The organism is Parabacteroides sp. AF17-3, from assembly GCF_003635445.1.
Classification (GTDB): domain Bacteria; phylum Bacteroidota; class Bacteroidia; order Bacteroidales; family Tannerellaceae; genus Parabacteroides; species Parabacteroides goldsteinii.
This window is the reverse complement of the sequence record NZ_QTMM01000019.1, coordinates 1-57671: the sequence shown is the minus strand read 5'-3', so window position 1 is coordinate 57671 and position 57671 is coordinate 1. Positions and strand designations below refer to the sequence as shown.

The window sequence follows — 57671 nt, the reverse complement described above, 5'->3', positions numbered from 1 at the left end:
ACTCTAGCATTCCTATTGATAATGAACCGTTTTATGGAGAATTTCTGTTGAATAACATCAGTTTTTCCTTTTGTAGCATCCCCTTGTGAAACCCTCTCCGGTACCTCGTTGGTACCAAAACAGAACGGTGTTAGGGGACGCAAACGACGCAGAAGGCGCAGACGCTCGCAGACTTTTTAATAATCAATCTTTCTCTGCATGCATCTGCGTTCTTTGCGTCGTTTGCGTCCCCTAATAGATATTTATTCTTATCTCCCCCTAAAAAACAAGCCATCGTATGTTGCGCACCCCGAAATAATCCTTATATTTGCCCACATTATAAACGTAGTTCTTCATGAACTATGTCGCTCTGATTCCACCGGTTACAAAGGGACCTGTGATAAATAAGCTGTTTATTTCTCAGAAATTGCTTTCCTTTTTCAACCTTTTGCGCGGCAGTCTTGTTAGAATAATGTACTAACAAATAAAATCAAAGGTTATGACAAAGATAATGCGAACATTGTGGGACGAGAGTGCCGAACTGACCGACGAGGCGATGGCTTCGGATGCCTCTGTCCTGTCTGATAGCTATACATCGGGCGACGTGAAAGACGTCACGGAAACCATTGAAGGCGGAAACCAGGAGGCAGACGACTTCAATGAAAAGAATGATGTCCCCTAAAAAAAATTCCGGGAAAAGTCGCGCACAGGAGCCTGTCAGTCTTCAGACCAGACACATGTACCCCCTTTTACAACGCATGTATGACCCTTTACACGAAGATGTGCGGCTCTGACTTTTCCCGGATTTTGTTCTTTACGCCCTTTCTCTCTTTTCCGTTTAAAAGCTGATTCGTACATTTCACTTCCCATTCTGTCAGCTTCATTCTTTTCTTATAGGTTACTTCTTTTGCAGCCGCTAGCTTTGTAATGTTATTTTAAATTACAAAGTGATGTTTAAAGCCATAGTACATTTTTCGATTCACAAAAAGCTGTTCGTCGGATTGACGACCCTGTTCCTGCTAATCGGAGGGATTTATGCCATGCTGACGTTGCCTATCGACGCCGTCCCCGATATTACGAACAACCAGGTGCAGATTGTGACCGTCTCGCCGACGCTTGCCCCGCAGGAGGTGGAGCAGTTGATTACTTTCCCGATAGAGATTGCCATGAGTAATATTATGAATGTGGAAGAGATACGCTCCGTGTCGCGTTTCGGGTTGTCGCTCGTGACGGTGGTGTTCAAGGAGAGTGTCCCGACACTGGATGCGCGGCAGCTGATCAATGAACAGATACAAACCGTTGCCGGAGAGATTCCCGCCGAACTGGGCATGCCGGAACTGATGCCGATAACGACCGGGCTGGGCGAAATCTACCAGTATGTGCTGAAGGTCGCCCCCGGCTATGAGGACCGCTACGATGCCATGGAGCTACGCACGATTCAGGACTGGATTGTGAAGCGGCAGCTTTCGGGTATTCCGGGGATTGTGGAGATTAACAGTTTCGGCGGCTACCTGAAACAATACGAGGTGGCGGTCGACCCGGATGCCCTCTATTCGCTGAACATTACCATCGGCGACGTCTATTCCGCCCTGAGCAGCAACAACCAGAATACCGGCGGAAGTTATATCGAGAAGGTGAACCGTGCTTACTATATCCGTTCGGAAGGTATGATAAGCGATGCGAAAGACATCGAACGCATCGTGATTACGAACCGCGGAGGCATCCCTATACATATCAGCGACGTCGGCACGGTGCGCTTCGGTGCGCCGAAACGTTTCGGTGCGATGACCAAAGACGGCGAAGGCGAATGTGTGGGCGGCATTGCCATGATGCTGAAAGGGGCGAACGCCAATGTGGTGACGAAGGAGCTGGAAGCCCGCGTGGAGAAAGTGCAGAAAATGCTTCCCGAAGGCGTCAGTGTCGAACCTTACCTGAACCGTTCAGAGCTGGTGAACCGGAATATCTCGACCGTGGTGCGCAACCTGATTGAAGGGGCACTGATAGTCTTCCTGGTGTTGATCGTCTTTCTGGGGAATGTACGTGCCGGGTTGATTGTCGCTTCGGTGATTCCGCTGGCGATGCTCTTCGGTTTCATTCTGATGCGCGTCTTCGGCGTGTCGGCCAACCTGATGAGCCTGGGGGCGATCGACTTCGGTATCGTGGTGGACGGCTCGATTGTTATCCTTGAAGGGATACTGGCGCATATCTATACGAAACGGCTTGCCGGGAGGACGCTCACGCAGGCTGAACTGGACCGGGAAGTGGAAGCCGGGGCGAGCGGCGTGGTGCGCAGTGCGACCTTTGCCGTCCTGATTATCCTGATTGTGTTCTTTCCCATCCTGACGCTGACGGGGATTGAAGGCAAATATTTTACGCCGATGGCGAAGACGCTGGTCTTCTGTATTATCGGTGCGCTGATTCTCTCGCTCACCTATGTGCCGATGATGGCTTCGCTCTTCCTGAAACGGACTATCTCTGCAAAGCCGACCTTTGCCGACCGTTTCTTCGATAAGCTGAATGTGTTTTATAAACGCGGCCTGCGTTTCTGCCTGCATCATGCCTGGGCGACGGTCGGTTCCGCTTTTGCGTTGCTGGCGGCTTCGTTGCTGCTGTTTACCCGGTTGGGCGCGGAGTTTATCCCGACGCTCGATGAAGGCGACTTTGCGATGCAGATGACGCTTCCCGCCGGAAGTTCGCTGACGCAGAGTATCGAACTTTCCAGTCGGGCGCAGAAGACGCTGATGAAGCAGTTCCCCGAAATCAAACATGTCGTTGCCAAGATAGGGACGGCGGAGGTGCCTACCGACCCGATGGCGGTGGAGGATGCCGACGTGATGATTATCATGAAGCCGTTCAAGGAATGGACGTCGGCTTCCAGCCGTGCCGAGATGGTGGAGAAGATGAAGAAGGCGCTGGAGACGGTCGAGGGGGCGGAGTTCAATTTCAGCCAGCCGATACAACTCCGGTTCAACGAGTTGATGACGGGTGCCAAGGCGGACATCGCCATCAAGCTGTATGGCGAAGACATGGAGGAACTCTACACCCGGGCGAAAGAGGCGGCAACCTATGTGGAGCAGGTACCCGGTGCCGCCGATGTGATTGTGGAGCAGGCGATGGGACTTCCGCAACTGGTGGTCAGGTACAACCGCGGCAAGATTGCCCGTTACGGTATGAATATAGAGGAACTGAATACGATTATCCGCACGGCCTATGCCGGGGAGGCGGCTGGCGTGATTTTTGAGAACGAACGGCGCTTCGACCTTGTGTTGCGGCTGGATAACGATAAAGTGTCGGACCTTAACCTCGACAAGTTGTTTGTCCGCACGGCGGAGGGTATCCAGATACCTGTCAGCGAGGTGGCGAGTATCGAGCTGGTGAACGGTCCTTTGCAGATAAACCGGGATGCGACCAAACGCCGTATCGTGATTGGAGTGAATGTGCGCGATGCCGATATACAGCAGGTCGTTTCGCAGATACAGGACACGCTGGAGAAGAATATCAAGCTGAAGCCCGGTTATTATTTCGAATACGGCGGGCAGTTCGAGAACCTGCAAAATGCCATCAATACCTTGCTGGTCGTGATTCCTGTTGCGCTGGCGTTGATTTTGCTGCTGCTGTTCTTCGCTTTCAAGAGCGTGACTTATACGCTGGTGGTCTTTTCGACCGTGCCCTTGTCGCTGATAGGGGGGATTGTGGCGCTTTGGCTGCGCGGGTTGCCTTTCAGTATTTCTGCCGGGGTCGGCTTTATTGCCTTGTTCGGGGTGGCGGTGCTGAATGGTATCCTGATGATTAATCATTTCAATGACTTACGTAAAAGAAACAGATATACTATGAGTACGAACCGGATTATTGCCCGGGGATGCCCGCATTTGTTGCGCCCGGTATTCCTGACGGGACTGGTGGCTTCGCTGGGATTCGTCCCGATGGCAATTGCCAGGTCGGCAGGTGCGGAGGTGCAGCGTCCGCTGGCGACTGTCGTGATTGGCGGGTTAATTGTTTCGACCGTCCTTACTCTGCTGATTATTCCGGTCTTCTACCGGATGGTTAATTCGTTCCCGCTGATGTGGAAGAAGTTCAGGAAAAGGAGGGGGACGAAGGTTGCCACCCTGGTTCTGCTGCTGGTTGTCCTGTCACCGGCGGCATGGGCGGAGGGGGGAGCGGTTCCCGGCGCAGTCCCGGCAACCGTTACGCTGGACGAGGCCCTTGCCCTTGCCATGAAGAACCATCCCCGTTTGAAGACGGCCTCGGCGGCGATAGACCGCTCGCGGGCTGCAAGGGGAGAGGCCTGGGACCCGGGAGCGACTTCCTTTTCCTATTCCTGGGGGCAAATCAATGGCGAGACACACAGTGACAACCAGCTGGAAGTCACCCAGTCGTTGGGCAACCTCTTGACTCCTTTCTATAAAAACGCCCTGGTCAGCAAGCAGGTGGCGACGGGCGAATATTATCGCGACATGGTACGCAAAGAGATAACGGCAGAGGTGAAACGTGCCTGGGCTTATTATCAGTATGCGGCAAACCTTTGTTCCCTTTACCGCGAAGAGAGCGAGCTGGCAGTCCGTTTGCAGGAGGCGGGAAAACTCCGTTACGAGCAGGGCGATATCACTTTGCTGGAGCGCAATATGGCAACGACGCTGGCAGCCGACCTGCGTACCCGGCTGATGCAGGCGGAAGAAGAGCTTCAACTGGCAGTCCGCCGTTTCACCTGGGCGTGTTATGCCGACAGTCCGATTGTTCCGGCCGACAGTACGCTGGCGTTACTTCCGGGTGTGACCGGAGAGGCGGCGCCGTCGGAAGCGCATCTGAATTATTTCCGGAGCCTGGCAGATGAGAAGAAGGCGCTGCTAAACGTGGAGCGCAGCCGTTTCTTTCCGGAACTTTCGGTCGGTTATATCCGCCAGAAGATTTCACCGCTAAACGGGTTGAATTCGTGGATGGTCGGTGTTTCCTTCCCGCTCCTGTTCTTTCCGCAGCAAAGCCGTTCGAAGCAGGCGAGGATAGATGCCGGTATTGCCCGGACGGAAGCGGAAACGAGTGCCCGCCAGCTGAACAACAAGGTCGATGAGTTGCAAGCCATGCTCCGCCAACAGGGAGAAAATATCCGTTATTATACGACCGGTGCGCTCCCGGAAGCGGATGCCCTGCTGAAGAGTGCGCAGATACAATTCAAGGAGAGCGAAACGGATATTATGCAGTTCGTCCAGAGCCTGAACAGTGCCCGCGAGATAAGGAGGGGATATATTGAAGCGGTCTATAATTACAATGTCTCTGCACTGGAATTGGAATTGTATACTCGGTAAGAAAAAGACAAGCTGTCGGAACTCCCGGAAGCCATATTTTAAGAAAATAGAATATATTAAAAATAAACATCTGATGAAACGAATATTATTTCCTGTTGCAGTCCTTTTATTAGCCGCCTGCAATACGACAACTGAAAAAGAACAGACCCCGGAATCGGTTGCACCTCCTGTCGAACCGGTAGTGGTTGCCGCCGATACTATCCGTGTCGACGCCGTCACTTCGGCAACCGCCATGCCGAATCATTCTTCCTTCAACGGAACCATGATTGTGCCTCCCCAACGCCATGCCACCGTCACCCTGACGATGGGAGGGACCGTCCATTCAACGCCCCTGCTTCCGGGCGATTATGTAAAGAAAGGTGCCGTCCTCGCCACCCTCGAAAACCCCGATTTCATCCTGTTGCAACAAAGTTACCTGGAGGCTCATGCACAAACGGAATATCTCGAAGCCGAATACCACCGCCAGGAGCGTCTGAGTTCGCAGGAAGCTGCCTCCCAGAAACGTTTCCAGCAGAGCAAGGCCGATTACCTTTCGATGAAAAGCCGCCTGGAAGCTGCCGCCGCACAACTCACGATACTCGGAGTTACGCCCGGCGACCTGCTCAAAGACGGTATCCGTCCTTACCTGGAGGTAAAATCCCCGCTGAACGGCTACGTGACCGGGATGACCTTGAACCTGGGTAAATATATCAATGCCGGCGAACCTGTCTGCGAAGTAATCGACAAAGGCGAAACCCTCCTTTGCCTGACCGCCTACGAGAAAGACCTCGACGACCTTACCCCGGGCAGCCGCATCCAGTTCCGCGTGAACGGCATGGGAAAGCAGACGTTCGATGCTACACTGCTGTCTGTCGGCCAGGAGGTCGATGCCGTAAACCGCTCCCTCGAAATCTATGCACGGGTGAAAGGAAACCACGAACGTTTTCGTCCTGGCATGTATGTGACGGCGCGTGTAGAAAAGAAATAAGTATATTTGCGGTATGAAAGTAAATATAGATAAATATGTATTGGCAGTCGTCGTCATTTCCGTGGTGGTGGCGTTCCTGACTCATTTCCCGGAACTGATATCCCTGTTCGACCATTCCGGGGAGAACAATCTTTTCCCGGGAATGCGGATGGCCGATGTTGCCAATGAAGTGTTTTTTACTTTTATTTCGCTGCTGATTCTCTTTGCCCTGAATACGTTCTTCTTCCGGTTCAACCGTCCGGCGGCGCGCATCACGTGGGGAAAGATGGTGCTGTCTTTCGTCCTGACCTGGTTGATGAGCAATCTGTTGGGAAAGGTTTTCGTCTTCCTTCATCATCATTTCGATATTCCGGCGATTGATGCGATGGTGCACCATTACCTGCATCCGTTGCGCGATTTTATTATTACCTGTATCGTGACGGGCAGTTGTTATATGATTCACCTGCTTCGCAAAAGCCAGCAGGTGTTGGTCGAGAACCAGCAGCTACGCACGGAAAACCTGGTGAACCAGTATGAAGCCCTGAAGAACCAACTGAACCCGCATATGCTGTTCAACTCGCTGAATACCCTGCGCTCGCTCATCCGCGAAACGCCCGATAAGGCACAGGATTATTTGCAGGAACTGTCGCGGGTGCTTCGTTACACCTTGCAGGAGAATGAATCCCAAAGCGTCACCTTGCGGGAGGAGATGGAGTTTGTCTCTGCCTATATCTTTTTGTTGAAGATGCGCTATGAAGATAACCTGGAGTTTGATATCCGGATAGACGAAGCCGCCGGGGGGCGCCAGCTTCCCCCTATGTCCGTCCAGCTGCTGATTGAAAACGCTGTCAAGCATAATGAGATTAGCAATCGCCATCCGTTGGTCATCCGGGTTTTTACCGAAGGAAACCGGCTGACAGTCAGCAATCCCGTCCAGCGTAAGCTTACAGCCAGCGGAGGCTTGCAAATCGGTCTGGCAAACCTGGCGAAACGTTACAACCTGCTCTTTAAGGAGGAAATCGAGGTGCGTGAAGAGAACAATACATTTATCGTAACTATTCCATTGATATGAATGCACTTATCATAGAAGATGAAAAAGCGGCCGTCCGCAATCTGACGGCTCTGCTTTCGGAGGCGGCCCCGCATATCGGGGTTGTGGCCGTGTTGGATAGTATTGCAGAAAGTATCGACTGGTTCCGTGCCAATGCGATGCCCGACCTGATATTCCTCGATATTCATCTGGCGGACGGTTCCGCCTTCGAGATTTTCGAACATGTGGATATCTCCTGCCCGATCATTTTCACGACGGCCTACGATGAGTATGCCCTGCGTGCCTTCAAAGTGAACAGCATCGATTATCTGCTCAAGCCGATTGGCGGGAGCGACATACGGAAGGCGATTGGCAAACTGGAACAACTGCGTTCGGAGGCACCTTCAAAGGAATTTGATTACAGCCGCCTGATTCATGTGCTGAAACGGCAGGAGAACTACAAGACGCATTTCCTGGTTCCGGTAAAGGGGGACAAGTTGCTTCCGCTGTCGGTAGATATGATTCTGTTCTTCTATATCAACGACGGGCTTGTGAAGGCGGTCGTTACCGATGGGCGGGAATATACTTTTACGCAGACGCTCGATGAGTTGTCCGACTGTCTGAACCCGGATATTTTCTTCCGTGTGAACCGCCAGTATCTTATCTCCCGGAAAGCCGTATCCGACATCGACCTCTGGTTTAACGGACGCCTGTCTGTGAACCTGAAAGTCCCTGTGCAGGAGAAAATCCTGGTAAGCAAGGCGCGTGTCGGGGAGTTCAAGGATTGGTTTACCGGGAAATATACCTGAAACCCCGTTTGGTATATTATTACTGCCGCTTCGTCTACTAAAATATCCGGGCATCGGCTGTTTGTCTAGTTTTGCTTCGAGTTCAATAATAAAAAGAAGCATGATATGAAAACAGTATGGTTGTGGTTGATGTTGGCGGGAGTTTTTATATGCCGGGAAACAAGCGCACAGGTCTGGCTGAAGACTGAATATATCGGTTCGTCCGGATTCCGGGATGCCGATAATAAAAAGGTAGGCGGCAAAGGGGATATGAAGGTGATTCAGGGAGGGGTGAACATTCCCGTATCCATGAAAATGGATGAAAACAACCACCCGACAGCCTGGATGGTCGGTCTGGGCGCTTCCTATGCTTCGATGGATAACAAGGACTTGTCGGAGTATATGGAGTCGCAAATCTTCAATGCGCAGCTGGTTGTTTCGTATATCCGTCCGTTGAGTAAGAGGTGGTCGCTTCTGGCAAGTGCCGGGGTGGGGCTTTTTATGAATACCGGCAGCCTTGCCTATGCCCGTTGGGACCATGTGATGGGGGTGGGGATGGCGGCGGCTATCTGGCATCTGCGTGATAATCTGGATTTGGGGATGGGGGTTGCGCTGAATACCAGCTTTGGTTATCCGATGGTTTTTCCGGCTCTTTTCGTCGACTGGCGGCTCGAAGGGCGTTATATGGTGAATGTCTCGATGATGGACGGGGTGGAGATATCGGGCGGGATGCAGTTGCATAAGTTGCTTCGGCTGAAACTGGTCGGTTCGATGAACGGTATGCTTGCTTTCGTGGAGCGCGACGGCAAGGATAAGATATTCACCCAGCAGTATATTACGACCGGGTTGCAACCGGAACTGACTATCACGAAGTCGCTGTCCGTTCCGATAACGGTTGGCTTGTCCGTTTACCGGGCGGCCTTTTATGACGACCGCACGCTGAAAGCGATGTTCAAGTCGATGGACAGGGAGTATGACCCGCATTTCTCACCTGCTTTTTATACGAGTATAGCCGTCAAATATGGTTTTTGAGGGGGATATGTATATCTTTGCGTGAAATATAGAAATAATTGAACTATCCCGTTCCCGTGCTAGACACGGGATCGCAAAGGCACAGACCGTATCCTATATGTATCTTTTGATACTGCAGGTTCTTCTGCGGCCCCGTGTCAAGCACGGGGACAGGACAGTTCACTTTTGATAATAATTAAACTCCTATTATGCCGAAGTCGGAAGGAACCTATAACAGCTTTTTGATTGATTTCCTGATAGCTCCGAAGTACAGGTTCGGGAGGCATTTGCTGCTGGTACTGTTCTTTACTTTTGTGGCGTTCAATATGCCTTATTTGACCTGCGCCGGTTTTCTGGATGAGGTGGGCGGTGTGATTGGGTATGTCAGCGGGCTGTTGCTGGCGTTTTATCTCGGAGGGATTTACCTGCACATGTATGTCCTGTTGCCCGGATTGCTGCTGAAAAACCGGTATGTGTTGTATATCATTATTGTGTCCCTGCTTATTCTGGTTATGATTGTAGTCTCTTTCGGGAGCGATTACTGGCTGAACCGGTATTCCGGGCAGGAGCCGGGGTATTATTCCTTTTTCTATAAGAACCGGATAATGGCTGTCGAGATTGTAAGTAACTTTTTCCTGTATGGTCTGCTGATTGCCGGCACTTCCATCACCATCCTGCTTCGCCATTGGATGGGATTCTACCAGCGGAAGAACGAACTGGAGAAGGTGAACCTGAAAACTGAACTGGAATCTTTGAAAGACCAGATAAACCCGGAGTTCCTTTTTAATATGCTCGATGAGGCGGGCAGGCAGACCTTCGATAACCCCGGACAGGCATCGAAGGTGTTGATGGAGTTGAGCAGGCTGCTCCGTTACCAGTTGTACGACGGGAAGCGGGAGAAGGTACTGCTGATTTCCGAGATATCGTTTATCGAGCGTTTTCTTGAACTGGCGAAGATGAAGTATGCGAACCTGAGCTTTACCGTGACGAAGGAGGGGGAGGTCAGCCGTAAACTGGTGCCACCTTTATTGTTTATTCCTTTTGCCATTCATTATATAAAGCAGTTGTCGTCGGAAGAGTCCCAGATGGATATTTATTTCTGTTTCCGGGCAGGTGAGCGGAAGTTGTTTTTCTCTTGTATTTGTTTTGCTCCGGGACTGCCGGACGGGCAGAAAGAGCATAACGAAGACCTGGAAGATGTGAAGCATCGCCTCGATTTGCTGTTCAAAGACGCTTATAAGTTGGAGACGGTGGATGATGGGGCTCTTTGTAAAACGAATTTATGTATCAGGTTATGATAAATGCATCCGGTTTTATGTTGCGTCTGCTGGTTGATTCCCGTTACAGGGTTTTCAGGCATTTCCTGCTGTTCTCTCTCAGTATGCTGATCATATCCGTGAATATTTATCTGGATGTGATAGAGGGAAAGGAGTATTTAACAAGAAATTGTATAGTACAGAGTTTGATACTGCTTATACCTATTTATTTGAGCGTATTTATATTGACTCCGCGTTTATTGTTGAAGAATAAGCTGGGGAAATATGTCTTCTTCGTGTTCCTGGTTATCGCTTTAGCTATTTTGTTTTCTTATTTACTGCGGCAGGAAGATATCGAAAGGGAGTATGAATTGTATCAGTTTTGGCTGTCGGCTTTCTTTTTCATCTCTTCCGTCATCCAGGTGAGTTTGATTATTGCGGGCGCGTCGGCGGTGATTGTTTTCCAGGATTACGTGAAATACGGCCAGCGTATCGACGAACTGGAGAATGCGACGATGCAGTCGGAACTGGAACAGTTGAAGAACCAGATAAACCCGCATTTCCTGTTCAATATGCTGAATAACGCGAATGTGCTGATAAAGGAAAATCCGGTGGAGGCGGTGCATGTCCTGTCCAAGTTGAAAGACCTGTTGAAGTATCAACTGAAAGACAGTACTTCCGAAACGGTCTATCTGGCGGACGATATCCGTTTCCTGACCGATTATCTCAATATGGAGAAGATACGGCGTGATAATTTCGATTTCATCATCTCTACGGAAGGGGAAACAGCGCATATAACCGTTCCACCTTTATTATTCATCCCTTTTGTGGAGAATGCTGTGAAACATAATAACGATAACAGGAAACTGTCGTATGTGCACCTCTATTTCAAAACGAAAGAGGAGCAGCTTATCTTTATCTGTATCAATTCGAAGCCGGCCGAACAGAAAGAGAAGCCTGTCGACGGGGGGATAGGTCTTGCCAATATCCGCCGCCGCCTGCAACTTCTGTATGATACGGATTGTTCTTTGCAAATAAATGAAACGGATATAACATATACGGTCAATCTTCGTTTAAAACTAAAAAACTGATTAGTATGAATTGTATCATTGTAGATGATGAACCGCTAGGTCGTAAGGCAATCCAGTTGTTGATACAGGATACGCCGGTGTTGTCTTTGTGCGGAAGTTTCGGCGATGCCGTGTCTGCCGGGAAGTTTATGCAGGCGAGTCCGGTGGACCTGGTGTTTCTGGATATCAAGATGCCGGGGGTGAACGGACTGGAGTTTGCCCGGATGATTCCGTCGGATACGCTTGTCATCTTTGTGACGGCTTATGCGGAGTATGCCCTCGACAGCTATGAGGTGGATGCGATAGATTATCTGGTGAAACCGATTGAAATCGAACGTTTCAAACGGGCGGTACAGAAAGCACATACCTATCATTCCCTGCTGAAAACCGACAACAGCAAGAACCGGGTGGAGTCTGTTTCCGCCAGTCATATCTTTGTGAAAGCGGAACGGCGCTATTTCAGGATACAGCTGGAAAATATCCTTTTCATCGAGGGGTTGAAGGATTATGTCGTGATACAGACTCCCGAACAGCGGATTGTGACGAAGATGAATCTGAAGTCGATTCATGAGATGCTTCCGAAAGATGTTTTTCTGCGAACGAACAAGTCTTATATCGTGAACTCCAATCATATAGCCTCGTTTGACAACAATGATGTCTTTATTGGAAAGTATGAAATATCGATAGGGAATAGTTATCGGGATGCGTTCTTTGAGAAGTTTTTTATGAAGAATAATCTGTCGGATTGAGTACTGTTCTTTTGAAAATCCCGTATATTTGTCGTTGAAAAATAAATAAAGTGAACAAAAGATGCCTAAAATAGCCGCTGCCTTTTCCATTAAGAGTTATGGATTATACACAGCCAGGGAACGCGAGTCGAAGGATTAGGCAGGATAAGTTTGTGGGAGATTGATATGAAAGAATCAGTACGGATATTCCGTTTTATCATAGTGGGGACCCTGAATGCTCTTATTACCGCCCTGGTTATTTGGGTGTTGATGAAGGGTGTCGGATGTAATTACCTTTGGTCGAACATTGCCGGTTATGTTGCTGCGTTGGTTAATAACTTTTTTTGGAGCAAATACTGGATATTCTCCTCCCGGAGTGGAAAGTTTGAACGTGAGGTGCCTCTTTTCCTTGTCGCTTTCGGTTGTGCTTACGGCTTACAGTTTCTCTCCCTGCTGTTGATGGTGGAGATAGGTGATATGAATGAATACCTGGCGCAGTTCCTGGGGTTATTCGTATATGGCGCCGTCAATTTCACGATGAATAAACGGCTGACTTTTACCAGAAAACAATGATTTCTTATCCGGTAGTGACACTATTCAAACTTTATCCTTCAGGCTTCAGGAATATATAATCCTTGAAAAATAAGGAATCCAACTGAAGGGTGCCACATTCCGGATTTTGATTCCGACAGATAGGCACCCGTTTGCCAACCGATAGTTATTTGTTTGTCTGCGGGTAGTTATCCGCTCCAAAAAGCATAGGTGTTTTGAAATGTTAAGTCAGGACTTTTGATGACAAAACATATATGCTTTGAAGACAAAAGTCCTATGTTTTGCCGGAAGTTACTTTATCCGGAATTTCCGTATACATTTTTTTACAATTCTATCCCTTCAGCCGTATATATTGAAAAATATTCTCTCCCGGCAACTGAAAGCTGAAAGCAATAATTTGAAAAGGGACAGAGTGTAAAAAGTTTCTATATGGTCCAATCTGCGTCATCTGCGTGCCATATAGAAACAAATGCTATGACTCGAATCTGATAATAATTGAACCTGTCCATCCTCATGACCATATTGGCATTAAGCTTGCGTCGTATTCTTCCAAATCCGTATCATATAGAAGGGCAGGTGTGTGAATGCGAATACAAAGGAGATGATTAGCAAAACCTTGCTTTCATCCCAACCCACTGTCTGCTGGTGCCACAATCCGGTGATAACGCAGAGGACGGAGAGGGTGATACCTATCATGTTCAGCGAAAGCTGTCCTTTGCGATGTTGTTGCATATATTCCAACTTACTGTGTTTAATGCCGTAACAGGCATAAATATCCAATCCGATAAGCATCCAGAGTACCAGGCGAATCCATGTGTCGGCCGGAAGGAAAAGCATCATGCAGAGACAAGTCACGATTCCGAGAACCGGTACAAGCGGAACGAACGGCGTTTTAAAAGCACGTTGCACGTCCGGCATCGTTTTTCTTACCACCAATACGCCTGCACAAACCAGTGTAAAGGCAAATAATGTCCCTATACTCGTCATCTCCCCGGCTACCCTGGCAGGTACGAAGGCCGCCAGTAATCCGACCAACAACATGAAAAGCAGGTTACTGCGTGCCGGAGTGCGGAATTTTTCATTGATATGCGAAAAGAATGGAGGCAATAACCCGTCGCGGCTCATGCTCAGGAATACGCGGCTTTGTCCGAGCAACGTAACCATTATCACCGAACAGTAACCAAACAGGATAGCCAGTACGATTGCCTTATTCAGCCAGGGATAATCCGGTTGGATGACCCCGGCGGCATCCGCATGTCCCATATGTGAAATAGCTACGGCAACAGGCGCAATCCCTTCCTGCCCGTTGAACTGGCTGTAATGTGCCACTCCGGTCATCACATGAGCGAAAAGCATATAAAGGATAGTACAAACCAGCAGGGAAACAAGAATCCCGATCGGCATATCCCGTTTCGGGTTTTTAGCTTCCTGTGCAGCGGTCGATACGGCATCGAATCCGAGGAAAGCGAAGAAAACGATTGCTGCCCCGCGAAGCACACCGGAGAAACCGTATTCACCTAACGTCCCGGTATTCGCCGGAATATAAGGAACATAATTCTCCGTATTGATATATTTCCATCCCAAAGCGACAAATACCAATACGACCGAAACCTTGAGGAAGACAATTATCCCGTTGAAAATCGAACTCCCTTCCGTTCCCCGTATCAGGAAAATACTCATCAGTACGACAATAAGAAAAGCGGGTATATTGACTATCCCTCCGTCCCAGGGACATGCCGTCAACGTATGTGGCAGATGGATACCCACCCCTTCGAGGAATACGACCAGATACCGGCTCCAACTGATACTGACCGTCGTTGCGGCTACGGTATATTCAAGTACCAAATCCCAGCCGATAATCCAGGCAATCAGTTCCCCCATCGTGGCATATGAATAGGTGTAGGCACTTCCGGCAACCGGTATCATGGATGCAAATTCGGCATAGCATAATCCGGCAAAACAACAGCCTAGCGCAGCAATGGCAAATGATAAGGTAATGGCTGGACCGGTATATCCGGCAGCAACGGTTCCGGTGATAGAGAATAACCCGGCACCGATGATAACCCCTACACCCAGCGCGACCAGACTCCAGGGGCCTAATACCCGTTTCAGCGTTTTACTACCCGACTCATTAGCCTCCGCCTGTAAAGCGCCTAACGGTTTCTTTATAAATAATCCCATTCTTCTGTTTGTTTAGGTGTGGTTGCGTCAAAAGCCTCTTTTGTCATAGCGGACTTGATGCAACCTCACAGTATTTCAATAATCGGCCGCAAAGGTAGGGATTACAGGAAAAATATACAAATTCAGTTATGAATGGACAATCGTTCCCAGATGTAATCGGGAATCAGCTTCCAGAAGAATACCAGTGTGACATACCGCCAGTCGATGATGACTGTCCGTTTCTTTCGTTTCAAAGCCCGTACAATCCGTTGTGCTACCCGTTCCGGACGCATCAGTAGCGGATAGTTATCATTTTTTAGCAAAGCCGTTTTCACGAACCCCGGACGTATATCGGTAAAAATTATCGGTAACTTTTCCATCCTGGCTAACTGTGCCAGTGCGTCGATATAAGTATTCTGGAAACGTTTGGTGGCGGAATAGGAGGGTGCTACTCCCAAACCTTTAGTCCCGGCGATAGAACTGATAACGGCCAGATGCCCGCATCCCTGTTCCTTGAAATAATGGTAAGCGGCAGTGACCATGCGGGTAAAACCGATTGCATTGGTATTGACGGTTGCCAGTTCAATGTCCGGATTCAAAGTCCGGTTCTGATTGCCGACACCGGTACTGAGCAGGAACAGGTCCATGCCTCCCAGTTTATCAATTAGCAGGTGGAGCTTGTCTACGGCTTCCACCTCAGTCACGTCGAGCTGTTGTATCTCTGTCTGCTCGGGAGCCTGCTCCCTGAATGCTTCCAGCCGTTCCAGCCGACGTCCTGCCACTCCAACGCGCCAACCCAGTTGACGATATATCTTTGCCACTTCGTAACCGATACCGGAAGTCGCCCCGATGATAACAATCCTTTTCACGATTTCTTTTTATTTAAAGACTAATAGAAGAACAAATGTAAGCAAAACTTTATTAATTCAACGTTACGCTTCTTACTTATTGATATTCTATCGCTCACACATTCTTTTTTAGGCTATTCTTTACTTGTTCATTCAATATATTCTTAATACCTTGCCACCGTGTTAGCTATAGCTTAAGAGATTCATTGTCCTATAAATAAAATAGCATGAAAATAAACAATCTCATCTTACTGGTATCCCTTTTAATAATGGGAAGCCAGGTTGTAAGCTCCCAATCGAAGACAGGCGACTTACCGGTATTTGATTTCTCAAAAAACTATCCTCAGAAGAAGTTGCGCCTTCAGGATATGGCGGAAATAGAGTATGTGCCTTTGGAGACAACAGATGAAATTTTGTTGGGTGGTTCATCGGTACTTTCAGCTGTTACCGATAAATATATTCTTATCCATGAATCCCGATTGGGTGATATATTTGTTTTCGATCGTAAAATAGGAAAGCTCTATTCACATTTCAATCACAAAGGACAGAGCGGGCGGGAATATACATGGATTAATGTCGGTACAATTTTAGATGAGAAGAAGGAAGAAATCTATGTGTGTTCCCAATTCATTCAGGTTTATTCTCTGAAGGGAGACTACAAACGAACATTGAAAATAAATACATTTGATAATGAAATGAGTATTTTCAATTTTGACGATGAATCTCTACTTATCTATGAAGGTGTAATAATTGAACCTGGTCGTGAAAGTAAGACTAAAAAGTCCCCTTACCGTCTTGTCTCGAAAAAAGATGGTAGCCAGCTTTCTGTATTAGACATTCATTTTGAAAAAAGATATACAAACAAAATAGCTCAATCATTGGAGGGTAATATGTGGAGACCTTTTGGAATTTATTATCCTCAAAATATGCATTACGGTCCGGATCTAATGATTGCGGATATTTCATCCGACACATTGTTTCGGTTATCCCCGGATAAGGGATTAATACCCTTATTAACCCGCAAGCCATCGACTCATGCTCCTGAACCTCGGAATATATGGATACCTTTATTAACAACTGATAAGTTCATGTTGATAGGTACGCTTCTATTAGATTTTAAATCACTGAAAGGCGGACCGATCCCAACGTTTATGTATGAATTTAAGACCGGTGAAATAAAGAAGACGCCGATTTTGGATACAGAATATGATACAAGGGCTTGGAGTCAGGGAAGATGGTCGCCGGATGCATCGCCTGATATCGCACGGAATATGGTCGCTGAAATGATTCAGGCATCAACGGTTATAGAGGCTTATCATGGAAAACGTTTGGCCGGTAATGGAATGAAGATTGCAAAGACACTTGTCGAAGACGATAATCCGGTAATCAGGATTATTAAATTCAAGTAATAAATATATTAGTGCCGGTAGTGCTTACTTATTGGCATTTATACAATAATTACTATATTTGTGGAAACAAATCTTTAAACCATATTTATACCATGAAACATTTATTTTTTGGAAAGCTATTGGTTGTGTTGCTCTCCTTTTTCTGTGTATGTTCGGTATCTGCACGCAAACCTATCAAGACGTTGTTGATTACCGGGCAAAACAATCATAACTGGCAAGTTAGCCATGTTGTTTTAAAGCAAATACTGGAAAACTCCGGTCGTTTCTCCGTAGATTTCGCTGTGTCTCCTTCACAAGGACAGGATATGTCCGGTTTTGTGCTTGATTTTGCTCCGTATGAATTAGTTGTGTTGGATTATAACGGTGATTCATGGCCGGAAGAAACAAACAAGCGTTTTCTGGAGTTCGTGCAAAATGGCGGGGGAGTGGTCGTTTATCATGCGGCAGATAACGCTTTCTCCAAGTGGCCGGAATTTAATAAGATATGTGCCTTGGGTGGATGGGAAGGACGTGATGAAAACTCTGGTCCTTATGTGTATTGGCAGGATGGCAAACTAGTCAAGGATAGTTCTGCCGGTCCGGGCGGTTCGCATGGAAAACAGCATGAATATGTATTGAACGGGCGTGATAAAATACATCCCATTGTAAAAGGATTGCCTTTGAAATGGCGTCATACCCAGGATGAACTATACGACCGTATGCGTGGTCCGGGTAATATCGGAGACTTACTTTATACGGCTTATTCGGATAAAGAGACAGGAGGTTCAGGACGTGAAGAACCGCTTGTCTTTACCGTCGATTACGAAAATGCCCGTATCTTCCATACCATGCTCGGACATGCCGGTGCTACTGTTGAAGATAATACAGCTATGCAGTGTACAGGCTTCCAGGTTTTGTTACTGCGTGGTGCGGAATGGGCTGCAACCGGAAAGGTAACTCAGAAAGTACCCAAAGATTTCCCGACCGAGACACAGTGCAGTTACCGGAAGGATTATAAGGAAAAGAAATAAATAGATATTACTTTTCTTTTGAAAGAAAAGCAATCAAAAAATCAAGGCTGTATCTGGTTTTTACCGGAGCAGCCTTGATTTTTTATCTATCCTTCCAAGAAGGAAAAATAGGTTTATTCAGCTCGTAATGTATCTGCCGGAGCAATTTTAGATGAGAGGTAAGCCGGGTACCAGGCTCCCAGTGTGATAAAGAATGCCATAAGCAGATAAGTCGATATCAAACCGGCAAAGACGCGGAAGAAAGTGACCGGCATAACATTCGTGTCAATCAATTCCATTTTCGCAATATTAATGCAGATGATAGCGGCAGGGATAGCCACCAGGCTTAATAACAGCCAGCCTTCTCCGATCATCATTTGCAATATCTGGCGGCGTGTGGAACCAACAGCCAGGCGGAGGCCGATTTCAGATTTCCTGTACTCATTACGGAACCAGAAAGTGCCGATGATTCCCAGGAATATATTGAAGATCAGGAATGCCATAAAGGCTATCCGGTAACGGATGGCATCCGTCACTCCGTTTGTAAGATAAAGTCTGTTTCTCAGGTCGTCGTAAGAGTCGACTCTGGAAAGTATGAAATTACCGATATTTATCTGTTCCCTTATATCCCGTTGGAAATCTTCTATGAATTTTTGTTTGTTGAGCCCGGGTTTTACCCGTATACTGATTTCTAACGACCAGGCGAGTTGTTGCTCATTCCATTCTTTGAAATAGGAAGTTGGTAACATAAAATATGCCGCTCTTTCTTCCCGGCTGTAATCGTCACGTTTTAATATCCCGCAAACACCTCCTATGCGGAATGAATTGTCATTCTTCATGTAAATAGAATGTCCTTTAGCTTGTTCTCCGGGGAAAAGTTCTTCAGCTAGTTTACGGGAAATGACAATGTTCTTTTCGGTCAAAGCATCTTTTAAAGAAGATCGGTCATCTTCGTTCAAGGGGCGGACTCTGAATACATCGAAATAGGAAGGAGTAACCGGTAAATATTGGAACTGCACCATTTTCGAACTGTCTTTTCCCATTTGGTTATCCATATAACTGGGGTTATAAGGACTACTATTTTGTGTCAGGCAAACCTTTTCTACCTGTGGATATTGCCGGATACGTTCTATAATAGATAGGTATAGGGCAGCTGCCTCTTCCGTGTTTTCATGGTGAATATAGTTGGGACTACTTTGCGGCACAGTCGTGAGCCGTACCTGGTAAGTGTCTTTTATATCGTAAGCACTATCGACTGAATTGGCATATCCGATCGTTGTGAAGTAGTCCATGATATACCATAAGAGAATGAATACCAGGAATAATTCAGCTACAATCCAGGCATTTTGCCGGCGTTGTTTCCATAAAAGTTTTAAAAGATGATGTATCATGATTCTTGTTATTTATCGTTTAAAGCATCGACAATGGGACGTCTGAGTGCACGCCAGGCAGGAACGAGAGCAGACATCAGGTTTAAAATCAGGCAGAAGATCAGCGTATATCCGAAAATTGCCGGATTGATCAGCATGCCGGGAGAAAGATCGATAGAGGCGGTGAGTGAACTGCCGTCCCAGTCGTAATTCCCCAGTAACCATCCTTTCAGCATAAATATCAATCCGTAGGAGATCAATAATCCGATCAGTCCGCCTAATAATGTGAGCAGCAGGTTTTCATATAATATCTGCAAAAGCAATGTCCTGTTCTGGGCTCCGAACGCTTTACGGATACCTAATTCTTCCATGCGCTTTTTCATGCGTGATGCAGTCATTCCCGTCAGATTGATGGAAGGGACCAACAGCAGAAGGAATATTACTGAGAAGATTTGTATAAAGAGTTTCATGAATTTCGGACTGGCGAAAGAATCTGTGCGTAACCAGGCACGTAGAACGGTGTCAGGTTGTTCGTTTAGTACAAAATTGTATTGTGGAATATTTGCACTGTAGCGCCGGCAATTTTCTTCAGCTTCCCGGCGGATAGCGTCAAAGTCGCCCGGTTTCTTTGCCAGGATATAAAGCTGCATATGACCTAAGATAAAATCACACCATTTACTTCCCTGTATCTGTGAAGGACGGTTGGTGAAAGGTATCCACATTTCAGCGTAACAGAATTGTGCTATGGAAGGTACATCTTCCACAACACCGGAGACTTGGTATTCTTCAAAGTTCAGTAGAAATGTTTTACCTGTTGCATCCGATGTATTGAACAGCCTGCGTGCCAGTGATTCGCTCACGACGGCTTTTCTGATTCCGGAGGTAAACTCTTCTTCCGTATAAGGTTTTCCGGCAAGGAATCTGAACTGGAATATTTTCCAGAATGCAACATCCGTACCCATGACAAGTCCGTTGTATACTTCATCACTTCCCGGGGTTTGTATGAATTCGGTCTGTTCTCCGATCGGGAGGATGGCAGTGACAGCCTCCGGAGTCTGCATTGAATAAAAGCATTCTTTGATGGTCGGATAAGAAAGCCGGCTACTCCCGTTTCCCTGGCCTTCCGTTTTATTTAGAATTTTTCCGTGTTGTATGACTAACATCCGGTCACGGTTGGTTTCCGGTGCGATATTTCCAGTCCGGAAATAATATAGTATAGCCAGTATCATGACCATCGTAATGGCCAGACCGGTACCGGTTATATAAATGATGCTGAAAAACTTGTTTTGCCTTAGCATCTGCATAGCCTGTTTGAGATAGACCTTATACATAAAAGACTTTGTTATTATTGTTTGGAATCTATAATAACAAAGTCTGTGCCATAAAGGTAAATGCCTGTCGTTCAGTCTATGGATATACTTTTTACTGTTCGTTATCGGACATAGTGTTCATTTTTGTAAGGCTTATTATTCCATCTTCCAGCGAAAAATGTTCATCGTGATCGGCCAGGTAGCGGATTACAGTGATGATCTTGTCGGCGGGAAAAGGTAGGTTCTCCGTCAGTTTCTTAGCCTCCTGCGGACCGTCGGTCAAAGCCTTCTGCAATGCGTCACGGATGGTATTGAACGTATGGTTGTTCAGGCCCGAATCGTTTTTTGCCAGACATACATCGCAACAACCGCAATCGGAAGTTCCTTTTTCACCGAAGTAAGAAATCAGCATCCGGCTCCGGCATATCCGGTTTTCGTTGATGTATTCCATGACCCGGTTGATACGGCTTTCAAAACGTTCTTTACGCTCTTCGTAGGCCGAACGGGGGATTGACAGGTATTTAATCTCTTCCCGGGTACGGGTATAGATAATGAGAGGCGTTTTCTTATGAGGAATGTAATTGACAATCCGGTATTTGGAAAGTCCGACCAGCACTTCATAAATTTCCTGCTGACTCAGTCCGGTACGGGTAGAGATCAGCCCTTCATTAATATATACGTAATCCGAAAACAAACCGGTGTAGGAACGGAGTATCATTTGTATAACCTCATCCGTCTTTTTATCCTGATGCAGGTATTTGTAAAGCTCGTCACGTGTGGCGGTAAATACCAGACGAGAAGCATTTTCCTGTTCTTCCGTATATTCTATGTAGCCTGCCAGTTCAAGTATCTTTAGGGCATGATGTGCTTGTAGATGCGAAAACTTATAGGCTGTACAGAAATCGACCAGGGAGAAGTCGTGTACTGTATCCAGTCCGAAACCCATTGCTATCTGATAATAATTACCTAAAGCATCGTACACCCGACTGATAAAATCCCTGTCCGGAAATTCATCGGCCAGCCGTTTCTTCAACTTTGTACAATCTATATTGGAACACAAAGCGACAGCGTAAGCCCTCTGTTCATCCCGTCCGGCTCGTCCGGCTTCCTGATAATACTCTTCCAGCGATCCGGGCATATCCATGTGAACTACCAGGCGTACGTCCGGCTTGTCGATACCCATCCCGAATGCATTGGTCGAGACAATTACCCGACACTCGTTATTCTTCCAACGGCTTTGGCGAAGGTTTTTGTCGTCGCGGTTGAGGCCGGCATGAAAGAAATCGGCCGATATGCCGGCTTGCTGAAGCAGGACTGCTATTTCTTTCGTCCGTTTCCGGTTGCGCACATAGACAATAGCCGTTCCGGGAACTTTTCCCAGAATGTATATTAATGAATTTATCTTATCTTCCGTCTGGCGAACGATATAGGACAGGTTCTTCCGGACGAAACTTTTCCGGAATACATTCTTTTCTCTGAAATGTAGCCGTTCCTGGATATCATTCACTACCTCTGGAGTCGCTGTTGCCGTCAGAGCAAGAACCGGCACACCGGGAAGTTCTTCCCGGATATCGGCGATGCTCAGGTAAGAAGGACGGAAGTCGTATCCCCATTGCGAAATGCAATGGCTTTCGTCGATAACCAGCAGACAGACATTCATTGCCTGTAGCTTGCTTTTGAATATATCGGTCCCTAACCGCTCGGGCGAAACGTACAGGAATTTATAATCACCGAAGATACAGTTTTCCAGCTGGGCGATAATCTCCTGGCGGGTCATGCCCGAATAGACGGCTGTAGCTTTTATCCCCAACCGGCGCAGGTTATCTACCTGGTCTTTCATCAGAGCGATCAACGGGGTTACGACAATACATATTCCTTCCATTGCTAAGGCCGGAACCTGGAAGGTAATCGACTTACCTCCCCCTGTCGGCATTAGCCCAAGTGTATCTTTCCCCTCACAAACGGAGTGAATAATATCTTCCTGTAAAGGACGAAAAGCAGGGTATCCCCAATACTTTTCTAATATCTTATGGTAGACGTCCACCGGTTCCCTTCATATGTCATCGACCTTTATGTCTTTAACCATGAGTTGCAAGGTCGTGTTACCGTTATATGTATTCTCTTCAATCGTATAGCAGATATTAAAAGGTTTCATCCCTTTAATATGCGGGCTGTGCTGATGCATTCCGAAAGCGATGCCATGGATGGGCGTGTTCGATTTGTCGTCTATCAGTTCCAGCTTGATATGTTCCAGTTCTTTGCCGACCAGCTTGCTTGTCCCGTAATCTTTTACGTTTAACGAGCAGAATACCGGTTTCTGGTTGTCCGGACCGAAAGGATTCATCTTTTTCAGTTCGCTCATGAACTTGGTATTGATGTCCTTCAGATCGAGAACGGCGTCGATGTCGATTTGCGGGATCATCTGTTCGGGGATAATCTCGTCGGCAGCCAGCTTCAGGAAACGTTCGGTAAATTCATCCAGATTTTCTTCTTTCAGGGAAAGGCCGGCGGCATAGGTATGTCCCCCGAAGTTTTCCAGCAAGTCACGGCAGTTCTCTATTGCCTTATAAATGTCGAAACCGGTAACTGAGCGGGCAGAACCGGTGATCAGTTCGGATGATTTGGTCAGCACAACTGCCGGACGGTAATATTTCTCTGTCAGTCGCGACGCAACGATTCCGATAACTCCTTTATGCCAGCCGGGATTGTAAACGATTATTGCTTTCCGGTCTTCCATATTGGCGAATTCATCGATGATAGCGTTTGCCTCGTCGGTTATCTTTTTATCGAGTTCGCGTCGTTCGTCATTGTATTGGTTGATGTTTTCACTCTTCTCGCGGGCTGATTCTACATCTTTGGCGAGCAACAGGTCGACCGCTTCTTTTCCGTTCATCATCCGTCCGGAAGCGTTGATGCGCGGACCGATCTTGAAAACGATGTCGCTGATGGTTATCTCTTTCCCGGTAAGTCCGCAGATGTCGATGATACCTTTCAGTCCCAGGCTGGGATTACTGTTCAACTGCTTTAGTCCGTAATAAGCCAGGATACGGTTTTCTCCCGTAATAGGCACGATATCGGAAGCAATGCTGACAGCCGTCAGTTCCAGTAATTTCTCCAGTTCGGAGAAAGGAAAGTTATTGCTTTTGGCAAAAGCCTGCATGAATTTGAAGCCTACGCCACAACCGGACAGATGCTCGTACGGATAGATGGAATCTACGCGTTTAGCATCCAACACCGCAACGGCATCGGGCAATGTATCATCCGGCATGTGATGGTCGCAGATAATAAAGTCAATGCCTTTTGTCTTTGCATACTCAATCTTTTCGATTGCTTTGATTCCGCAGTCGAGCGAAATAATTAATGTGACTCCGTTGTCGGAGGCATAATCAATCCCTTTATAAGAAATGCCATACCCTTCGTCATAGCGGTCGGGAATGTAATAATCCAACGTCGATGAATAGGGTCTTAAATACTTATACACAAGCGATACGGCAGTCGTGCCGTCTACATCGTAGTCGCCGTAAACCAGAATCTTTTCTTTATTGCCCAAGGCTCTGTTCAATCGTTTCACCGCCTTATCCATATCCGGCATCAGGAACGGGTCATGCAGATCGTTCAGATTGGGTTTAAAGAATTTTCTGGCTTCTTCAGCCGTCGTAATCCCTCTCTGAACAAGCAGGAGACAGATGACCGGGCTGAAACCGATTTCGGCTGCCAGCGCATCTCTCTTATGTAATTCTTCTTCTGTCGGGGTTTGAAAATTCCATTTGTTAATCATTATATATTGTTTTTTTCTTTTTATCTCCCTAAAAATAATATGCCAATTACTAATGTGCTAATATGCTAATGATAATACCTTAATAAAATCCTGATTCCCAGGATTGGCACATTTGCATATAGGACTATTGGCAAATTATTATTTTTGAATCCGTAAAGTTAGAAATTAAAATGGAGAATTTTGGTGGGGGTGGCGAAATATTAACAATAAAAAAACCGGCCTTCCCTTCATAACTTAAAGAGAGGTCGGTTTTTATTTGTTCATGCAGATTTATTTATCTGTATTGTTCAACTTTTGCAGTAACATTTTGCCCGGTTTAAATTTTACGCTGCGGCGTGGCCGTATCAGGCAGGTTTCGCCGGTACGCGGGTTTCGTCCTTCGCGAGCAGTCTGGCTCCAGGGATGGAAAGTGCCGAAACCCTGAAGGATCAGTGAATCGCTTTTGGACAGGCGCTCGGTCATCAATGTTTGCCAGGCTTGCAGAAAACGATAACATTCCGTCTTAGGGAGCGAAAGACGCTCGGCCAGGTCGTTGACTATTTCTGTTTTGTTCATTTGAGTCTTTAAATTTTGTTGTTAATTAAATGGAAAAGCGGACTTGTTAATGAGTGGCTGTCGCTTCCTTCTTTTTCAGTGTGACTGTCAGATTAGGTCCGTTCATTAATCTGTTGGTGAATGTTAGATTACAATCGGTAAATTCAGTTACATCCTTTTGGTTCGATACGGTGTATTCTACGTATTCATGAGTTCCGGTTTCCCAATTTGCTGCAACTTTTGAGATCGTCAACCAGGTACAATCCGTATTCTGCGGCAAGACCGGGTCTAGCGAACTACTAACCTTAATGGTGAAAGTTCCGTCGCTTAACTGATCTGTATCCACTTCAATCGTATCGGCAGTAATAGTGGTAGCCGTTTTATCATCGCTTGAAATATCAAATGTGATTGCCGGGTCGAGTAGGTTTACCTTCAGGATCGTATCCGCATTTTGGATCGTGTTTGCCTGATTGGTGAAGGTAATGTTCGGATCTGTTGTGACAGATGCACGGGCCTTTGTCGTGTCGGCAATCTGGATGGCATAGGTTGTTGTGAAACCATCGGTCGCTACCGGAGATATTTTTATACCCTCAGGTTCATTATACGTAACTCCTTCGATACACATAATATCCACGAGAGCCTGGCTGCCCTTTACATTGAAAAGATTGGCTTCGGCCGGAGTTTTTGTCAAATCGAGCGAATTACCTTCCGAATGTTTTCCTGCATCACTTAATACCGGAGCAACTACCGGTCCGTAGACTGTCAGTGTCGTCCATAAAGCCGGGTCATAGTTGGCTGCCGTGTTGCGTAACGTGATCTGGCACGGGGCTTTGCGGACAGCATCTGCGTAAGTGAATGTCAGGAAGGTTACCGTCTTGCCGGGAACGGTGTCTGTGTCGTAGGCATAGGTCGGTTCTGCCAGCCAACCTCCGTAGGTTTTTGTCATCACAGACATATCGGCTTCCACTTTGGAGGAAGCGAGAACCATCATTTTGAACTGTCCGCTTTCTTCATTGACGCGAAGCGCATAAGGATTCTCATTGATAACGACGGGTACCTGGGTCACATTGTCACCTTCATTTACTATGCTGAGCGAAGCGTCTCCCAGAAATTCGGGTGCAGCGTTATCGGGTTTGTTGTTTACGCCGCCGCCCGAGGTCCAGTCTTCCACTTCTAAAGTTGCCTGTATACTTGAATTGATTACGTCTGTGATGTGCAGCTTGTAACGGTTGTTTGACAGAATCTGAACGTATTCGACTTTCGGATTTACAGGATCAGTATTGTCGGTACGGTTGATCTCGATCGGATAGACTACATCAGTTTCGGTACCACCTACAGTACTTCTGAATTTACCTCTGACAATCAGATAACTGCTGTCGGAAGGCATGTTCGGATATATGTAGAGGGCACTTTCGGTCATACCCATATTGGCACCGGACAGCTTGGTGAAGTCGTCGGCTGCATAAGTGATCAGGGTAGTAGCACGGTCTGCCTTGTCTATCTCCTTTAATGCTTCGCCAAACAGGGGAGCGTTGCTGCGGGCATTGGCTACCGTGATGCTGTTGATAGTCAGGCGCGATTTCAAAGCTGTGTTGTCGATATCGAAACGGGCTACGAGGCGTTTGAGCTCGATGTTGACTACCGAAGCGCTACCACTGATCTTTGTTGCGCTGCTACCTTGCATAATGAGCGGAGTTTTCAGCCAGGTGGCACCACCTTCGCCGGCTTTCAGCAATTTAGCGGTATAAGTAGGTATAAAAGCCGACTCCAATGTGCCGGGGGCTGTAATTATGCCTTTGTCGTCTGTTGTGACGGCGGTTAGAGCATCGGCGTCACTGCCATCCAGTTTATATCTGTTGCCATTTGGTAAATTGGCGACACAATAGAGTTTCAGATAGGGAAGGCCTTTTAATTCGCCCGGTTTGATAGATGCTTTCCAGGAGGAACCTGAATTTTGCAGGGTGAAGGAGTTCGCGGCTCCTGCCCGGGTTGACCAGGTTTCCAGATAATGCCAGTCATCGGGGTCTGTTGTCATCGTTGCGGCGGCAAAGATGTAAATGTCCAGTTCGTCTATATTGTTCTCTTTCTCCGAGGCGATAGCTTTGGTAGGGTATTCCACACTTTCTCCGCTTCCGGTGAAGACCAGTTGTATTTCGCCGGGCTGTCCCTGTAGGGGAGATTCCTTGCCGACTTCTTCGTCGGTACATCCGACGGTTGCGCCACAAAGGGCGACAGCTACTAATAAATGTTTGATATTCATTTCGTTTAATTTTAAAATGTAATGATTGTTTTAATGACGGGAGTAATTGGCTTTAACACCCCCCTTAATCCCCTCTCGAGAGGAGAAAGGGATACTCCCTGTCTGTATAAACTTGCCTTATCGGGCAAGAGTGGCCTGCCCGACCTGGCAGGGCATCGCTGCCTGTGCTGGCAGGTCTGTCCTGCCGGTTACTCTATTTCCGGTCGGTCGCTACCGCCACCGCCGTTGCCTGCATGGACGCTGGCGGTTACCGAGCGCGGTTCTTTCAGCAATGATTTGCTGTTGCAGAACTGTGTGGTAATAGTCAGTTCGTAATTACCGTCCGGCAGGTCGGTTGGCACCAACAAGGTCAACTCCGACGGTTTGTTCGTGACGATCATATCGCTTTCGAGTGTAATGACGTTTTTCGATTCGGTATTGGTGAAGGTGACGCCCACACCTGCCTTGTCTCCTATAACCTTGAGGTTCGCGCCCCGTACGAAGAGGTTGCGGCCCGGGGTAACGGTACCGTCTTTCAGACCGGTTTTGCGGTCTTCCACTTCGAGGATATACATCACGTCCGCCTTTTCGCCCAGAATATGGACGATTGTTTTGGCGATCTCTTCGCGTATTACCTTATCCTGGTTAAAAGCGACGTAGATGCTGTTCTTTTCGGGGTTCCACTTGCCACTTTCCACCACGCCGGTAAAGCGTGGAACGGCATAGAACAGTCCTGTGTTGAGCTGCCAGCCGTTCATCAGCAGGCGGGCGCAGATTCGTTCATAGAGGGTTGTTACATGTACGATGGTTTCTATACGGAGACCAGTATCTTCGTTAAGCATTTCTTCGTAGATTTTGTTGCTGTCGGCCTTGCCGGTCGATTCGAGAACAAGGATTTTGTCGTTGGGATCGGCGGTCACCGTGTTGTCGGCGAGCCAGCCTTTTAATGTGTTTGCCATTTGGGGATTGTTTTTAATTATTATAATTGATATGATTTTATTCAGGAATGGAAATGCAACGTATACTTCCTGTTTCTTTTGTGTCGCCACCGATCAAAATTAGATCGGTAGTTGCTATGATTGTTTGATTTGTCGTATTGGAGAGCATTGCACGGGCTACGTTGTTTCCGCTCGTATAAAAAGACGTATTAGCCCAGTAATAAACATCTGGTTTAAGAATATTTTTGGCTTGTATTTCCTTTACATTAGTGCCATAAGGATTTCCACCTAAAAAAAGTGCTTGTTCGTTGGAAATTGGAATTTTCCACCCGTCAGGACATTTGGTTTTCATACCCTCTGCCCATGTAACATCTGTTGCTGCATCTGTAGCAGCCATGTAAACATTGCCATAGCACCAAACATCTGCTCCATTATATTTTTTGACACCAATATTATTAATATTAACGGTGGACACCTTTGAAGTATCGGAGCCATTGGTAATTCCGATTGTTATATCATCACCTTCTTGTACATTTCTTGCTGAAATAGAGATCTCTTTATTGACCATGGAAACGGTTACTTTACCCGTGTCGCCTGTAATACTGATACCTCCGATGTATGAATCTGCAACTGTATATTTTAATGTGTTTGAAGCATTGTTTAATTTGGCAATGTATACAGTAGTATCTGTTACAGCTTCAGTTAACGGAGCTTCAAATGAACCGACAGGCGTTACAGTAATGGTTTTATCTCCGTTTTCCGGTTTCGCGTTTTTGAAAGTGATAACAGCAGGATGCATTCTTACTGTCATTAGGTTCGCTATTTGCTTAATCTTTATATCTTTATCGTCCCCACTGGCAATATTTGTTCCAGTCGTGACATCAAACCATTTATCACCATCACCGAAATTGATATTAGAAATGGAACAACCGTTAGGTGAACTGATTTTAAACGTCGTATCCTGACTGGCTTTTGCCGTAAAAGTTATGTTATCTACTTTAATATCCGAATTTAGCCTTTTCACATAGATGGTTTTACTGATTCCCTGTGCTTTATCAGTAAAAGTGACGGTTGCTCTCGGGGCATCTTCGCCGTTGTAGCTGTCATTTATTATTATTTTGAAAGCATACGTTTTTGAACTCAGCGCTTTTGTCAGGTTATCCGTTATCGTGGGAGCTTCTATTTTCAGCCAGTCTTTGTCTGTGCTGCCGTTTTCGTACGATTTGGTTACTCCGATTTCCGAGTTGGTGCCGACTGTGACATTGAAATAGCTTCCGCTTCCCCGGGTCATATAGACCAGGCTTGAATCGGCTATATATTTGTTGCCGGGAAATGCGTCCGGTATATCGATTTTCATATCTCCCGGGGTGTTGTCCGGTTCGTAGTCGTCGATTTTGCCGTCATCTTCCCAGTCGGCTGTCGTCAGGGTACATTTTAGCTGATACGGGTCGGCATCGATGATATTGACGGTATAACGGTGATTGTGGGCAATGTCGAGATACGTGCTGTTATCGCCGTTGTCTGTTTTAAACGGGACCTTGTAGGTTACTTCCGTACTGTCAGTCTTGTTGACACGGTAGATACCTTTCAGTAACAGATGTCCTTGGTCTTTGGTGGGACTGGGCCAGGAGTAGAAAGCACCTGTACAGTTACCTTCGTTGGCATTTTTCCCTTCAAACTTGCGGGCGGGATAAACGATCAGGTCACCTTTTGCGGCAGGCTGTGAGCCATAGATTTTGATTGGGAAGAAGGAGGTAGCTTTTCGTCCGTTCTCCATCGAGACGGAGGTTATCCGTAAGTTCGACAGCTTCTCATTGTTCACGATGTCGAAACGTGCCACCATGCGGGTCAGCCGGATGCCTGTGGTGTAGCGCGTAGAGACGGCAAGGTCGGTCAGATCGACCGGTACGGTCAGTGCGCCGCTCATCGGCAACGGAGTGACCAGGGTATCGGCCGCTAATGCCGGATCGATAAAGGGAGTGCGGTAGGTCAGAAATTCCTGTTCGGTAGGACGACCCGGTTGGGAGATCACGACCGACGAACCGCTTTCGTCGGCAGCTGTCGTTACCAGGGATGCGAACAGGGTGTCGGCAACTGTCTGGTTCGGGTCGGCAAAGACCAGCGGCGTACCGGGGTCGGCGGGATTGGTCGTATCTCTCAATTTAGCCGGGTCTTTCATCTCTTTCTGGTTGGCAATGCAGTAAAGACGGATGTAAAGCCCTTTTTTAGGTGTTAGCTTCGCTGTCGTGTTATTGTCCTTGCCGGGGATGGCTGTCAGTTCGAGCGGAGTGGCTCCGGCCGGTAGCGGCAGGCCTTCGGGGCGGTAGGCAAAACGTTCCTGAAAGGTGTACGTGCCGTTTTCCTCTTCGGAGCCGAACACGTAGACATCGAGCGTTTCGATGGTGTTCTCTTCGGCGGTAGCGATTTCACCGGCTTTGGTCGCTGTTGGCGACAGGCTTAATTTGTTTTTCAATGTCAGCATTACTTCCCTGCGTGTTGGGTCGTCGATGCCTCCGTCGGTTTCCTTGTCGAGCGGTTGCTCGTACTCGCTGGTGCAGGCTGTCCATGCCAGAAATCCGGCCAGGCTACAGGCTGCGAAAGCAGATAAGTTACTTTTCATTTTCATGACTTTAAAAGTTTAATATGAATACTCGTGTGGCATTGTGCCACGTTAATATTGTGATTCGATTGACTTTTTGTTTATCCGATGGCACCGCCTTCGTCCCAGTCGGTGCCCGATACCTGGTTGACCACGATACGGTCGTCGTAGACGGTGATCAGCAGGTCGAACTCCTGTTCGAGGCTGCGGTTGAGGTCGACAGGCAGTTTATTGAAAAACTTATAGAGGTCTATTTCCTGTACCAGTATATTATCGTTATGCCAGAGGCTCCACAGTTGGTGGGTGTCGGGCGTGTATCGAAAGGTGACGAAACGCCCTGTAACTTCGCCGTCGTAGTTCATGGCTGCAACTGTTTCGTGCTGGATAAAAGGAGATTGCGTTTGCGGTAACGTGTAGACCGCCTCGTCCGGAATCAGTATCTCTTCATAGGCGGGTGTAAAACCGTACGATCCGTGTATCCCACGCAGCCGCATCCGAAAAATCCCTGTTTCGGACGGTAGTACGGTGGTGCGCCATTCCACCGTGATATTGAGCAGGGCATGCGCCTGGGTGAGGTAGATGCGCCGGCGGCAGACTTCGCCGTCGACGGTTTCGAAGGTGGCGGAGCCGTAATAGAGCCGGTCGGTGTTTCCACGGTAGGCTGGCGGCGTGCCTCCGTTGGCGGTGAGCATCCGGCTGTCAGTTACTGTTTCTTCGTTTTCCAGGTTTCCCCAGGCAACGACGGTGTAGCGTCCGGCCGGTAGTTCGCCGTTCCAGAAGGTGACGCTGTCGCCTCGCATTTGGTCGGTAGCCAGCAGGTTACCCTCTTCGTCGAAGAGGTACTGGCGGAGGCTGTTCGCATAGGCGGGCAGTGCGTTTTCAAAGGTATTGCCAGCATACCAGTATTCGATGCGTGTACTGTAAGGGCATACCTGCGGTTCGTCCGTGAAGGTACATCCGGTGGCGGCCAGTAATAAGCAGGCGGCTAGTATTTCTTTTATTTTCATGGCTGTTCGCTCCTTTCCAAAGCTATTTCGAGATTGGCCCGTGCCTTGCGCGGTTCGAGGCCGACGGCCTTGCGAAACCAGACGGCGGCGCCTTCGTGATTGCCTTCCATCAGGGTCAGTACGCCTATATTGTTCCAGGCGCGGGGATCGGCTTCTGCCTTGCGCAGATATTCCCAGGCCGAGATCAGGTCGCCCGTTAGCATCACGGCGGAGGCGGCATTGATGTTTGCCACCACGTCGTCGGGGAAGTGGTAGGCGGCTATCTCGTAAATCTCGCGGTACTGGTCGGTGCCGGGCCGATAGTAACGCGCCACTTCATATATTTCTTCGAGACTGAGCAGGTCGGCATGGGTATAGAGCAGGTCGGCGGCTTCGTCGGAACTGACGGCTCGCACGCGGTAACTGACGGTCACCTCGATACGGCGCAATCGGGGAAAGAGTTCGCGCAGCATGGTCTTATAAGGAATACCGCCTTGCAGGTTCATCAATTCCCTTTCGCGTCCATTGAAGATGCCGTAGCGGCGGATGATGTCGAGAGCAGCCTCCCGATAGGGCGGACTGGTCTGTTGCAGGAGGTCGATCAGGCCTTCCCAGTCTTCGGCAACGGAACTGACGCTGAAAAGACTGCGGGGTAATCCATAGGTAATGCGCACATATTCGGAGAAACGTGCGGCACGTGTAGCCGAGAGTGTTTCGTTGTCGCGGTAATTTCCGTCGGGTGAGGCGTAGCCGCAGATACGTATTTCGTCGATCTCGGAAAAATTGCTGTCGAGCAGGGGTGTCACCAGCTTACCTATCTTATCGAGTTCGTGGCGGTTGTTCTTGTAATCGGGATAAATATCGTCTTTTCCCAGCGGATAGTCCAGATAGAGGGTGGCGGTACGGCTCCGGTTCTTGCCGTTGTTTGCAGCTATCGGTGTCAGCCAGGAAACCATATCAGCGAAAGCCGGTTCCGCTGCAACAACCCTGGCAGGTGTCGTAGGCGTAACGTTCGCAGCAGTCGTAACGGTAGTTGTCTTCCGGGGGATGGCCGGTTGTTCCGGCCTGATTGTCGCCTTCCCGGTTGTCGGTGCGGCAACTGCGATTTGTGCCACAGATGCGCCAGCGGACCGGATTGCCAATGCGAGGTCTTTTTTCAGTGTGTCGGTGCCGAGCAGGTAGTGTTCGCAGCAGTCCTTGCTTTCCTGCCGGAGCAGGAGTGAGGCATGCTGCATCCAGGATGCGAAAGGGACGGATATGCGGTAATCGACCGTCCGGGAATCTGTCCGGCGGTTGTTGTGCAGGCGGGTATAAAAAGCCGTTTCGTCCGTATTGTGTTCCAGGAACCGTTCGCGGCGGTCGGTTCGTTCGCGGCGTGTACCGCTGATGACCACAGCCGGTAAATCAAGTTGCTGTTTCTTGTGGCTGAGTACCGGTGTAAAGGTGATTGCCAGGCTGCTGCCGACACTTACCTGGTTCAAATCCATTAGCAGATGCAGATGAAGGCTGTCGCGCAGTACCTGTATGGAACGGGGTATGATACGTATTCCCTGTGCCATACAGGCGGAAGGAGTAGCGGCGGTAGCTACAACCAGGAACAGGGCGGCATATATATATAATGTAAAGCATATTGTTTCATAACGGATAGATATTAGCGTAGAAAATAGATGACAGAGAAACCTATGCGGGTAGGCCCGAAGTAACTTCGGGTGTAGCGTCCGACGGCTTCGGCACATTCGGCGCAACGATATTTGGTGTAGTCCAGCCGGACATATCCGGCACCGATCATAGCTTCGAATCCCCATCGGTCGCCTACGGCCCAGTGATAACCATAAGTTACCCCACCGCCATAGAGGTCGCCTCGAAGTATGTGTTCTTTCAGACCGGAGATAAAAGGGATCTGTCCTATATTAAAATGTCCGTAATGACCGTGGACTCCTACGAAATGTCCTTCAAACTTTTGACAGGGCCAGTAGCGCAGTTCCGGTTGTATGAGGTATAAATTCAGTTTCATGTCGTTGGGAAATTTCCAGGCATTGTAGGCTCCCCAGAGGTCGAGAGTGAGACGATCGTTCAGGGCAATTTCCACTCCGGCGTTCGGTGTAGTGGTAGCCAGGAATAGCAGATTTGTTTTCAGTGCCGTTTGCTGCCCGTGAAGTCGGGACGATGTGCATAACGACAGAAGAAACAGGAATACGGGAATACAATAATGTTTATACATAAATGGTGACTTTTTATACACGCTATATTCTTAATTGTCTTTCCGTCTCTTGGTAAGAGACGGAAGTGAGGAGAAGAGGTATTTGTTATGTGTTGAAAAATAATTCGTATGCCGTATGTATCGTTCGAAATGGAGTAGCCTAGTAAAACAACATGTAAAACAAAAAGGGTTTAACAAGGTGCTTTTTAGGCGTAGTTTGCGAATTTCATTGATGTCGGAGCGACACCGAAGGGGACGACTGTGAATAGCCTCCGGTGAAGCCGGAGGTTATTTGATACATCGGTGAAGGTCCCTGCAAGGGGCGAATAAGATGCGGTATTGTAAGCGTTGTAATGCCTCCAAAATTGTAAAACAATTGTGAAACATCTGATAATTAGATAGTAAGGATAAGTAGAAGGATTAGATAAAGGGAAATAAAGGACATAGGGAAGAAGTTTGTAACATGTAGTTCTTTCCTTAAAATGTGTTATAACATTTGGCGATATGCCGAATGTAAAGGCTTCATTGTTGATTAATAAGCCTTTTTCTTTGCTGGTTTAAAAAAACGTTATTACATTTGCAACGTTTTAACAATTAAGGAAACAGTCTTTTCCGTCTCTTACCAAGAGACAGAATCTTTCCAAAACTTCTTTCCTTTTGAAATTCTTCCCGTAATCACAAATTCATTAACACGGTCCATTCTGGAATCATCCAATGATGTCATGTAAATGTGTGTTGTTTCCAAGGAAGTGTGTCCCATACCTTCGGAGATCAGTTCTTCCGGTATGCCTCTTGTTTTCGCCATGCTGGCCCAAGTATGCCGGGGAATATAGGTGGACAGCTTGGTTCCGACTATTTCTCCGATAGTTTTGAGCCGCAGGTTTTGCAGGCGGAGGGCACTCTCGTATTTTTTATAGGAGGTATCCTGTGTTTTAAGTACAGGAAACAGGTAGGGCCATTTTTCATTCTGGTAACGCTCGATAATGGCTTGCATAACCGGTAATATCTTAACCTTTAGTGTCTGTCCGGTTTTTCTTCTGACGTAGACCAGGTATTTACCCCGTATGTTATTCTTTGTCAGGTAAGCGATATCGATGAATGCCATGCCTTGTGCATAGTAAGCAAACAGGAAAAGGTCTACAGCCATCCGCAGGGTTGCCGAGTTCTTAAGTTGTTTGTCGTCCAGATGCATGATCTTTTGCATTACCTGCGGGGCAACGGCGCGTTTCTCGGTTTTCTCAATCCGGGTATTTACTTTGCGGAAAAGGGATGGCTGTCTTTCGATCAGTCCGTCGTCTGCCGCCCTGTTCAGGATAGAGCGCAACACACGGAGGTAGAAAGAGACGGTGTTGGGATCGAGTTTCAATGCTTCCAGATACCCGGCATAATCGATTATTATCTGTTCGTTGATAGCTTGTAGCGTGAAGTTTTCCGCGATCTTTTTTTTCTGGCTGAGAAAACGGGCGAAACTGTTACGCAGGCTTCGACAATGATGAGCGGAGGCTGTTTTTTTCTGTTCCGTAAGTTCTTTTGCCCGATACTCGATATACCCGGAAAGGGTATGTGGCCTGTTTTGTGCTTGGTAAGCTACCAGCAGGTCATCAACGGAGTAGTCACCCTGTTTTTCCAGTTGCATGATGAGTAGCCCGATTTTGTGGCGGACTTTCAGGAGCATTTCATTCCCCTTCAGCAGATAGCTGTTTCGCGAAGAGCCGGTATCTTCCGGTATTTGCAACTTTTCTTCGTGGGGATTCCATTCTTCTTCGCAAATCCGTATATCCAACGGAATGCGTCTTGTCTGGCGGTGACAGATCAACTGAACGAAAAGCGATACCGGCTTTCCCCTCAACGTCGTTTTCCGCCGTTTGATTTTAATTGATGTGTAGGTCATAAATCATCTCTTATAAATGTAATATATAACAAATGTAAGAGAGATATGCTTATTTGAAATTTACAAAGGCTGTTCTTTGGTTTTAATCCAAACTCGTTTCCCATCGAAAGTGATCGCCATTTCCAGCACATTTGTGATACCGACAGCATGGAGGCTGGCAGTGTACTGCTTGTCTTCTATCTGCCGCAGGGCGGATGAGAGTGTTTCTTCAACGGATTCATCATACAGTGGGTCGAATAATTTCAGTTCCATAATGATGCCCCGTTTACTGAGGTCACGGGGACGCATCAAAATGTCGTATCTGCCAAGACCTGCTTCCCGGTTACTGCTTATTTCGTAGGCTCCGTTGCTGACTAGCATTCCGAGTAGGAACGCTTGATAGACTTTCTCCGGGTCACGTCCGGATGTGTCGTAATAGGACAGTGTGTTGACTACAAAGTCGTTAAGGAGTCGCTGGAAGATCGGCATATTATTTTCGTCAAGAGCTTGCAACATTGTTTCAAGGCGGTCGTTCTTGACCGGACCGTTATTTATCCAGTTCTGAATGATCGTATAGAATACGGTCGATATTTCCCGATTCGGAACCTGGAGCGTATATCGGATCAGGTTGTTGTTTTGTAAGACTGGTTCGGATGCTTTCAGGTATCCGCTGAACAGCATGAATGACCAGATATTGACCGGACTTGCCAGTAAATCGGGGAAAGCCAGCTTATCGTTTATTGTACTGTAAACTGATTCACCCTGTATCAGCGCCTCAATTCCGTGACGAATCACAGAAGGACCATTTGCAACAAGGTGACGTAATAGTACATCAGAACCGGTGTTGACCCAGTAAGGGATCAGTTTTCCTTTACTATCAGTATAATTTAATACAGACCAGGGATTGTATATTACCTGATTGCCTAAAAGATATCCGTTGTACCATTGGCGTACTTCTTCCTTATGTGAAGATAACTCGTAGTCATCCAGCATCTGGTCGGTTTCTTCCTGAGTAAAGCCAAAGGCCGAACACATTTTTTTATCGAGTATGGTGTCTACAGCTATATTGTTGAGGCCGCTGAATATGGATTCTTTGCTCACCCGCAATATGCCGGTAATGACTCCTCTGAAAATATCCGTATTGTCTTTGAATACTTTCGACATAAAGTTACGCATAAAGCCGATCATGGTGTCGTAATATCCTTTATCGAATGCCGTATGTATTGGCGTATCATATTCGTCGAGCAATACCAGAGGCGGAATACCCCAGTGAGTTGTGAGAAGATCTGTCAATAGGCCGAGAGAACTTTCCAACTGGACTTGCGTCGGATTGCCGGCACGAATAATTTCGAAGGTGGAGCGATAGGATTTCTCCATATCAGGATTGTCCGGTAAATATCTATGCCTGATGTATTCCTGTTGTACTTCCTCGGCTATCCGTTCCAGTGCTCCTTCAAATGTTTCGGCCTTGCAGTCTTTCAGTGTCAATGTGATAACAGGGTATTTACCTTGATAACGATCAAAATCTTTCCATTGTTCGATCTTTTTTCCGTTAAAGAGATGCCTGTATATATTCCCTTCTGTCCGTTCGAAGAAATACCGGAGCATGGAGAGATTGAGTGTCTTACCAAAACGGCGTGGGCGTGGGAGCATTGTAATCAGACTACCTTCTTCTACTAACTGGCGGATAAAATCCGTTTTGTCAATATAATAGTAATTCTCGTCAATCAGCATTTTGTAGTCGCTGATACCTATCGGTATACGTTTTTTTGTCTCCATAATCTAGCCGTATTTAGGATGAGTTCAACTCTCTGTGATGCAAATGTACGAATTTATGCATACAAAGTATATAGTATACTATACATATAATTATTCCCCTATATATCGTTAGTTGGAAAATAAACCTGTATATTTGTCACAATATTCTAAAAAACAATGACGGAAGATATTAAAAAAGCCTGCGAAGTGATGCAGGAAGGGGGGATAATCCTTTATCCGACAGATACTATCTGGGGGATCGGTTGCGATGCGACCAACGAGGATGCCGTACAGCGTGTGTACGAGTTAAAGAGAAGAGCAGACAATAAGGCTATGCTGGTTCTTATGGATAGTTCTGCCAAATTAAATATGTACGTGAACGATATTCCGGATATTGCCTGGGATTTGATAGAAGTAGCGGATAAGCCGCTGACAATTATTTATTCGAATGCGAAGAACCTGGCAAAGAATCTGCTGGCTGACGATGGCAGTGTAGGTATCCGTATTACTAATGAAGAATTTTCCCATAAGTTATGTGAGCGTTTCCGTAAACCGTTGGTCTCTACTTCTGCCAATGTGAGCGGGGAATTGTCTCCGGCCAATTTCTCTGAAGTGTCCGAGGTGATAAAGAATGGTGTGGATTACATCGTTTCCTACCGCCAGGATGATATGAGCAAGGCACAACCGTCGAACATCATTAAATTGGGTGCCGGAGGTCTTATTCAGGTGATTAGATAATAATGAAAAGAAGCAGAGAGGCCGCAAAATACATATTATCGGATTTTATATCGGCAGCCGTAGCCTGGTTTTTATTTAACTGGTTGCGCTATGAAGAATTGGCAGTATATGAGGGCGCTACTTCCTTTACCAGTTATCTGGGGTATATGCAGGTGCTGAAAGGACAGTTGTTCGTTCCGTTCTTCTGGCTGATCTTATATTATTTTTCGGGTTACTACAACAAACCATTCGGTAAGTCTAGGCTGACGGAGTTATTCTCTACGTTCGTGACGACATTAATCGGAGTGGTATTTATATTCTTTGTTGTGGTGCTGAATGATTTGCCTCGCTCTTTCCATATTTATTATGAGTTGTTCTTTGTCCTTCTCGGATTGCAGTTCTTTCTGACGTATATTCCCCGCCTGGCAATTACACAGAGCGGTTTGCGGAAGATTAAGAGCCGGGAGTTGGCAATGAACGTACTTATTATCGGTGCCGGGAAGAAAGCGGTCCGCATTGCGGGTGATTTGTACCGGATGGGATACCATATTTCAGGTTTTATTCCCGAAGACGATGCGACTCCGGTGGAAGTGGAGAAAGAGCTGGTTGCCGGAACTTTATCCGGATTGGCTTCGGTTGTGGCAGATAAGAAAATTGATGAACTGGTACTGGCTGCCGAAACGGAGGACAACAAAAAACTGTTGACGATTTTGTATTCGCTTTATCATTATAAACTGCCGATCAAGGTGCTGGCGGATAAGTTGAGCATGTTGTCGCAGGTGAAGATAAAGACAATCCGTGGGATTCCGCTGGTAAATGTGACGGAGAATAACCTGTCGGCGGTGGAAAAGAATATAAAGTTTGTGATGGATAAGGTGGTCTCTGTACTGGTCTTGCTGATACTCTCGCCGATGTACCTTTATATAGCCTGGCGGGTGAAGAAAGATTCGCCGGGACCGGTCTTTTTCCGCCAGGAACGGATTGGATATATGGGGAAACCTTTTTATATCTATAAGTTCCGGACGATGTATGTGGATGCGGAAGATAACGGTCCTCTGCTTTCATCGGAGAAGGATAAACGGATTACTCCGTTCGGCCATATATTGAGGAAATACCGGCTGGACGAGTTTCCGCAGTTCTGGAATGTACTGAAAGGCGATATGTCAATCGTCGGTCCACGGCCGGAACGGAAGTATTTTATCGACCAGATTGTGAAAAAAGCTCCTTTTTATTATTTGTTACATAATGTGAGACCGGGTATTACTTCATTGGGAATGGTGAAATACGGTTATGCCAATGATGTCGATAAGATGATAGAGCGTTTAAAGTATGATATATTATATTATGAAAATATGTCGTTAGTGCTGGATATAACAATTTTGATTTATACGGTGAGAACGGTATTTACAGGTAAAGGTATTTGAAATGGCAAAAGAAGGTTTATTTTACAGGTTCCTGTTGTGGAGGGACAAGCATATAAAAGAAAAGCATTTTATTCTGGTAATCAGTTTTCTGGTCGGGATATGCACGGCAGCGTCTGCGATTATCCTAAAACAGTTGATACACCTAATTCAGCATTTGCTTACCGGAAATTTTGATGTGAGCGGGGTGAATTACCTGTACCTGCTTTATCCGGTAATTGGTATTTTGCTGGCAGGTTTGTTTGTAAAGTATATTGTGCGTGACGATATCAGCCATGGGGTAACGAAAATCCTCTATGCTATTTCGCAGCGCAAAAGCCGTATCAAGCCTCATAATACCTGGACTTCTATTGTGGCCAGTTCGGTGACGATCGGGTTTGGTGGTTCGGTAGGAGCGGAGGCCCCGATTGTACTGACAGGAGCGGCCATCGGTTCCAATCTCGGACGCCTGTTCCGGATGGAGCAGAAGACGTTGATGCTGTTGGTCGGTTGCGGTGCGGCAGGTGCAATTGCCGGTATCTTTAAGGCGCCGATTGCCGGGTTGGTTTTTGTGATCGAGGTCTTGTTGCTCGACCTGACGATGACGTCGGTGTTGCCTTTGCTGATTTCATCGGTGACGGCGGCGACGGTTTCCTATATTTTTACGGGGACGGAAGCGATGTTTAAATTCTCGCAGACAGAAGTGTTCGAGATAGAACGTATCCCGTACGTGTTGTTGCTGGGCGTCTTCTGCGGATTGGTTTCCCTTTATTTTACGCGGGTGATGAACCGGGTGGAAGGGATGTACCGCAAGTTGGGGGTGTATTGGAAGAAGTTCCTGCTCGGCGGTGTTATGCTGAGTGTGCTTATCTTCCTTTTCCCTCCGTTGTATGGTGAAGGTTACGACACGATTGGCTCGCTGCTGAACGGGCAGTTCTCCCATATAATGGATAAGAGTTTGTTCTATGATTTGAATGATACGTACTGGGGAATACTGGTATTCCTGTTCCTGATTCTGCTGACTAAAGTGTTTGCCTCGAGTGCGACCAATGCCGGCGGGGGATGCGGTGGTATCTTTGCACCAAGCTTGTATCTGGGCTGTATTTCCGGTTTCCTTTTTGCGCATGCTTCCAATTATTTCCCTTTCACCATGTATATTTCCGAGAAGAATTTTGCGTTGCTGGGGATGGCGGGAATTATGTCGGGTGTCATGCATGCACCGCTTACCGGTGTGTTCCTGATTGCGGAACTTACCGGTGGATACGACCTTTTCCTGCCGTTGATGATTGTTTCCATCAGTTCGTACCTGACGATTCTGATGTTCGAGCCTCACAGTATCTATTCGATGCGTCTGGCACAGAAAGGCGAATTGCTGACCCATCATAAAGACCGCGCCGTACTGACTTTGCTGAATACGGATAGCGTGATTGAAAAGGACTTCCAGGTCGTTTCTCCGGAAATGTCGCTGGGAGATATGGTGAAAGTGATAGCAAAGAGCGGACGTAACTCGTTCCCGGTAGTCGATGAAAAGGGCGTTTTGCTGGGAATCGTGTTGCTGGATAATATCCGCAACATTATGTTCCGTCCGGAGTTATATAACAGGTTCCATGTATCCAAGTTCATGGTGTCGGCTCCGGCTAAGATATGTATCGGGACACCGATGGAGCAAATCATGGGTATTTTTGATGATACAAAGGCCTGGAACCTTCCCGTAGTGGATGAAGAAGGACGTTATGTCGGCTTTATGTCGAAATCAAAGATATTTAATTCATACCGCGAAGTATTGGTAGAAAACTTTTCAGGAGATTAAAAAGATGGAAAAAAAAGAGTTACGGATTGTATATATGGGCACCCCCGATTTTGCGGTGGAGAGCCTGAAAGCCTTGGTCGAAGGCGGATATAATGTAGTAGGAGTAATTACGATGCCGGACAAACCGGTCGGACGTCACGGAAGTGTCTTGCAGGCAAGCCCGGTGAAGGAATATGCCGTGTCGCAGAACCTTCCTGTCTTGCAGCCGGAGAAGTTGAAAGATGAGGCATTCCTCGCAGAGTTACGTGCTTTGGAGGCTGATTTGCAGATTGTGGTCGCCTTCCGCATGCTGCCGGAGGTTGTCTGGAATATGCCCCGTTTCGGAACATTCAATCTTCATGCGTCTTTGCTGCCGCAGTACCGCGGGGCGGCTCCCATCAACTGGGCGGTGATTAATGGCGATACAGAAACGGGTGCGACCACCTTTTTCCTGACACATGAAATAGATACCGGCAAGATTATCCGTCAGAAACATTTGCCGATAGCCGATACGGATGATGTCGGAATCGTACACGATGCCCTGATGACTATGGGCGCCGGCCTGGTGACGGAAACGGTGGACTTGCTGCTGGAAGGAAAAGTGGATGCCGTTCCCCAGGAAGAGTTTTTTAAAGACCCGGCAGAACTTCGCCCGGCTCCGAAAATATTTAAGGAAACCTGCCGGATAAACTGGAATCAACCGTTGAAGAAGATATATGATTTTGTTCGCGGACTCTCTCCTTATCCTGCTGCATGGACGGAGTTGGTTGCTCCGGACGGAAGCCGCATGGCGTTGAAAGTGTATAAAACGGAAAAGCGTCCGGCTTCGCATGACCTGGCAACCGGCACTATCTGTACGGATGCAAAGAGTTATGTCGATGTGGCTGTTGAAGACGGTTATATTCGTCTCCTGACATTGCAGCTGGCCGGAAAGAAACGGATGGAAATAAAAGATTTCCTCAACGGTTTCAAACAAATCGGTGATTATACAGTAGAATAATAATGAAGGAAACCAGGCGCATTATCTATATAACACTGGGTTCTTTCTTCCTGATATTGGGAGCAATCGGCATATTTGTTCCGTTGCTCCCGACTACTCCTTTCTGGTTACTTACCTGCTGGTTTTATATCCGTAGTTCCGAAAAGTTATATAACCGGGCGATGGATAACCGTTATTTCGGACCGTATATCCGGAATTATCTGGTAGACAAAGCAATCCCGTTACGTTCAAAGATTATCTCGGTGGCGGTGATGTGGCTGTCTGCCATTCTTACTTCTCTTTTCCTTATTGAATATCTTTGGGTGAAAATCTTGCTGATCCTGATAAGTATCGGGGTGACCTGGCATATTCTTTCGTTTCCTACAAAAAAGTAAAATTTCTTTAGCCGTATATAATTAGGCGAGTAACGGATAGATACTGTAATAATGGTAATTATATCTGTAATTCGTCTACCAGCGACCTCGCCGGATTGTTCTATTTTTGTATCATCAATAAAAACAAAGAACTCGGTTTATGAACTTAATAAAAAAGAGTAAGTGGCGTATGGTAGCAGGAATAATTATAGGTATACTGATCGTATTGGGAGTGGCTGGTATTGCATTTGTTAACCAGCCGAGTTTCGGACGTCTGCCCAAAGGCGAACGGCTGGAAAAAATCAAACGTTCGCCCCAGTACAGGGATGGGGCATTCCAAAATCACCGTCTCACGGAAGTGGTGACTTCGGAAGGTGGGCGCTTACGGGCTATGTGGAAGTTCCTGTTTTCAAAACCGGAAAGACTTTATCCCGATAAACCTGTGCAGGCAATTAAGACCGACCTGAAAACCTTGCCGGAAGACTCTGACTGGATGGTCTGGTTCGGTCACTCTTCTTATCTGCTCCAGTTATCGGGAAAGCGTGTGCTGGTCGACCCGGTTTTCTGTATGGCTTCGCCCGTATCTTTTGTCAACAAGCCGTTTAAAGGCACGGATATTTATAAACCGGAGGATATGCCGGAGATTGACTACCTGGTTATTAGCCACGACCACTGGGATCATTTGGATTATCAGACAGTGGTGCAGTTGAAAGAACGGGTACGGAAAGTTATCTGTCCTTTAGGCGTAGGTGAGCATTTCGAGCGTTGGGGATATGACAAAGAGAATCTGGTGGAACTGGATTGGAAGGAAGACGCCTTGCTGGACAATGGTTTTACCGTTCATTGCCTGCCTGCCCGTCATTTCTCAGGACGCGGACTGACTCCCAACCAAACTCTTTGGGCTTCTTTCCTGCTTGAAACTCCTTCACGTAAGGTCTATATAGGAGGTGACGGCGGTTACGACACGCATTTTGAAGAAATCGGCCGCCAATATCCGCACATTGATCTGGCTATTCTGGAAAACGGACAATATAACGAAGATTGGCAACATATCCATCTGATGCCGACTGCCCTGGGTGAGGCTGCCCGCGATCTGAAAGCGAAAAGGCTCGTCACTGTCCATCATTCCAAATACGCACTTGCCCGTCATCCCTGGGACGAACCGTTGAAGAATGAACTTGAAGCAGCTACCCGAAACTCACTGGACCTGATTGCTCCGGAGATCGGCGAGGTAGTAGAGTTGGAGGTCCGGTAATTTCCTGCGGAGGGAACTCCAGTTTCCCAGGCAGGAAACTGGAACCCCTTAGCAAGTAATTATCTTGTTTCTTTCAATGCATCTTCCAGACTGATGCCTAACGCATCGGCAACGCCTTTGCCATAAGCTGGATCGGCTTTGTAACAGTTGCGTACGTGACGTTGCTGGATGAACAGTTCGGCACCACCGATCTGGCGGGCGGTGTTTTCGAATAACACCTGCTGTTCGTCGGGCGGCATCAGGCGGAATAAAGCACCCGGCTGGCTGTAATAATCGTCATCGTATTCGCGTTCGTTATAATTATAGATGTCGCCGTTCGCTTTCAAAGGCGGTTCTTTCTTTTCGGGAGAGTCCTGCCATTCGCCATAGCTGTTCGGTTCGTATCCTTTTGCGGCACCATAGTTTCCGTCTACACGCATAGCTCCATCGCGGTGATAAGCATGGAAAGGACAGCGGGGTTTGTTTACCGGTATTTGTTCGGAGTTGACTCCCAGACGATAGCGTTGTGCATCGCCGTAAGAGAAAAGGCGTCCCTGAAGCATCTTGTCGGGAGAGAAGCCGATACCTTCTACTGTATTTATCGGGTTGAATGCGGCTTGTTCCACATCGGCGAAATAGTTTTCCGGATTACGGTTCAGTTCGAGGATGCCCACGTCTTGCAGTGGAAAGTCACCGTGCGGCCATACTTTTGTCAGGTCGAACGGATTGATACGATAGTTGTCTGCCTGCTCTTCCGTCATCAACTGAATCTGGAATTTCCATTTAGGGAAATCTCCCTTTTCAATGCTTTCAAACAAATCACGCTGATGCGACTCGCGGTCTTTGGCGATGATTGCTTCTGCTTCCTGGTCTGTCAGGTTCTTGATTCCCTGTAATGTCCGCAGGTGGAATTTCACCCAGATACGTTCGTTCTTTGCATTGATAAAGCTATACGTATGACTACCGAATCCATGCATGTGACGATAGGAGTAAGGGATTCCACGTGAGCTCATTGTGATGGTAACCTGATGCAATGCTTCAGGAAGTAACGTCCAGAAATCCCAGTTGTTGTTTGCACTGCGCATGTTCGTTTTCGGATCTCTTTTGATGGCGTGGTTAAGGTCGGGAAACTTCAGCGGGTCGCGCAGGAAAAATACCGGAGTATTGTTTCCGACTAAATCCCAGTTACCTTCTTCCGTATAAAACTTCATGGCAAAGCCGCGGATATCACGTTCGGCATCGGCCGCTCCGCGTTCGCCGGCAACAGTGGAGAAGCGGACGAAACATTCGGTCTGCTTGCCTACTTCACTGAAGATTGCTGCTTTTGTGTACTTTGTAATGTCATGTGTGACGGTGAAAGTACCGAATGCTCCGGAGCCTTTGGCATGCATACGTCTTTCGGGAATAACTTCGCGGTCGAAATGGGCCAGTTTCTCCAAAAACCACGGATCTTGTAACAACACTTGTCCACGCGGACCTACTGTCTGGATGTTCTGATTGTCTGCTACGGGACGACCGTTGGCAGCTGTGAGTTTCTTGTTCTCCATAGATGAATTTTTTATCTGTATATAGTCGACGACATTCTACCCTTGAATATTAATGTAACCGAACGGACACAGCTTTTGTTTTTAATTATTGAACAAAAGTAAAATGTTATTCAGCAGAAATCAAATAGGTAATTTTGATACGTGGATAAGGGTTATTTATCAGGAGAAACAACAAACGGTTGTCCGGCCTGATAAAGATTTGGTATTAATCATCAATCTCATTTGGTTTTTCAGATTATTGTAGTATATTTAGCCTTCAGGAATCAAGGCGTTTGCCTAATTGTTGGCTTTGAATAAAAATATGAACTAAAAAAACAGAATAACGCATATGACTGATCTGACTATAAACACTTTATATGAAAACAATCTTTCACTGGAAGGATCGACCCGTATTGATTTTACGAAGACTGTAAATTATATATCAGCTCACACCTCTTTGGATATAGGGATTGTAAAGAACAGATGTCCGTCCAGTTACCATATATCGAATCTTTTATTAAGGAAAGCGCAGCTATTATATCGGAATAATGATGTTTCCTGGATAGAGGCAATCGCTGCTTTCGAAGAACTGCATGCAGAATGTTTGCAGAAAGACAGAAAAAATGCGATCGGAGCGTTTACTCTTGCTTTGGATATTTTTAAGTGGATCAGTGAAGGATCAGATTACTTGCAGTCTGTCTATAAAGATGATGTGGAGCAGAAGCGGGAGGAAATCTTTCGGCGGATGGATAATTTGCAAGGGAAAATAGAAGCATGTAAATGCATTTTGGATAAAAGGACCGAATCTCGGCTGGCGAGCATACTGTTCAGGTTGAAAGCGAGCGGGAATCTTTGGCATGCAGAAAAAGAAATCCGGCAGATATTATATCTTTTATCCTATGACACGGATGTTCTGACGAATGCTTTGATGTTGGTTGTCCGTTTGATTAATGAACTGATAGCAAGCAAGCGAATCGGGAAAAACGAACTTGCAGAGTTATACAGCCTGTTAAAAAGAAAAGCGCAGGCGGTGGAAGATAAGACTGCCGAAGTATGGTACATGGATGAATGGAACACTGTCCATCCGGTTATTACGAATGCGATACAAATACATGCTTTCCTCTACCTGGTATCGAAAGAGGCAGATGTTGCCGATTCTGACCGGGCGGTGATCGCTGCACGTATTTGCCGGTATTTATCCCGTATCCCTTCTGTTTATGGCGGTGTACTGAAAAATAAATCGTATACGCTGCTAACCGGAGAGAATCGGCTGAATGGCAAAATCCGCTGGGACAGTTTGTGTGATTATGATGAAAGGCGTATGTTGGAACAACTCGTTACGATACCAATTGAAGATGCTGCCTGTCCTGTTTTTGAGCAGGCACTTAAGTGGCAACAGTATAGCAATGTATCGAATACGCTGACACTCGATAACGATGGTTTTACGCTCAGTACACATTTGCCCCATGCTTCCCTTTTATGGAAAGGGCGCAAAGACCGGGTATCTGTGTTGAATAACAGGTTGTTTGTGGCCTTATTCGATAAACCGGTCTGTTCGTTCGATGCCTGTAAGACCATAAAAGATTACAGGTTGTACTGGAAGCAACTGGCGGAAGATTTTCCTCTTTCTTTGCAGGGCAGCAAACCGGTTGTCGAGATGTTTCCTGAAGAAGAAGCGTTTATTGCGAAGAAGTCGGAAGAAGAATTTCCGGGGATTGTCTATCCTTCGCCTGACGAGCGGGTAAATATTCGTATTTTATCGATTAATAAAGAATCGATGTCGATGTATGCGGAAATAATCGACAAAACTTATCAGGGAATGAAAGCCCGTTTGCCTTTTGCCTATATCAATTCCTGTTATAGCATGATTCCCGGATTTTCCGATCTGTTTTCTGTCAACCAATTGTTTCAGGCTAAAATAAAAGAAGTGGAGAAAGGTGAAATTCTTTTATCCCTGATACAGGATTTCAATGAATTTATTTATCCGGAATGTGTACGGCGGAAAGCATTGCAGGGGAAGGTAGTCGAAGTTCGTGACGGGAAAGTCTGGTGGTTGCTTTCGTCCGGAGCTACGGCTACGACTGCTTTGACCTCGCATAAAAAATACCGGATCGGAGATATCTTTAAGGTTGAATATGTCGGTCTCCTTTCCCACAAACTGAAAAATACGATCAATGTGCAGTCGCATGTGCCTCGTCCTGACCATGCGGCTTTCGACCGGTCCGTGTTGGAGAATATACGCGATTTCTTTATATTTCTGACAAAAGAGATTTATAAAGGAGACGGCGATTCCGTGTTATTGACCGATCAGAAGAAAGAGAATAACCCTTTTTTCGTCGCCCTGAAAGATCTGAGCCTGGAAAATGTGAATATTACTCCTTGCGATATGAAAGAAAGCAAAGAAGTAGTGGAAAAAGAGGTGAAGAGCACGCTTGCTGATAACCCGGCATTAACGATCGAACTGGTGCGCGAACTGATCTTTTGCGTGGATTCGCTGGTTTTGGAACTGGATGATTCTACCGAACGGTTCAATGTATATAACATATTGAGTCTCTTGTGTAACTTCACCGGCAACCAGGCGTTGGCTCGTTATTACCAACTTTGTGCCGACTATATATATAATGTAGAAGTGCTGATGACGGAGCCTTATCATACCCGTTTTTCGGAAGCGAACATACAAAAGTTCCGCGATCTGCTGAAGAAGATGGAGCTCATGGATATAAACCGTTATGGCCGCAATCTGAAACAGTGCCGGCAGGTGATACGGGTGATGCAGACGTTGTATGAAAAAGACTCTTTCTCGCTCTTGAACTCTTTTATGCAGGACAAGAACCCGCTTGTTTCGGAATTGGCCCGCTATTTCAGTATTGTTCGTTTTCTGAGGGAGAAAGATACGGAGTTGCAGGAGGTTATCTATAAAAGCATCAATTTGCTGCTGGGCTTTAAGGATCCCGGGAAAGAAAAGAAGACATATGTTCCGGTCTACTTCGGGCATGAAGGCATGGAGAAGGAATTTAAGACATCGGCCTTTATTCATGCCAATAAAAATGCCGGCGAAGATCAGAGTGTCGTCCTGGCCCGTGTCATAGCCTCTTTCATGAATACAGACGGAGGAACGCTTTATATCGGCGTCAACGACAAAGGCTATCTGAACGGGTTGGCAGAGGATTTGAAATTTGCCCGTAACGACAGTGATGTCTACCTTCGTGAAGTCAACAGAAGTATCATTTGCCAGTTGGGAGAAAAAGAAGAAGACCGGAACCGGTATCAGGAAAATATCCGTTGCCGGATCTATGAATATGAAGACGGGAGGATGGTATTGGCCTTTAGGGTGGTGCCGATCAATGAAGTGGTGAAGGTGAAAGGGGTTGTATATACCCGAACAGGCAGTTCAAGTATGGCAAAGGCGGTGTGCAACGTGGACGAGTTTGTTAAACAAAGGCGTACACTGAAACTGGATTCAACACCTAAGAAGCCTGAGTTTCCGGTATTCTTCAGCGAGGAACGGAAAGAATACATTTTTAAGGTACAACAAGACAATAATGTGCAACAGGAGATTTTTCTCCTGCCGGAAGTAGAAGTAAAAGAGGAGACCGTTCTTCCGCCAATGCGCGAGATAAAAAAAGACAGTGAGAAGGGAAAAGCTAAAAACAAAGCGTATGCGTGCAAAACATCCGGTTTGCGAACGAACCCCCTGATAAAGAAACCGGACCACGGATATACGCCGGGGTACTTATTCGTTTCTTTGTTTGCCAACGGAAAGATCGCCAGTTCTCCCAGTCCCAAAATAGGTGTTTGGGGAGGCGAGGGAAAAGTCCTGTTCTCGTATAATCCGGAAGATAAAGAGGATATCCTGGTTGCAGTTTTCGCCAATGGCGAGGTCGGCCTGTCGAATCTGAAAAAAGGAATATCGCAACCCAATACTCCACTGGCATTCATCGATTCGGTAGACGGACTGCTCTTTTTGTCTCCGGCCCATAAAACAGACTATCTTTTGCTGATCGCGGATAAAGACGGGGAGAAAAGATTCCGTATTATAGCATTGGATGATTTTGAAAAGTCGATGAGCATTCAACCCCGTAATACGCTTGTACTCGAACCGGATAAAGGAACGTTCGTCTATGCAGAGATCCTGTCTCCCGAACAGGTCGGAACCCTTAATGAAGATAAATTGTCGTTGAAGGAATTTGACCAGTACAATGCCGGGCGGCGATGGGAACATACCATTTATAAATCGGATGTGGAAGTACTCAGTTCTATGTGTGGGATTACTTTCTGATCACATTGAGTGATCATTCCGCAACAGAATAGATAAGAGGATGCGTCGAAAAGTTACAGCCTTTTGGCGCATCCTCTTTTTATAATCTAAAGACCTGCATCAGGCTTTAGTTGCAGTTTTATTGGGAGAGGCTTTGTCCAGCCATTTCTCCTGGAAGGTTTGCATCCATTCGTAGAAGCTGGGGATAAAGGCGGTCGCAAAAATCGTATTGATGGCCATACCGAATACAACGGCTGCCCCCAATGATACACGGCTGGCTGCTCCTGCTCCGGTGGCAAACAACAACGGCATGACTCCGAGTACAAAGGCGAACGAAGTCATCAGGATAGGACGCAGGCGGACGTGTCCGGCTTCGAGGGCCGCTTCGCGTATCGGATTACCGGCGGCACGGTAGTCGCGGGCAAATTCGACAATCAGGATACCGTTCTTTGCGGAGAGGGCTATCAACAGGATAATCCCGATTTGCGTATAGACGCTGACGGGCACTCCCATAATGAAACAACCGAGAATGGCTCCCAGCAAGGCGATTGGCAATCCCATGATGGCTGCCAGCGGACTTGTCCAACTTTCATATTGTGCCGAAAGAACCAGGAAGGCCACCAGTAAAGCCATACCGAATATCAACATCGTGGTCGAGCCGGCTTTGGTCTCCTGATAGGCGACGGAGGTCCATTCGTAACCGAAATTGTCGCCCAGCTGTTCCTGTATGAGTTCTTCCATGGCCTGTATGGCTTCTCCCGAACTGTATTTCGGATTGGCAATACAAGTGATGGAGGCAGAAGAATACATATTATACAGGTTAATCTGGTCCAATCCCAATTGTTGTTTCGCTTCTGTAAAAGCGGAGAAAGGAACCATCTTGCCGGAACTGTTTTCCAGACTCAACCGCATAACATCATCGATGACCTTCTGCGCCTGTCCGCCGGCTTCAATCTTGACCTGATAGATACGCCCGAACTCGACAAAGTCATTTACATAGGCGGCTCCCATGTAATAGCTGAGGGTGGAGAAGACATCGCTCAATTGTAATCCCAGCAGCTGCACCTTGTCGCGGTCGATATTCAGACGGTATTGGGGGACATTCGCCTGATACATACTGGATAAACTCAGAAGTTGAGGTTTGGTACGGTATGTTTCCAGCAATGTCTGTATGGCATGCTGCATTTCGGTCGGTCCCAGGTTCTTGCGGTCTTCCAGTTGGAGTTGCAGGCCGCCGGAAGCACCCAGGCCGGGAATGGCGGGAGGAACCAAAGCAAAGATTTGCGCTTCCTGGATGCCATAGGCTTCCCGGTTGAAGCGGGTGACGACATCTTGTGCCGTATGACCTTTCCCTTTTCGTTCGCTCCAGTTCTTCAGTACGACAAAATAGGTACCGGTATTCGACAGTTCGCCGCCTCCCATCACAGAGAAACCGTTTATTCCCATATAGGTTTTGACTTCCGGATAAGTGTCCAGTATCTTGTTGATTTTCTGGCTGACGGCTTCGGTGCGTGGCAGGCTCGAGGCCGGCGGCAACTGGCTGGAGATAATGAAATATCCGTCGTCTTCTTCCGGGATGAAGGTCGAAGGCCAGCGCATGAACATGACGGCTGCCGTAGCTGAAACGATCAGGAAGATTATCAATGTGACCAGCTGATGTTTCAACATGCGGTCGACAACATCATCGTAGATCTTCTGTGTTTTGTCGTATACCTTATTGAAGGCTTTGAAGACGACAAACTTCGGGTCGTTAGTGACGCGCAGGAACAGGGCGCAGAGTGCCGGTGTCAATGTCAATGAGTTGATGCCGCTCAGGACAGTTGCGGCAGCAATCGTCAGGGCAAACTGTTTGTAAAGCTGTCCGGAGATGCCGCCAATAAAAGTGGTCGGGATAAATACCGCCAACAGCACCAATACGACACCGATAACTGGCCCGACGAGTTCGCTCATTGCTTTTGTTACCGCTTCGCGTGCCGTATACTTCCCGGTATCCATGTATCGCGACGAGTTCTCGACGACAATGATTGCGTCGTCTACCACAATGGCAATCGCCAGGATCAATCCGAATAACGTTAATGTGTTGACCGAGAATCCCAATGCCCCCATGACAGCCAGTGTTCCTATCAATGAAACAGGAATACTGAGGCAGGGAATGATTACCGCCCGGAAATTCTGGAGGAAAAGGAAAATAACCAGGACAACCAGGGCTGTTGTTTCCAGGAAAGTCACCAACACTTCGTCGATAGAAGCGTTGATGACTTCTGTCGTGTCGAGGGTAACGCCGTATTCGACGCCTTGCGGAAGGGTGGAGGCTATCTCTTCCATCTTTGCCCGTACGGCTTTGGATACTTCCAGCGAGTTGGAGCCGGGCAGCTGGTAGATGGCAATGGCGGCAGCCTGTTGTCCCCGTAACCGTGAAGTCACGTTGTAGGAGGAGCTGCCCAGTTCGATACGGGCAATATCTTTCAGCCGGAGTATTTTACCGCCTTGCTCTGTCCGCAGGATGATATTGCCAAATTCCTCCGGCGTAGTCAGCCGGCCTTTTACGGTCAGGGTGTATTGATAAGGATTGTTCGCCTCTGCAATTGGCTGCCCTACATAACCGGCAGAAACCTGCCTGTTCTGTGTGGAGATAGCCTGGAAAACCATGTCCGGCGTCAGGTTGCGGATGCGCATGACTTCGGGGTCGAGCCAGATACGCATACTGTAGTTGCCGGCTCCCATGACACTTACCGAACCGACTCCCGGCAGACGGGCCAGCTGGTCGGTCAGGTTCAGGCTGGCATAGTTGCTCAGATAAAGTCCGTCGTAAAGAGAATCCCTGGAGGTGAGGGAAAGCATCATCACGATGTTGGATGATTGCTTTTTAGTCGTGATTCCTTGTACGATTACTGCTTCCGGCAGACTGCTTTGTGCAATGCTGACACGGTTCTGTACCATGACGGTTGCCATGTCGATGTCCGTACCGACAGCAAAAGTGATGGTCAGTGAGTAAGCGCCCGAACTGGAGGAGTTGGAGCTCATATAAAGCATTCCGTCCACACCGTTCACCTGTTGCTCGATCGGCAGTCCGACAGTTTGTGCAACCGTCTGCGCATCGGCTCCCGGATAAACGGCCGAAACCTGTACGGTAGGCGGCGTGATATCCGGATATTGGGCGATGGGTAATACGTTGAGTGTGACCAATCCCGCAACCACGATAATCAGGGCAAGAACGGTGGCAAAGATGGGTCTGTTTATAAAGAATTTTACCATGACGTTCTTATTTTATAGGGGTAATACTCATTCCGTCACGCACTTTCAATAAAGCGGTGGTGACGTAACGTTCGTTCGGTTCAAGTCCGCTGACGACCTGGCGTAAGGTATCGTCTACCAACTGTCCCGGTTCTATATGACGGTACCGTACGATATTGGAATCGTTTACGATATAAAGATATTTGCCCAGCTGGTCGGTGCCGATAGAGGCGTCGCGTACCAGGACGGCATCCCGTTTTTCGCTGTAGGGCAGGGTGATGGTGACGTATAATCCGCTTTTCAGTTCGCCGTCCTTGTTATCCAGGTTGGCACGGACATTCAGTGTTCCGGTCGACAGGTCGACATTGGGAGAGAAATAATCCAACTGTCCGGTGTAGTTTTGCCGTCCGTTGTCTCCCAGATGTACGGCGATTGTTTCCGGCAGTTTGACGGTCGAATCGTTTTGGGCGGCGGTAATCATCATTTTCATAAACTGGTTATCTTCTATATTGAAGTTGACGAACATTTTGTCATCTTTATAAAGGGTAGCCAGCGTGACGGGTTGCGCCGCCCCGTTGATATAATTGCCGATGTCGTAAGTGGCCCGGGTGATTCGTCCGTCGAACGGGGCACGGATATAGCAGTAGCTGAGGTTGGTGCGTGCCGTATTCAGTTCGGCTTCCGAATTACGGACGGATGCTTCCATTTCCTGTGCGGTCGATTGGGCCTGCAATACCTGTATCTGGCTGACGGCTCCGCTTTTGGCGGCTTCTTTCATCCGCTCGTAATTGCTGCGGGCATAGTCGAGTTGCGCTTTGGAGGTTTTGAGTGCCGCCTCAGCCTGGGTCACATTATCCTGATAAGTGTCGGGCTCGATCACGAAGATGAGTTCTCCCTTCTTCACTTTGCTGCCGGCCACCAGGTGGGAAGTCCGGAGATAACCGTTTACCCGGGCCACCAGATTGACGGTCAATTCCGAACTCAGATAACCGGGATAGTCTTTTGTCAGCGTAATATCTTTTACTTCCGGTGTTGCCACGCTGATGGAAGGGGCGGCTGTTTCCGCCGGTTGCTTTTTCCCTTTGCACGATGCCAGCGTAAGGACCGACAAGGCGATCAGGGCGATTCTGACAGATGTTTTCATATTTGTGTTTTTTAGTTTGGTAAACTACCTTTCTTAATACCCGTTTTCGTCCCAGCCTCCGCCCAGTGCCTGGTAGAGCTGAATCAGATAGACGAGCGACTGGCCTTTGGCTTGTGTCAATTGATTCTCATACGACAGCAGCGAGCGTTGCGCATCCAGTACATTCTGAAACGGCGTCAGTCCCTGTTTATACAGGTCGAGTGAGAGATCGAGCGTTTGCTGGCCCTGGTTGACTACTTCGCGGAGGGCGACGATTTGTTTGATGGAGTTTTTATAGGAACTCATCGCGTTATCGACTTCCTGTACGGAGGTGAGGACGGTTTCGTTGAACTGCCTGATTGTTTCGTCTAACTGGGCTTTTGCCAGGCGGGTTGCCTGTGCCAGTTTGCCTCCCTGGAAGAAATTCCAGGAGATGGCGGGTGCGATTTCATATGTCAGGCTGTTATGGTTGGCTATCTTATCGATGTCGTGAGAAGCGAATCCGATGGAACCTTTGACGAAAACCTGCGGCCACCAGTCGGATTTGGATGCACCCAATGTCGCGGCCTGGGCGTTGACTTGGCGTTCGGCAGAACGGATATCCGGACGACGCAGTAACAGGTTGGCGGGGAATCCTACTCCGACGGTTTCGATGTAATCGGGCAGGGGACGCGGATGGTCGATCAGTCCTTTAACGTCTTGCGGATACAGTCCCATCAGCACAGCCAGGGCGTTCGTGTACTGGATGATACCTGCTTCCAGCATGGGGAGCGAGGCCTTGGTACTGTAATATACGGATTGTGCCTGTGCCACATCCAGCTTCGACACCAGGCCGGTTTCATACCTTTTCTGGGTGATTTCGACTACAGCCTGTTGCGACAGACAGTTTTGGGTAACTACATCGACCTCCTGCTGCAATTCACGCAGGTTGATGTAGGCCGATGCGACCTGTGCACAAAGCGATACCATGACGGCGTTGTATTCTTCTTTGGAGGCAGCGAAATTCTCTTTCTGCGCTTTCACCCGGTTACGGATACTGCCGAATACGTCGACTTCCCAGCTCATGGAGAGCGAGGCATCGGCATATTGGGTGATTGTTTGCGGCAAACTACTGGTGTTGCCGCTGCTTTGTTGCCGGTTCCATCCCGCCGATAGTCCCAGCGTCGGTGAATAACTGCCCTGTTGTATGCGCAGGTTGGCTTTCGCCATAGCGATACGATCGGCAGCCATCTGCACAGAATAGTTCTGCTTCACGGCCACATCGATCAGGGAATCCAATACCGGATCATTGAAATTCCTCCACCAGTTGTCATCAACGGGTAGGGTTTGTTGGAAATTACTGTCATTCTCCTGCCACGCTTCCGGCAATGCGTGATCGAGGTACTTATGCTTTGCCTGTGCCATCAGCGTCATTGGCAGAAAAAGGCAAAGCATAGTATAACACCATGTACTTATGTGCATAACTTTTTGTTTAGATTCTACACATAAACATAAAAAAGTCACTCTTGGTTTAATAAAGGACTAATTTTCACAGGATAGTAAAGTGAACGCTATCTTGTTGAACTCAGGCATCATTGTCACTGCCATTATAGAGTGATTTGCATATATTTACTGTTCACCCCGCTTTCAATAACTCCCGACCCGCCTCTATCGCTTTATCAAAAAATCTTTTCAACAAAATCCCCATCGCCTGCTGCTTAACCATCGCCAGCCGCATCTCTTCGTCTATCACCATATTCCCGGCAGGCCGGTAACCGGCCGCTTGCCGCATGGCAGTCCGTTTCGCCTCCGGACTGTCGCGGATAATTCCCCGTGTTTGCAGGGAGAGATACACCCGCGCCGGATAAAGCCGCTCGATCGGACAGCCTGCCCGGTATTGCTCAAACACCCGGCGCAGAAATACCCGTTCGCGCTCCTCCTTGTAAGCCTCGGAGACGGGCGGAAGGGCGGACAGCGATTTCGCTTGCTCGCGCTCCACAACAGCCCGGTATCGCAAATCGCTGGTTTGATAACATTTCAGCCAGCGGGTAATCGTGCGCAGGTTCAATCCCATGAAATCCCCGTATTCACCTTTGGCCCCCAATTCAAAACAAAGGGCGACCTCCTGCAAGGTCAGGCTCGGATATGACTCCTGAAGGTCGGCTGCCAGTTTAGCAATCAAAATACCCAGATCACGGTCATTAGGAGGCGAAAAACCCAGCAAGACATAGGTATGGAATAATATTTGATTTACCGCCGGAAGAATTTCCTCCGGCCGGTACGTCATCAGGCGGCGGTCGGCAATGGCATGTTGCAGTCTGATTTCCAAACTCATACGGCTTGCGAATTATAGATTTTCATGGCTATTTCCGTCGCACGTTTCCCTGTTTCCATCAATTCCTCTACTTTCGAAGAACGTTCCGGCCGACCGGATGAATAGATCACTTTGGGAATATGCTGCTGCGCGCCGCCGGAAAGCTCTTCCGTTTTCAGATTGAAATTGTGGTATCGCCACCAGCCGATGAAACTCTGGCTGTAATCTTTTTTCGTCCGGATCGTATCCAGGCTGAATTTCAGGCGCAGGAAATCATCGAATACGGCCATGGCTCCCCGCACATATTGCAGGACGGCTGTGCCTTTTCCGGAATAACGCACGATGGTGGCCTGCCAGTCTTCGTCTGCCAGCAAAGCATCTTTCCATTGTTCACGCTCTTCATCCAAATTCTGCGGTTCTTCTTTCGGCTCCTCGCACGCGTGTTGTTGCTGTTGTTGTATATTTTCTTTACTTTCCTTTTCTTTTCTTTGTCGCATTTCTGTAACAGAAACCCCCGTTTCTGATGCATTAACATCATTTTCCACGATGTTAATGCAATTAAACTCTTCGGAAATGGGATTTTTGCATCGTTTTACAACTAAAATGTATCTTTCCTGAATACTTTTAGACGTTAATACATGATAACAGTCATATTTTTGTTGATTAAACAAACCAAGCTGCAAACAATAAGCAATTATTTCCTGAATCTTTTCTTCCGTATCTCCCAAACGATCAGCAAGGTCATACACATAATCATCCGACAATTGCAGGAAATACCCCTCTTTTTTGTAAATGTCGCACAGGAGCGTAAAGTAAGCCAGGAAACCAAACGATTTATAGCGGCTTTTCAGTTTACGTACTTGTATATTTTCAAAAATATCGGTATCGACCGGAAAATAATCCAGTCCTTTTTTAATAGGTCTAGCCATGATTATTATAAACTTTTTCAATTATGATTTTGTACCGCACGGATAACCAGCCGTAACGTTTTCAGCATCAGCAGTTCTCCCGGCAGTACGCGTATCACGCACCAGCCTGAGACTGCCGCCTCATTATATTTCTCCATATCACGCAGATAGCCTTCGGGGCGGATATG

General features: G+C 47.4%; 40 protein-coding genes. 19 read left to right on the top strand and 21 right to left on the bottom strand.

Features of this window, described 5'->3' with window-relative positions; translation table 11 throughout:
* The first annotated feature begins 478 nt into the window (after positions 1-478).
* From DWW91_RS22640 to DWW91_RS22595, 10 genes are all read left to right on the top strand, one after another.
* Entirely contained in the window at positions 479-661 is a 183-nt protein-coding gene (locus tag DWW91_RS22640) for a hypothetical protein (RefSeq protein ID WP_007657173.1), read from the top strand.
* Between the two features lie 268 nt (positions 662-929).
* Positions 930-5279 (top strand): CusA/CzcA family heavy metal efflux RND transporter, encoded by a 4350-nt coding sequence (locus DWW91_RS22635; RefSeq protein WP_122328976.1) that lies wholly within the window; start codon positions 930-932, stop codon positions 5277-5279.
* 73 nt (positions 5280-5352) lie between these two features.
* Positions 5353-6246, top strand: a complete 894-nt coding sequence (locus DWW91_RS22630) for an efflux RND transporter periplasmic adaptor subunit (protein ID WP_122328975.1) — start codon at positions 5353-5355, stop codon at positions 6244-6246.
* 13 nt (positions 6247-6259) lie between these two features.
* Positions 6260-7297 carry a sensor histidine kinase gene (locus DWW91_RS22625; RefSeq protein WP_010802910.1) on the top strand — a complete coding sequence of 346 codons (1038 nt, stop codon included), beginning with the start codon at positions 6260-6262 and terminating at the stop codon, positions 7295-7297.
* Complete coding sequence (locus DWW91_RS22620; protein WP_046147242.1) at positions 7294-8064, top strand: LytTR family DNA-binding domain-containing protein; 771 nt, start codon at positions 7294-7296, stop codon at positions 8062-8064. Before DWW91_RS22625 ends, DWW91_RS22620 begins: the two co-directional genes overlap by 4 nt.
* Positions 8065-8169: 105 nt before the next feature.
* Positions 8170-9075, top strand: a complete 906-nt coding sequence (locus tag DWW91_RS22615) for a DUF6268 family outer membrane beta-barrel protein (protein WP_122328974.1) — start codon at positions 8170-8172, stop codon at positions 9073-9075.
* A 188-nt stretch (positions 9076-9263) separates the two neighbouring features.
* Positions 9264-10352, top strand: a complete 1089-nt coding sequence (locus DWW91_RS22610) for a sensor histidine kinase (protein WP_122328973.1) — start codon at positions 9264-9266, stop codon at positions 10350-10352.
* Positions 10349-11401 carry a sensor histidine kinase gene (locus DWW91_RS22605; protein ID WP_233584555.1) on the top strand — a complete coding sequence of 351 codons (1053 nt, stop codon included), beginning with the start codon at positions 10349-10351 and terminating at the stop codon, positions 11399-11401. Before DWW91_RS22610 ends, DWW91_RS22605 begins: the two co-directional genes overlap by 4 nt.
* 5 nt (positions 11402-11406) lie before the next feature.
* Positions 11407-12129: a LytTR family DNA-binding domain-containing protein gene (locus DWW91_RS22600; protein ID WP_122328971.1), complete on the top strand. Its 723-nt coding sequence runs from the start codon at positions 11407-11409 to the stop codon at positions 12127-12129.
* 165 nt (positions 12130-12294) lie between these two features.
* Positions 12295-12681, top strand: coding sequence for a GtrA family protein (locus DWW91_RS22595; protein ID WP_007657160.1), 387 nt, complete (start codon positions 12295-12297; stop codon positions 12679-12681).
* A 507-nt stretch (positions 12682-13188) separates the two neighbouring features.
* Here the strand turns inward: DWW91_RS22595 and DWW91_RS22590 are convergent.
* Both DWW91_RS22590 and DWW91_RS22585 read right to left on the bottom strand, forming a co-directional pair.
* Positions 13189-14841 carry an amino acid permease gene (locus DWW91_RS22590; protein ID WP_010802915.1) on the bottom strand — a complete coding sequence of 551 codons (1653 nt, stop codon included), beginning with the start codon at positions 14839-14841 and terminating at the stop codon, positions 13189-13191.
* A 122-nt stretch (positions 14842-14963) separates the two neighbouring features.
* Entirely contained in the window at positions 14964-15689 is a 726-nt protein-coding gene (locus DWW91_RS22585) for an SDR family oxidoreductase (protein WP_010802916.1), read from the bottom strand.
* Positions 15690-15895: 206 nt separating this feature from the next.
* Between DWW91_RS22585 and DWW91_RS22580 the strand changes: the two genes are divergently transcribed.
* The gene (locus DWW91_RS22580) at positions 15896-17077 is read left to right on the top strand and encodes a 6-bladed beta-propeller (protein WP_010802917.1); all 1182 of its coding nucleotides are present in this window, start codon (positions 15896-15898) and stop codon (positions 17075-17077) included.
* 92 nt (positions 17078-17169) lie between these two features.
* A complete protein-coding gene (locus DWW91_RS22575) occupies positions 17170-18087 on the top strand; it encodes a ThuA domain-containing protein (RefSeq protein ID WP_122328970.1) in 918 nt (305 codons plus the stop codon).
* A gap of 113 nt (positions 18088-18200) precedes the next feature.
* Here the strand turns inward: DWW91_RS22575 and DWW91_RS22570 are convergent, their stop codons facing one another.
* The 13 genes from DWW91_RS22570 to DWW91_RS22510 all read right to left on the bottom strand — a co-directional run bounded on the left by DWW91_RS22570 (position 18201) and on the right by DWW91_RS22510 (position 37669).
* Entirely contained in the window at positions 18201-19457 is a 1257-nt protein-coding gene (locus tag DWW91_RS22570; protein ID WP_122328969.1) for an ABC transporter permease, read from the bottom strand.
* Positions 19458-19465: 8 nt separating this feature from the next.
* Positions 19466-20767, bottom strand: a complete 1302-nt coding sequence (locus tag DWW91_RS22565) for an ABC transporter permease (protein ID WP_122328968.1) — start codon at positions 20765-20767, stop codon at positions 19466-19468.
* Between the two features lie 91 nt (positions 20768-20858).
* Positions 20859-22790 carry an ATP-dependent DNA helicase RecQ gene (locus DWW91_RS22560; protein WP_122328967.1) on the bottom strand — a complete coding sequence of 644 codons (1932 nt, stop codon included), beginning with the start codon at positions 22788-22790 and terminating at the stop codon, positions 20859-20861.
* A gap of 9 nt (positions 22791-22799) precedes the next feature.
* Positions 22800-24524, bottom strand: coding sequence for a single-stranded-DNA-specific exonuclease RecJ (gene recJ / locus DWW91_RS22555; protein WP_007657149.1), 1725 nt, complete (start codon positions 24522-24524; stop codon positions 22800-22802).
* 270 nt (positions 24525-24794) lie between these two features.
* Positions 24795-25079, bottom strand: a complete 285-nt coding sequence (locus DWW91_RS22550; RefSeq protein WP_010802922.1) for an HU family DNA-binding protein — start codon at positions 25077-25079, stop codon at positions 24795-24797.
* Positions 25080-25125: 46 nt separating this feature from the next.
* Positions 25126-27318, bottom strand: a complete 2193-nt coding sequence (locus tag DWW91_RS22545; RefSeq protein ID WP_122328966.1) for a hypothetical protein — start codon at positions 27316-27318, stop codon at positions 25126-25128.
* Between the two features lie 188 nt (positions 27319-27506).
* Positions 27507-28256 carry a DNA-binding domain-containing protein gene (locus DWW91_RS22540; RefSeq protein WP_122328965.1) on the bottom strand — a complete coding sequence of 250 codons (750 nt, stop codon included), beginning with the start codon at positions 28254-28256 and terminating at the stop codon, positions 27507-27509.
* Between the two features lie 37 nt (positions 28257-28293).
* On the bottom strand, positions 28294-30855 hold the full coding sequence (locus DWW91_RS22535) for a hypothetical protein (RefSeq protein ID WP_147426563.1): 2562 nt from the start codon (positions 30853-30855) through the stop codon (positions 28294-28296).
* 80 nt (positions 30856-30935) lie between these two features.
* Positions 30936-31841 (bottom strand): FimB/Mfa2 family fimbrial subunit, encoded by a 906-nt coding sequence (locus DWW91_RS22530; RefSeq protein ID WP_122328963.1) that lies wholly within the window; start codon positions 31839-31841, stop codon positions 30936-30938.
* Entirely contained in the window at positions 31838-33379 is a 1542-nt protein-coding gene (locus DWW91_RS22525; protein WP_233584554.1) for a DUF3868 domain-containing protein, read from the bottom strand. The genes DWW91_RS22530 and DWW91_RS22525 overlap by 4 nt, the downstream gene beginning before the upstream one ends.
* Before the next feature lie 92 nt (positions 33380-33471).
* Entirely contained in the window at positions 33472-34041 is a 570-nt protein-coding gene (locus tag DWW91_RS22520; protein WP_122328962.1) for a DUF3575 domain-containing protein, read from the bottom strand.
* 598 nt (positions 34042-34639) lie between these two features.
* Positions 34640-35911 (bottom strand): site-specific integrase, encoded by a 1272-nt coding sequence (locus tag DWW91_RS22515; RefSeq protein WP_122328961.1) that lies wholly within the window; start codon positions 35909-35911, stop codon positions 34640-34642.
* A gap of 60 nt (positions 35912-35971) precedes the next feature.
* Positions 35972-37669, bottom strand: a complete 1698-nt coding sequence (locus tag DWW91_RS22510; RefSeq protein WP_122328960.1) for an AAA family ATPase — start codon at positions 37667-37669, stop codon at positions 35972-35974.
* Positions 37670-37825: 156 nt separating this feature from the next.
* Between DWW91_RS22510 and DWW91_RS22505 the strand changes: the two genes are divergently transcribed.
* The 6 genes from DWW91_RS22505 to DWW91_RS22480 all read left to right on the top strand — a co-directional run bounded on the left by DWW91_RS22505 (position 37826) and on the right by DWW91_RS22480 (position 44162).
* Positions 37826-38386, top strand: a complete 561-nt coding sequence (locus DWW91_RS22505; RefSeq protein WP_010802933.1) for an L-threonylcarbamoyladenylate synthase — start codon at positions 37826-37828, stop codon at positions 38384-38386.
* A gap of 2 nt (positions 38387-38388) precedes the next feature.
* A complete protein-coding gene (locus DWW91_RS22500) occupies positions 38389-39789 on the top strand; it encodes a sugar transferase (RefSeq protein ID WP_046147232.1) in 1401 nt (466 codons plus the stop codon).
* A gap of 1 nt (position 39790) precedes the next feature.
* Positions 39791-41575 carry a chloride channel protein gene (locus tag DWW91_RS22495; protein ID WP_007657143.1) on the top strand — a complete coding sequence of 595 codons (1785 nt, stop codon included), beginning with the start codon at positions 39791-39793 and terminating at the stop codon, positions 41573-41575.
* Positions 41576-41579: 4 nt separating this feature from the next.
* Positions 41580-42554, top strand: a complete 975-nt coding sequence (gene fmt, locus DWW91_RS22490) for a methionyl-tRNA formyltransferase (protein ID WP_010802935.1) — start codon at positions 41580-41582, stop codon at positions 42552-42554.
* Positions 42555-42556: 2 nt separating this feature from the next.
* Positions 42557-42928, top strand: a complete 372-nt coding sequence (locus DWW91_RS22485) for a YbaN family protein (RefSeq protein ID WP_007657139.1) — start codon at positions 42557-42559, stop codon at positions 42926-42928.
* A 139-nt stretch (positions 42929-43067) separates the two neighbouring features.
* A complete protein-coding gene (locus DWW91_RS22480) occupies positions 43068-44162 on the top strand; it encodes an MBL fold metallo-hydrolase (protein WP_233584553.1) in 1095 nt (364 codons plus the stop codon).
* Positions 44163-44221: 59 nt separating this feature from the next.
* On the opposite strand, the gene DWW91_RS22475 is transcribed toward DWW91_RS22480, so the two are convergent.
* Positions 44222-45688: a catalase gene (locus DWW91_RS22475; RefSeq protein ID WP_048317924.1), complete on the bottom strand. Its 1467-nt coding sequence runs from the start codon at positions 45686-45688 to the stop codon at positions 44222-44224.
* 328 nt (positions 45689-46016) lie between these two features.
* Between DWW91_RS22475 and DWW91_RS22470 the strand changes: the two genes are divergently transcribed.
* On the top strand, positions 46017-49946 hold the full coding sequence (locus DWW91_RS22470; RefSeq protein WP_122328959.1) for a helix-turn-helix domain-containing protein: 3930 nt from the start codon (positions 46017-46019) through the stop codon (positions 49944-49946).
* 99 nt (positions 49947-50045) lie between these two features.
* On the opposite strand, the gene DWW91_RS22465 is transcribed toward DWW91_RS22470, so the two are convergent.
* The 5 genes from DWW91_RS22465 to DWW91_RS28190 form a co-directional block, all read right to left on the bottom strand.
* Positions 50046-53180, bottom strand: coding sequence for an efflux RND transporter permease subunit (locus tag DWW91_RS22465; RefSeq protein ID WP_122328958.1), 3135 nt, complete (start codon positions 53178-53180; stop codon positions 50046-50048).
* A gap of 7 nt (positions 53181-53187) precedes the next feature.
* The gene (locus DWW91_RS22460) at positions 53188-54303 is read right to left on the bottom strand and encodes an efflux RND transporter periplasmic adaptor subunit (protein ID WP_122328957.1); all 1116 of its coding nucleotides are present in this window, start codon (positions 54301-54303) and stop codon (positions 53188-53190) included.
* 33 nt (positions 54304-54336) lie between these two features.
* Positions 54337-55743, bottom strand: coding sequence for an efflux transporter outer membrane subunit (locus tag DWW91_RS22455; RefSeq protein ID WP_122328956.1), 1407 nt, complete (start codon positions 55741-55743; stop codon positions 54337-54339).
* Positions 55744-55897: 154 nt separating this feature from the next.
* Positions 55898-56596, bottom strand: coding sequence for a hypothetical protein (locus tag DWW91_RS22450; protein WP_122328955.1), 699 nt, complete (start codon positions 56594-56596; stop codon positions 55898-55900).
* Entirely contained in the window at positions 56593-57504 is a 912-nt protein-coding gene (locus DWW91_RS28190) for a DUF4373 domain-containing protein (RefSeq protein WP_233584552.1), read from the bottom strand. The genes DWW91_RS22450 and DWW91_RS28190 overlap by 4 nt, the downstream gene beginning before the upstream one ends.
* Positions 57505-57671 lie beyond the last annotated feature (167 nt).

Excerpts from the sequence above, each read along its gene's own strand:
- DWW91_RS22640 (WP_007657173.1), top strand. The coding sequence starts at position 479 with ATGACAAAGATAATGCGAACATTGTGGGACGAGAGTGCCGAACTGACC.
- DWW91_RS22635 (WP_122328976.1), top strand. The coding sequence starts at position 930 with ATGTTTAAAGCCATAGTACATTTTTCGATTCACAAAAAGCTGTTCGTC.
- DWW91_RS22630 (WP_122328975.1), top strand. The coding sequence starts at position 5,353 with ATGAAACGAATATTATTTCCTGTTGCAGTCCTTTTATTAGCCGCCTGC.
- DWW91_RS22625 (WP_010802910.1), top strand. The coding sequence starts at position 6,260 with ATGAAAGTAAATATAGATAAATATGTATTGGCAGTCGTCGTCATTTCC.
- DWW91_RS22620 (WP_046147242.1), top strand. The coding sequence starts at position 7,294 with ATGAATGCACTTATCATAGAAGATGAAAAAGCGGCCGTCCGCAATCTG.
- DWW91_RS22615 (WP_122328974.1), top strand. The coding sequence starts at position 8,170 with ATGAAAACAGTATGGTTGTGGTTGATGTTGGCGGGAGTTTTTATATGC.
- DWW91_RS22610 (WP_122328973.1), top strand. The coding sequence starts at position 9,264 with ATGCCGAAGTCGGAAGGAACCTATAACAGCTTTTTGATTGATTTCCTG.
- DWW91_RS22605 (WP_233584555.1), top strand. The coding sequence starts at position 10,349 with ATGATAAATGCATCCGGTTTTATGTTGCGTCTGCTGGTTGATTCCCGT.
- DWW91_RS22600 (WP_122328971.1), top strand. The coding sequence starts at position 11,407 with ATGAATTGTATCATTGTAGATGATGAACCGCTAGGTCGTAAGGCAATC.
- DWW91_RS22595 (WP_007657160.1), top strand. The coding sequence starts at position 12,295 with ATGAAAGAATCAGTACGGATATTCCGTTTTATCATAGTGGGGACCCTG.
- DWW91_RS22590 (WP_010802915.1), bottom strand. The coding sequence starts at position 14,841 with ATGGGATTATTTATAAAGAAACCGTTAGGCGCTTTACAGGCGGAGGCT.
- DWW91_RS22580 (WP_010802917.1), top strand. The coding sequence starts at position 15,896 with ATGAAAATAAACAATCTCATCTTACTGGTATCCCTTTTAATAATGGGA.
- DWW91_RS22575 (WP_122328970.1), top strand. The coding sequence starts at position 17,170 with ATGAAACATTTATTTTTTGGAAAGCTATTGGTTGTGTTGCTCTCCTTT.
- DWW91_RS22570 (WP_122328969.1), bottom strand. The coding sequence starts at position 19,457 with ATGATACATCATCTTTTAAAACTTTTATGGAAACAACGCCGGCAAAAT.
- DWW91_RS22565 (WP_122328968.1), bottom strand. The coding sequence starts at position 20,767 with ATGTATAAGGTCTATCTCAAACAGGCTATGCAGATGCTAAGGCAAAAC.
- recJ (WP_007657149.1), bottom strand. The coding sequence starts at position 24,524 with ATGATTAACAAATGGAATTTTCAAACCCCGACAGAAGAAGAATTACAT.
- DWW91_RS22550 (WP_010802922.1), bottom strand. The coding sequence starts at position 25,079 with ATGAACAAAACAGAAATAGTCAACGACCTGGCCGAGCGTCTTTCGCTC.
- DWW91_RS22545 (WP_122328966.1), bottom strand. The coding sequence starts at position 27,318 with ATGAATATCAAACATTTATTAGTAGCTGTCGCCCTTTGTGGCGCAACC.
- DWW91_RS22540 (WP_122328965.1), bottom strand. The coding sequence starts at position 28,256 with ATGGCAAACACATTAAAAGGCTGGCTCGCCGACAACACGGTGACCGCC.
- DWW91_RS22535 (WP_147426563.1), bottom strand. The coding sequence starts at position 30,855 with ATGAAAAGTAACTTATCTGCTTTCGCAGCCTGTAGCCTGGCCGGATTT.
- DWW91_RS22530 (WP_122328963.1), bottom strand. The coding sequence starts at position 31,841 with ATGAAAATAAAAGAAATACTAGCCGCCTGCTTATTACTGGCCGCCACC.
- DWW91_RS22525 (WP_233584554.1), bottom strand. The coding sequence starts at position 33,379 with ATGGCACAGGGAATACGTATCATACCCCGTTCCATACAGGTACTGCGC.
- DWW91_RS22520 (WP_122328962.1), bottom strand. The coding sequence starts at position 34,041 with ATGTATAAACATTATTGTATTCCCGTATTCCTGTTTCTTCTGTCGTTA.
- DWW91_RS22515 (WP_122328961.1), bottom strand. The coding sequence starts at position 35,911 with ATGACCTACACATCAATTAAAATCAAACGGCGGAAAACGACGTTGAGG.
- DWW91_RS22510 (WP_122328960.1), bottom strand. The coding sequence starts at position 37,669 with ATGGAGACAAAAAAACGTATACCGATAGGTATCAGCGACTACAAAATG.
- DWW91_RS22505 (WP_010802933.1), top strand. The coding sequence starts at position 37,826 with ATGACGGAAGATATTAAAAAAGCCTGCGAAGTGATGCAGGAAGGGGGG.
- DWW91_RS22500 (WP_046147232.1), top strand. The coding sequence starts at position 38,389 with ATGAAAAGAAGCAGAGAGGCCGCAAAATACATATTATCGGATTTTATA.
- DWW91_RS22495 (WP_007657143.1), top strand. The coding sequence starts at position 39,791 with ATGGCAAAAGAAGGTTTATTTTACAGGTTCCTGTTGTGGAGGGACAAG.
- fmt (WP_010802935.1), top strand. The coding sequence starts at position 41,580 with ATGGAAAAAAAAGAGTTACGGATTGTATATATGGGCACCCCCGATTTT.
- DWW91_RS22485 (WP_007657139.1), top strand. The coding sequence starts at position 42,557 with ATGAAGGAAACCAGGCGCATTATCTATATAACACTGGGTTCTTTCTTC.
- DWW91_RS22480 (WP_233584553.1), top strand. The coding sequence starts at position 43,068 with ATGAACTTAATAAAAAAGAGTAAGTGGCGTATGGTAGCAGGAATAATT.
- DWW91_RS22475 (WP_048317924.1), bottom strand. The coding sequence starts at position 45,688 with ATGGAGAACAAGAAACTCACAGCTGCCAACGGTCGTCCCGTAGCAGAC.
- DWW91_RS22470 (WP_122328959.1), top strand. The coding sequence starts at position 46,017 with ATGACTGATCTGACTATAAACACTTTATATGAAAACAATCTTTCACTG.
- DWW91_RS22465 (WP_122328958.1), bottom strand. The coding sequence starts at position 53,180 with ATGGTAAAATTCTTTATAAACAGACCCATCTTTGCCACCGTTCTTGCC.
- DWW91_RS22460 (WP_122328957.1), bottom strand. The coding sequence starts at position 54,303 with ATGAAAACATCTGTCAGAATCGCCCTGATCGCCTTGTCGGTCCTTACG.
- DWW91_RS22455 (WP_122328956.1), bottom strand. The coding sequence starts at position 55,743 with ATGCACATAAGTACATGGTGTTATACTATGCTTTGCCTTTTTCTGCCA.
- DWW91_RS22450 (WP_122328955.1), bottom strand. The coding sequence starts at position 56,596 with ATGAGTTTGGAAATCAGACTGCAACATGCCATTGCCGACCGCCGCCTG.
- DWW91_RS28190 (WP_233584552.1), bottom strand. The coding sequence starts at position 57,504 with ATGGCTAGACCTATTAAAAAAGGACTGGATTATTTTCCGGTCGATACC.